Raw genomic sequence first — 55,038 nt, 5'->3', positions numbered from 1 at the left:
GGGCGTACACGTAGCAGTCGAGCGCTTCGTTGCGCTCGCGCATCTTTTGCCACTCCCGAATCGGGAAGCCATTGCGGTCGCGGCGGGTGATCAACTGCTCTGCACAGAGCTGCTGGATGAACTCCGCATCGATCTTGGGCAGGTGGACGAACCCCGTCGGGTAGACGGTGGTCACGCCGTCTTCGCTGACGTCCGCGCCCTTGCGCAGGTTGTTGTAGAACTCCAGTTTGGCGATGCCAACCGCCACCGTGAACACCTTGATGCCCCGGCGCAGCTTCTTGCCGCCTTGCGAGACATCGATAGCCGTCGGCGTGCCGATCAGGGCGGCGCCGCGCGGCACCCCCTTGACCGGCATCACGCGCGGGTCGCGGCAGGCACGCACGAAGGCGTAGGCCTCTTGCGTCGCAAAGCCGGTGTCCAGGGCGAAACGGGCCAGCGGCATCACCGCGCCCGAGGCGTGTGTCCAGTTTTCGGCAAGCAACTCGGCGAGTCGCTTCCACACGGCGTCTCGGGCGGTGTCGCCCATCAGCACGCGGTGTTCGACCAGCCAGGACTCCTTGCCGCGCCCGAAGGCCCAGATGGACGCCTCGATGCGATCCTTCTGCACGTCGGCAGCGCCCACCAGGAGCAAACCACCCAGTGGCACCGTGCCAACCCGGTAGTCCTCGCGGCGTTCGACCAGCCGTTGCCAATCTGGCGCTTCGCCTTCCTCAACCCAGGTTTCACCTAGTTCGGTGTTTTTGAAGGTCTTGATGGCGGCCGCCGACCCCGATTCCTTGTTCACAGAGCTTTCCCACGCGGCAGCAATGTCGTGCCAACCGCGCCAGCCAACCGGGCTGTAAAGCGACGACAGGTGAAACCCCGCTGTCTTGCCCGTGCCGTCGCTGATCATCGCGCGCCACTCACCGTGCTCCAGCATCCAGGTCTTGTGGTGCTCGGCAATTGGCTCATCGCAGGACTCGCAGATATAGGCAGCGGTGTCCGGTTGCCCCTTTTCCCATCGCAACTGCTCGAAGCGCAGCCATTGGCGATGCGAGCAGTGCGGACAAGGCACGAAGTAGCGACGTTGGTCACTGGCCTCGTACTCGCGTTCGATGGCGCTCGCCCCCGAGATCGTCGGCGTCGACACGATGAAGATCTTGCGCCGGGCAAAGGTTCGCGTGCGCGCCTCGGCCAGCGAGATCGCATCACCTTCACCCTCGACGTCCAATGGATAGCCGTCTACCTCGTCGAGGAACAAATACCGAACCGGCATCGAGCGCAGTCCGACCGCGCTGTTTGCACCGGTCATCACCAGGACGCCACCCCGGAACTCCTTGGCCAGAATGGTGTTGCCCGAGTCGCGTGACCGTGCTGGGGAGATCAATTCGCTCAGTGCCGCCGACTCCTCGATCAACGGATCGATCCGCTGCTTGGAATTGCGTTTGGCCATATCCACCGTTGGCCACACCGCCATCATCGGCCCCGGTGCGTGGTGAATCACATAGCCAATCCAGTTCGAGCCCATTTCAGTCGCACCGAGCTGTGCGGCTTTCATGAACACCACGCGCTCGACCGGCGAGGTCGGCGACAGGCAGTCCATGATGGCCTTCAGGTACGGCGTGCGGCTGGTGCGCCAGCGCCCAGGCTCAGCGGACGCCTTGCTCGATAGCATCCTGTGGCGATCCGACCATTCAGATACCGAGAGCAGAGGATCAGGTGTCAGCCCTTCACGCCACGCGCGCTCGATTTCGGCAGCGCCTTCGTATTCAACATCCAGCATCAGTCCACCCGGGGCCGCAGTTCGCCCAGTTCCTGCAGGTGCTCACGTATCGCCGCCTCCAGGGCGACGTGCATCGTGTGCGGATCGATATTGAGCTTGGCCGCCATCTGCGCAGAGATGCGCGCGGGCCAGTTCAGCCACGCATCACGCTCGGAGCGCGCCAACTTGAAGACGTGGGCGATGGCCTGCGGCCGATCCACCAACTCGCCCTTTAGTCGGGCCAGACGCACCTTGTTCGTCTGCGCCTTGACGACCTCGTTGACCGTGCGCGCCTGAAGTAAGGACGCGCCGCCAGCGGGTAATGCGGCGGGCCCATCACCGCCAACACCCGTGCCGACTTCCGGCACGACGACCTTTGCGACCTTGGCCCGCGTACCGGTCTTCGGCACATCGGAGTTGCGAGCCCACTCGCGATCAGCACGGTCGGCATCAATGGTGCCGTCAGCCTCCGGCGTGATCCGACCTGCGCGAATTGCCTTGTGAACAGCGGTGTCGGTCACACCACGGTGACGGGCGTAAGCGCGAATCGAAATGCCCATTTTGAGAACCGGTTACCCCTTCAATCATTTTTTCGACATTCACTCGAAATCAGCTTGGCTTCTCTCTGGAACAGCGCGTTCATACGGACGTCATCAACACCATCAAAGGAAGCAGCAATGAGCAAGTTCGAACAACTCCTGACCCAGATCGCACAAAACAAGCTGGGCATCGAAACCCTGGAAACCCGCAAGTCAGACAGCCTCGACTTCCACGACGTGGCGGTCTGGTGCCTGCGCGACGCCCTGGAGGCCGCGTTCAACGCAGGCGTCGAACAAGGCCGCAAGGCGGCGAATTCGGACAAGGCCAACAGCTGATCGAGAACCTTCGAAGCCAAGCAGAAAACGCTTGGCTTCACTCCCGAACAGCGCGTTCATCACGTCACCCCATCAACCCCTTGCACAAGGAGAAGCAAATGACCACCACCCAACTGACACCCGCCCAGCACGCGATCCTCGCCTACGCCCTCGAACACACTGGCGGCAAGATCGATTGGTTCCCCGACAACATCAAAGGCGGCGCACGCAAGAAAGTTCTCGACGGCCTGTTCAACCGCGCCTTGATTACCTCCGACGGCACCCACTGGTTCGTTGCCGCCGAGGGCTACGACGCGATGGGGCGCGCCCGGCCAACGCCTGCGCCAGTGGCCGCAGACCCTGAACTCGACGCAGCCGTGACGGCAGCCGAGGCCACGTGGGCGCAAGAAAAGGCGGCCGCCAAACCTCGCACCCGCGAGAACAGCAAGCAGGCCACGGTGATCCAGATGCTGCAGCGCCCCGAAGGGGCAACGGTGCAGCAGATCTGCCAGACCACCGGCTGGCAGGCGCACACGGTGCGCGGCACCTTTGCCGGGGCCTTCAAGAAGAAGCTCGGCCTGACCATCGTCTCGGACAAGGCTCAAGGTGGCGAGCGGGTCTACCGGATCGCCGCAGAAGCCTGATCGCCACGCCAACACCCAGGAGAACATCCATGAGCACCATGACCATCACCATCGAACGCACGCCTCGCACCCTGCAGTTTGGCGACACCACCTTGCAGGTCGAGGAGTTGAGCGTCCGATTGCCGTTTGCCCGCAAGCCTGCCGACTTGGACGAAGTTGGCGGCCAGGGTCAGACCAAGGTCTACGTCATAGAGACCAAGGAACTCACCGTCGACGAGTTCGATGCCTTTGCCCGCAGCCTGTTGGTATCCCGCGACTGGCTGCGTGGCAAAGGTGGCGGCACCGGCGACGGCTATCTTTGCGTCGAGGTCACCGCACCGGGTCGACCCTACCTTTACGTGAATCCAGAGGGCGGCGACTACGCACGCTATGTGGCCCGTCTCGGGTGATCGAATTAGATTGAGAGAGAGGCCAAGAACAGCTTGGCTTCTCAATCGAACAGCGCGTTACTACGGGTGTCGCAACGATCAACCCCAAGGAGCCAGAGATGAATACCAACCAACAGATCCCCGCCACCCAGAACGAAGCCTGGGGCTTCTGGGGCACGATGAACGAACACGCCAGCGCCGCGTGGCACCTGGCGATGACCGCCATCTCGGACGCCACCAGCCAGCCCCTCGAATCAGTCCGGGTTTTCCTCGACAGCCGCCACGGACGCCACTTTGCGGACGATGTGCAAAACGTGCTGTACCGGGGCCAGACCCTGGCGGACGCGATCAACGCCGCCACCCAACAATGGATGGGCTGGACGATTGGCCGCCAGACCAGCAAGCAGTACGGCATCCCGCGCGGCCTGCCTTACCTGACGGGCTTTGTGATTCACTGCGAGATCGCCGAGGAGTCGCTCGTCGCCTGATCATCGAACAGCGCGCCATCCGACTCGCGGGTGGCTTGCTTGCCAGTCCATTCCTGCCAGCGCCGCACGATCACGTCCGCGTACTTTGGGTCGAGCTCGATCAGCCGTGCCAGCCGCCCTGACTTTTCGGCGGCGATCAGCGTCGTGCCGGAGCCACCGAACGGGTCAAGCACCACGTTTCCAGGGCGACTTGAATTGCGGATCGCGCGTTCGACCAACTCCACCGGCTTCATCGTCGGGTGCAGATCGTTCTTCTGCGGCTTCTTGATGTTCCAGACGTCGCCTTGGTCGCGGTCGCCACACCAGTGACGCTGCGCCCCCTCAGGCCATCCATACAAGATCGGCTCGTACTGGCGCTGGTAGTCGGCGCGGCCCAGCGTGAAAGTGTTCTTGGCCCAGATGATGAAAGTCGACCACTTGCCACCGGCGGCACGGAACGCTGCCTGCAGCACATCCAGCTCGCTGGACGACATCGCCACGTAGATGCCGCCCCGGCAGTTCCCGATGGTCGGCGTCAGCGCAGCCAGCAGGAAGTCGTAGAAGCCGTCGCCGAGGTTGTCGTTCAGGATTGCGCGATCCTTGCCGCGCATCTTGTCCTTGGCGCTGTTGGCGTAGTTGACGTTGTAGGGCGGGTCGGTGAAGACCATGTCGACCGTCTCGCCCTTGAGCAACTGCTGGTAGCTCTGGGCCACGGTGGAGTCCCCGCACAGCAGGCGGTGACCACCCAGCAGCCAGACATCGCCTGGACGCGAAACCGGAGTCTCGCTGACCTCGGGTACCGCATCGTCATCGGTTTCGCCTTCGGCATCCGGCTCGTCGCCCGCCATCAACTCGGCGAGCGCATCGGCATCGAAGCCGGTCAGCGAAACGTCGAAGTCGTCGTCCTGCAAGGCTGCGATCTCGATGCGCAGCATCGCGTCGTCCCAGCCCGCGTTCTCGGCGATGCGGTTGTCCGCGATCACCAGTGCTCGGCGCTGGGTCGCACTCAGATGATCGAGCACCACCACCGGCACCACCGCCAGCCCAAGCTTCTGCGCAGCAGCAAGCCGTCCGTGACCGGCGACGATCACGCCATCGCTGCCCGCCAGGATCGGATTGGTGAATCCGAACTCGGCAATTGACGCGGCGATCTGCGCCACCTGATCGTCCGAGTGAGTACGCGCGTTGCGGGCATAGGGCAGCAGCTTGGCAGTCGGCCACTGTTCGATCTTGTCGGCAAACCAGGAGGCGGTCATTGCTCTACCTCCGTGGTGGCCTGACGTTCATTGACCACCTCGTCGAAGGACTGGCCTGTGGCCAGCAGCGTGACGGGCACGCCGGGGTGGTTCTGCTGGAAGCGCTTGATGGCGACGTCCACGTACTCCGGCGCGATCTCCACGCAGCGGCACACACGACCCGTGCGCTGCGCGGCCAGCATCGTGGTACCGCTGCCGCCAAAAGGTTCGAACACGATGTCGCCTGCGTCCGTATAGGCCTCGATCACGAACTCGGGCAACGCCACCGGGAACACAGCCGGGTGGTCGATGTCCTGACCAATCTTGCCCTTGTGCCGCATCACGCGGATCACCGAGTCGGGAATCCGGGTGTCCTGCGTCGGCTGGCCCTTGTGCGTCCAGCCACCGACTTCGCCGTCCTTGCCGCGCATGGCCGTGGACGACCCGTCGGCGCGCAGGTGCGATTCCTGGCCCGCGTGCTTGCAGGGCACGATCTTGTTGGGCTTGCGACTAGAGCGGTTGAAGTGAAAGACGAACTCGAAACTCGGCGCAAAACGACCAGCCCAGTCTCCGGGCATCCCCGGCCCCTGATCCCAGACGTACCAAGCAAAGCGCCGCCAACCCTGCGTGCGCATCCAGCCCAGCCACGCATCCCAATACGGGATGACTTCGTTGTCGCGGTGGATCAGCCCGAGGTTGACCAGCACCTGCCCGTCGTCGTCCATTGGCACCTTGGCGAACACACCGCGCATCAGGCCATCCCAATCGGTGATGCCGCCGGAGGTGTAGTCGCGCTGGTTGCCGTAAGGCGGTGATGTAAAGCACAGCCGGGCCGCATCACCCTGCATCAGAGTGGCGACCACGGTCGGGTCGGTGGCGTCGCCACAGATCAGACGGTGGGTACCGATGGCCCAGAAATCGCCGGTGCGGGACACCGGCACCACTGGGCTATCCGGCACATCGTCGCCATCGTCCGGCTCGTCGGCATCGGGCTCTTGGTCGGCGGCATCGGAGGCGACTTCGTCAGCGAGCAAGGCCTCGATCTCAGCATCCTCGAAACCGGTCAGTGCAAGGTCGTACCCGGCCTCGGACAGCTCGGCCATTTCCAGCGCCAGCATCTCCTCGTTCCAACCGGCGTCGAGCGCCAGCCGGTTATCGGAGATGACGTAGGCACGCTTCTGGGTGGGTGAGAGGTGCGCCAGTTCGATGACCGGTACCTGATCCAGCCCGAGCTTGCGCGCGGCGGCCAAACGACCGTGGCCCGCGATGATCCCGTTGTCGCCGTCCACCAGCACCGGATTCGTCCAGCCGTACTCGACGATGCTGGCGGCGATCTTGGCCACCTGCTCGTCGGTGTGAGTGCGTGGATTGCGGGCGTAGGGGATCAGCGCCTCGACCTTGCGGTACTCGACGTTAAGCGTGTTCAGAATCGTTTCCTCAAAAAGAAAACCCGCCGACGGAAAACCGTGGGCGGGCTCGTGATGGGTGCGGACTGGTGCGGGTGCAAACTGCAAACCCTGCAAACCTTGGTTTGCAGTCGGACGCTAGGCGAATGCCGCGCTCGCGCCCCCCGCATTGCGATTTGGGAAGGAAGGACCCCTTTTGCCTGGGCCTATTGCCAAGCGCTCGGCCTCAACCGTCACCGCTGTCCAGAAGATAGCCGAAATACTACCCCCGACCGGGCTGTTTTGTTGCAGGGCTGCCGGGCCTCGAAACGGACAAGCAAGGCAAAGAAAGGACAAACGCGGCAAGCGTTACCCTAAATTGCCCACGTTTTTGGAAGGCATCCGCACGCCTTCGTTGTTAAGGTTCGCGGTCACGATCTCCATTGCCCGCTGCCAGCGCCGCCACGCAGTGGTACGGTCGCAGGCGAAGCGGATGGTGATGTCCCTCCAGCCGTAGCGCTTGGCCCGCATCCACACAAGGTGGCGCTGCTCGACCTCCAGCCACTGCACCCAGCGCATCGTCTCCAGCATCCGGTCGATGGCCTCGGGGCTTGGTGGGAAGGGGCGATACACCTTCTCGTCAGCAGCAAAGGCTTCCCACTCCTTGCGGACGAAGGCAGGCCAGCAGTTGAAGTAGCCCTGCACACGTACAGGGGGCAAGCGTCGTCCGGTGGCGGCAGCCTCCACGAAGCGTGCTGCCACGTCGTCGGTTGTCCACTCAGCCATGACGTGTCCCTCCCGGCCCGTACAGGCGTTCACCGATGCGTCGCACGATCTCGCGCTCGATGAAGTCCAGACGGTTGTCGGACGCGTTGACCACCAGGATGTGTTGGTCACGCCATCCACGTTCCTTGATGGCATCCAGATCCGTGGCTTGCGGCTGCAGCCGACCAAGGGAGCAGCGGTATTGGGGTGTCGGAACCTTCACTTCACACCTCCTGCGTATCGATGGCCCAGTGCAGCAGGGCCAGTGCGTCGGCCTCGTTGTCATCGACTGGGGTGTGACCACGTTCGCGGACGGACGTGATCATTTCGTCCTTGCCCGCATTGCCTTTGCCGGTCGCGTGCTTCTTGATCGTGCCGACCGGAACGCCCTGGTACGGAATGTTGTGATGCTCACACCACGCGGTCAGGTGTCCCATGAAGCCGCCGTAGGCGTGCGCTGCGTCCACTCCCGCGTGTCGCCGAACTTCCTCGAAGAACACCGCGTTGATGTGATTGCTGGTCGAGAGCAGTTCGTTGAGCCAGCGCTTGAATCTAAGGAAGCGCATTCCGCCGCCTTCGAATCGCTGCGGCTTGAAGTACTCCGTGCCGCTGGTGATGGTGCCGTCCAGGTGCTGCAGGGCCCACCCGGTGTGTGTGCCCAGATCAAGGGCCAGGATTGTCGTGTTCATCGTATGTACTCCGTGTTGGGTGGGCGAGTGACGGATGCGACGGTTTGTCAGGACAACGCCCTTTACGTGCGCGCACGTGTAGCGCGTCAATCAGGAAACCCGTCAAATCCGTCACTCGACCGGATTGATCAGTCATCGCGGTAGGGGTAGGCGTGGCTGTACGGCTTGGGCCTGAGGGCGATGCCCGCGATGGCGCGAGCCCCTCCGGTCAGCCGACACTTGTCGAACTTGCGAGTCGCCATCAGCTCCGAGAAGCGTTTGACCGAGCCCACGTACTCGCCAGCGCGCTCGGCCCATTCACGCCAATCGGCGAACAGTTCGGAGACGCCTTCGCGGTGCGACTTGGCCAGCAGACAGCGTTCTTCGATCCACTGCCCGAGCGCATCTTCTGCCTCGAAATACTCCTCGGTCGCCGACACCACGCTGGCGGGCGGCTTCAAGCCCTGGCTTTGCCAGCGGCTGCAGCCCTCGACGGCCCACGCCAAAATCCCATCGCGTTCCTTGAGCAGCTTCTCGGTCAGCCTGCCGTCGCGACGCTCGGGCGGGATCGTCACCGTGAACGGGATCAGGTGCAGTCGACGCTTCATCGCCTCGTCGACGTTGCGGATCGACGGCTTGTGATTGCCCGCGATCACCAACTTGAACTGCGGCAGGTACTCGAAGAAGTCCTGGCGCATGAAGCGCGCGGACACCTTGTCGCCACCGGTGATGGCCTTGACCTTGGACTCGTTCCAGCGCCGCCCTTGCTCCGTTTCGATGGATGACACGAATCGTGCACCGCGCAGCCCGGCGAGATCGGTGGGGTGTCGGTCATTGCGCGCCTCCATGAAAGTGTCCATCGGGGCGTTGGCCGCGTAGTCGCCCAGGATGGTGGTTAGCACGTTGACGAACACCGACTTGCCGTTCGCGCCCGTGCCGTACAGGAAGAACAGCGCGTGCTCGCTGGTGACGCCCGTCAGGCAGTAGCCAACCATCAGTTGCAGGTAGGCCATCAGATCGGCATCGCCGCCGGTGACGTCTGTCAGGAACCCTCGCCACGTTGGGCAGGCACTGTCCGGATTGCCCTGCGGAGTAGCCGTGGTCACCTTGGTCATTCGGTCGTCCCGCCGGTGCGGGCGCATCCGGCCGGTGCGTAGATCGACCACGCCACCGGGGGTATTCAGCGCCCACACATCGGCGTCCCATTCCTCGGCGGTGGAAGCGTGCTTCGGGTCAGAGCGCGCGATCTTTTCAACCGACGAAATCGTGGCGGAACTGGCCAGCTTGCCCTTGAGCCTCGGCGTTTCCGCTTTCAGCGAGGCGTTGCGGCAGATGCCCCTGGAAAGATGCGACACGTAGAGCACCTGATCGGGATTCCAGCGCACACCCGTCCAGACCAGCCACTTGCCCCACAGGGCACAGTAGCGCCAGTCTTCGCCATAGCGGCGGGTGAAAGCGCTGGACAGGCCATCCTCGGTCGTCCAATCAATGCCCGTCAGCAAGTCTGGCGAAGGTGCTTCCTCCATCGACCGCATCACCGGCATCCGCTCGCCGACGGCCAGAAAGCCACCGACATCGAAGCCTTCGGGAATGGCGTCGGCGGCGTCCCACCCCTCCGGCTTGTCGTCGGGTGGCATGAGGATGGCGACCGAGGTCGCGCCTGCCTGCAAGATCGCCTGCGACGCGCGGTCGGCGTAGTCCCACCCTGGCGCATCGCGGTCGGGCCAGATCAGCACCGTCTTGCCAGCCAGTGGCGACCAGTCGGTCTTGTCGACCGGGGCATTGGCACCGTGCATGGCGGTGGTGGCCACCACGCCGCTGGCGATCAAGGCCTGCGCGCACTTCTCGCCCTCGACCAGGACGATGTGGCTTGCCGCAGCAAGGCCGGGCTGGTTGAACAGCGGGCGCGGCTCGGGCGGGGCCATCTTGCGGCGCTTCGCGTCCCACGGTCGGAATTCCTTCTTGCCTCCCGGTGGGTCATAGCGATAGACGACGGCGATCAGCTTGCCACCGGCATCGAAGTAGTCCCACTTCGCCGTAGCCGGGCCGAGGTCGTCGACGGGCGCTTCCTTCTTCGCCTTGCGCACTGGCACCGACCGCGACCGCCCGAGCAGATCGGCAGCTTCATTCAGCACGCGAGGGAAATCGGTGTGGACGTTCGCACCGAGATAGGCCGCGATCAGGGCGAAGATGTCGCCGCCATCGCCGGTGGCACGATCCGTCCACAGACCGGCCTTCTCACCTTCCAGCACCACCTCGAGGCTGTCACCTGGACTGCCGAGGATGTCGCCGATCAGGAACTTGCCACGGCGCTTCTTGCCAGCCGGAAACATCGTGGTCAGCACCGACTCCAGACGCGCAAGCAAGTCGGCGCGAATCTCGTCTCGTTCAGATTCCCTGTTGTGCTCCGCAGGTTGGGTTGTGTCGTTGAAGTCGATCATTCGGCTCCCTCGACAGGTGCGTCCGCATCTTGGGAATCACGGCCCTGAACGGCGGTGGTACGCGTGGCCCACGCAGAGAGTTCGGACAGCCGGTAGCGCACCAGACCACCCATCAGGTAGTGCGGAATCCGGTACTTGGTGCGCATCGCGTGGTCGGCGAACCAGTAGTACGGCAGGCGCAACGCGGCGGCCGCCTGCTTGGCATCGATCATCGGCTCGATGCCGGTGGCCGGGGTGTTGTTGTCGGTCATGCTTGTGTTCTCCAGCAGCGGTCTTGCCACGCGCACATCCGGCACTCGAAGTGGGTCGGGTCATTGAAGGCGCGCGGCAGGAGATCTCCCGCTTCGGTCGCCGTGATGACCTTCACCGCCCGATCCGACATTCGCTGGGCCAGGGCTGCGTCAAAGGGCACGGCCTCGGTGTAGATCTCCATCGTGTCGGCGTTGAGCGCCGTGAAGATCGCCGGGTGCTCGTGCAGTTCGAGATAGGCTTGGTAGATCGCCACTTGCGCGGCGTAGACGGGCTTGGCCACGGCGAGCCGGTTCTTCTCCAGCTCGCGCCAGGACTTCATGCCGAGGCACTTGTTTTCCCAGAGCGCCGGGTAGGCAAAGCCCTCCGGGCCATCGACGATGACGCCGTCGATGTGGCCCTGCAGACGGCCATCAGCCACTGAGAAGCCAAACTGCTCGCCATCGGCCCTGCGGGTACGCAAGTCGAAACCGGCGTCGCGCAGCCACGCGACCATGCAGTCCTCCATGACGTGGCCGCGCTCGAAGATGCGCAGCATCCGGCCCGGGGTGTCCCGGCCGTGATCGACGGGAGCCTTGGCGTACTCAAACTGCAGCGCACGCTCGCAGGCAGCGCCCAACCGCGAGGCACCAAGGTACTGGCGCTCGGACTGCTGGGCTCGCGCCCGCTGCATCCCGGCGTCGACCAGCGCAGTGATCTGGCCCGAGATGCTCGAAGTGGAGTTGAAGTCCATCATGGCTTCTTCCCCTTCGGTTCTTCCCAAGGCAGGTCGTCCTCCAGATCCGCGAACGGATTGGCTGCACTCGGTGTCATGGGGTCGGGCGTCGGCGTCATGCCGCGCACGGGCGGGTACTTGCTCGCCTCGTGGTGCTCAACCATCGCCTCGGTGTAGCACGTGACGATGGCGTCGATCACCTGCAGCGCCTCGGCTTCTGAGTAGTTGCCCAGCGGTTTGGTGAAGCCGATCTCGCCTGCCGCCTCGCCGAAGGACTTGAGGCACTTGCGCATTGCGGCCAGCTCGATATCAGAGGGATCGATCATGGCGACCCCCTTGATGTCGCTGCGACCATCCTTGGCGCGCAGCCAGTTGCCGTACATCGCGTGGAACGCGGATTGGCAGCGCTGCGAGCAGAACACCCAGTCGATGGGGTAGCGCCGGGGATCGCCGACACCGTGCCGGTTGTCGGTGTGACCGAATCCCCGGGCCTGTCGTTTGCAGACCCAGCATTTCACGCCCCCTCCTCAAAGTCTTCGGCCAGCAGCGCCAGCTGCAGCGCGCCGCCAGCGAAGGCCGCTTCACAGCGGCGGTCGAAGTCGCGGTAGCAGGTCGAGCTGCGCGCAATGGCGGTGACCGCGTGAATCTGCGTTTCCAGACGGGCGAGGCCCTGATCGGACAGCCACTGGTGGTGCTTCTGCGAGATGCCCTTGCGGGCGCGAATCTCGTCGATCAGCGTGGCGGGCAGCACCGGGCCGTAGACCCAGCGCTGCGTGATCTGACCGACAACGTGGGGCGGGTTCTGGTCGTGGCCCTGGTACTTCCAGCCGAACAGCCGGTAGAGGGCGCGGTAGTAGTCCGGGTGGAAGCGGCGCTCCCACGAAGAGCACGACTGGCGCAGCAGCTTGGAGATCAGTTCCTGCAGCGCGTCAGGCGCGCGGTGGTACTGGTAGCCCGTCGCCTCGTCGATCAGCGCGACCTCGCCGGTGGTGGCCAGCGCGCGCATGATCTTCATGCAATTGGGCACGATGCCCTGGCGGGCCTTGTGCAGCGTGCCGTTGATGGCCGCGCTGACCACCGCCGACGCGACGTCGGCAATGATCCCGGCCGGGAAGAACTGTGCCTGCCGACCTGACGGCAACAGAATCGGCTCACGAGTTTTCTCCAATGCCGACAAGGAGTTAGGAGCGAAGTCGGCAAGAAACCGGGCAAATCGGCCACCCTTGTGCGTCTCGTGGAAACCCAGCAGCTTGGCCAGTTGGCGACGAACGTAGCCACGCTCGCCGCCCTTGAGGACGACGGCCTCGCATTGCAGATCGCCGAAGCGCACGACGCCGTAGTGACTGGCAGTGAGGACGGATGCATTCATAGCCGTCTCCTCACTGAGCCCAGGACGGTTTGCCCGTCACTGGTGCGCGTTGCGGGGTGGGCGCGGAATAGGCCGGGGCCGCCTGCGCGGGAGCGCCGGAGTTGCCACCGCCCGGACTGCCCTTCGTCGGCACACCTTTCAACTTGGCGTAGTCGGGGTGGTCGGGCTCGACTGCCAGCTTGACCACGTTGCGGTCTTGACCCTTGGCGTCCTTCTCGATGTCGACGCGCGCCAAGAACTCCAGACCGTCCAGTTCGGCGAAGCCATTGATGCGGCGCGCGGCGGCGGCCTGTGGGCTGTTGTCTTGCGGGTGGACGTTGCGGGCGCTGTTGAGCGCGGCCCGGATGAAGCTGCGCCCCATCTGGCCCCAGGTCGGGCCTTTCTTGGAGAGCAGGCCGACGTTGCTCCACATCTTGCGCTTGGCATGATCGCCAGCAGTGACCACAAACTCGGCGGCCAGATAGATGGAACCGGTCTCGAACGATTCGGTGGCGTAGCCGCCACCCCAGCCTTGCTCGGGGTCGTCATAGCCACCCGGCTTGATGGTCATTCGCACCGGCACGACGGTGCCCTTGGGGATCAGATCGAAGCCGGATTGCTGAGAGTCGGCGTCGTTGAAGTCATTCCATGCGGTCATTGCGATTACTCCTGAGATTCGATGTGTGCGGGGTTGGCGGCGCTGGCTAGCGCGGGGACAGCGCCCGCGCACTTGGTGATCAGCGCGCCGAGATGCGGCGGCTCCAGCAGGTCGAGACGACCGCTGCGGTCTTTGGCCGGGAAGCCGTAGGGATTGACGGTGTGCGTGATGAAGGCGCGGTAGGAACTGCCGTCCTCGGCCTTGATCTCGGCCAGCGTCACGACCTCATCGACGATGCCGGGCAGCTCCAGGCTGGTCTTGCTGCCTTCGATCTGCGGGACGAACACCTTGCGATTGAAGTCATCCAGTCGCTCATCGAGGATCGCCACGAACACAACGTTCTTGCCACGGACGTGCTGCAGGTGGGTCAACGCGCCGATCATTTCCTGGCCGAGCAGCCCGTAGGCCGCGCGCAGATCGGGCTTGCCGGAACGATCACTGACCGCCCCGGGCTGCGTCTTGCACCACGCAAAGCACTGGCGAGACAGTTGCGTGATCGAGTCAAGGAAGAAGGTCTGGTAGCGACCGAGCTGCGTCGCATCGCCAAACTTCTCGATGACGTGGTCGTAGTGCGCCTGCGAGAACGCGCTCTCCGGCGGCAGCGACTTGTCCGGGCCCGCAAGGAACACGAAGAAGTCGCGGCTCTCGGGCCAGGACGCCGGGCGGATGGTGTCGCCCGGCCAGTCGGCGACCGCCAAGTCGCCTGCCTCGATGTCAAGGAACAGTGTGGTGGCGGGGTCGAGGTCTTTGAGCCGGGACGTCTTGCCGATGCCGGACTTGCCCAGCATCAGCAGCTTCACGCCCTTGCGCTCGGCCATCCGCTCGACGGCGGACACGATGGGTAGCCGCTTCATGCCTCACCCCCATCGGTGCTCAGGGTGAAGGACGGCTTGCCGGAATCGACCGTGCGGGCGGCCGCGAATTGCTGCTGCAATGCAGGCGGCCAGTTGATGTACCGGGACTCGGACACTGAGAGCTTGACGTCGAGGTAGCCCTCGACCTTCTCGCCTGAGGCCACGATGCGCTCGGCGATTTCGCCCAACTGTTTCTGGTTCCAGCTGACCTTTTTGGGCAGCTCAAACTTGATGTGCAGCGGGCCGTCGCTGATGTGGGCGGTACCAAAGTCACGGCCTGATTCACGCAGTGCGACACGGGCCTGCTCGCCGTAGCACAGTTCCAGCGCCGCATCGAACTTGGTGCGAGCCTTCTTTAGCCAGTCGATGGCAGCATCAAGGTTCTTGTCGACCTCGCGCTTCTGCTCGGGCGGCAGCGCGGCCAGTTGTTTCACGGACATCTCGGCGATGTCGACGGGGAAGATGGTCAGATCGCTCATGGCCGTCCTCCTCACTGGTACGCACGAGTGAAGCTCGAGTAGCGCGAGACGCGGCGCTCGAAGGCTTCGATTTCGTGCAGGAGGTAGGTGACCCGGCGACCGAGCTTGCAGTAGATGGGGCCGAGCTGCTCTTGACGCCAGCGGCGCAGCGTCTTGACGGAGAGCCCCCAGCGGATGGCGAGCTCGTTTTCGTCGAGTGCGATGCAGGTTGCACCGCCGGGATTCATCCGGCGGGGATTCCGACCGGATTCGATTGATGGAACTTGGGTTTGCATTTCGATGTGCCTCCTAGATGAAATGGGCACATCGAAGTCTCCGCACGGGTTTATGGCCCGTGTCTGGTTTGATTTATGGGCGCGTTTATGGGTTGCGTCGCAGGCGGTATTTGCCGCGCTTGACCAATGCGATCACGTCCTCGCGCTCAGCCTTTCCGCCGAAGGCGTCATCGAACGACTGGTAGCCGGTATTGGCGATCCTGTTGACCTCGGCCCAGGAAACTTCGGGCGCGTTCTTTCCGTCGGCACTCCACATCTGCTTGACGATCTTGGCCCGCTCCGCAGACAGCTCGCGTGATTCGGAGAAGTGCGGCAACTTCAAACGATTGCCTTGGAAGAACTGCTCTGGCTCCGGCGCACCGGTGGGGGTGATGAAGCCACGCAGCACCCTGTCGAATGCGCTCGCGTCGAAAACGTCCTGACCGTCGTCCACGCGAACGAACTCGTCCAGACCGCGCATGACATGGTCGCGGGGCAGCTCAACTGGATCTCGCTGATGCCGCAACACGATGCCGCCACGCGGCCAGATCGGATCACTCAAAACCGAGGTCATCGCGGCAACAGGAGCACGCTCCCACGCTCGGGCAACGAACACCGGGGCGAAGTCGTGGGTGCCCGCGATTCGCACTTCCCCGAGGTGCCACAGGTGGCCCGGCACGCGATGTCGGCGGTCGGAACGCTGTCGATCTTCGATGCCGATCAAGGACGCCAAGTCGGCGAGCCACGCATCCACCTGGAGGGCGTACAACGCGATGTCGGCAAGAGGTCGCTCAACTGTTCGTGATCGCTGCTGCGGGCTGCGGTACCGGTACACCGCCGCATCCTGATCGATCTCAACCTCGACTTCCTGCTCCGAATCCCGGACGGGGACCATCACATGGCTGAGGTAGTCCTCTTCCGTGACCCATCGTCGTTGCAGGAACGTTGGTATGCATCGTCCGAGCGCCGCCGCCATGACGCGGGACTCAACCCGGGGCAGCCGCTCCAGCACTGCCAGAAAGCTCAGATGCGCCGACATTGCGGTAGCGCCTTCAGAACTCACGGAGCACCCCAATTCGCGTGAGCTGTTCCAGAACGCGCTTTCGGTCATCTTCGGTCTTGCTCTTGTCGTTCAGACCGTTCGGCGACGTGATTTGGACGGCGACGTTGTGGGCCTTGCGGTGCGGCTGTTTGGCCATCCTGAATACCAACTTCACCTGCGCCAGCGTGTATTCCGTCAAGTCGTCGATGCCATAGTCGTCATAGGCGACCTGATAAATCTGCCGGGTGTCGCGCCGATCCTTGCCGATCAGCATCGTGCTCGACAGATGCTGGATCAGCTCACGTCCGTTGGCCGCGTCGGTGGTTTGCTGCTCGAACGGCCGCGCCACCTTGATCTGCAAGATCGAAATCTTTTCGATGCCCGCCACTCGCTCCTGCTCGATGCGCTTGAGCATCGCCGGTGTCGAGAATCCGAACAGGTCGAATTCGCGCATCGGCATGTCGTTGATCTCCCCGTCGCACGCCAAGACGACATCGCGGAAGATGGTCGCCAGTTCACGGCGCACCTCACGGTCTTCGCAGAACACGCCGAGCGCACCGGTGCCGGGCTCCCACGAAAAGCTGGCCGACATCGCTGCAGGTTCTTCGTGCTCGACCACCTCGCCGTTGGCAACCTGCCGGAAGTGCGCCGTCGACCCGTTGAAGGTTGCAGTCAGGGTGTGCAGGAGCACGGGCGTGACCTCGTCAGAGTCCTTGCCGCCGCAGCGGTCGGCATGCGCGAGATCACGGCGCGTGAACTGCTCGATGATGATTTGGTCGGGAGCCACTTGCGGGAACAGCGCCGAAATGCGCCCGCGCAATACACCCTCAACGTCGGTATCAATGCTCGGCACCACGCCCTTCGGGCCGAGGTAGTGGCTGGAGTAGTTCTCGCTCTTCCATTGCCGATGCATCACTTGCACGCGCTCGGCATTGTCGAAGCGCTGATCGCGCGTGGCACCGGTCTCCGGAAAGTCCTGCAGCAGGCAGAGAAACAGGGCCCGGCTGTAGCGATCACTCGGCGCGGCCATGATCGCTGCGTCATTGATGTCCTCGTCGTCAAGGAGAGACTGGACGGCCTGCGCACCGTACTCGTCATCGAGCAGCACCACGCGCTCGGCCGCCCGCTCGATGTGCTGCTGCACGTCCGAGCCGAGCTTGGCGACGGCGTGGAACATCGCCTTGCGCGACTGCACCGCGAGGATGCCTTTGGCCGCGTGTGTCAGCGCCGCCACTTCCGGCAGCGACGTGGCGCTGGCGCGCTCGACCAGGAGCAAGGCGAGACCGGGTCGCTTGGCCTTGCGAACCAGGGTCACGAAGTGCTCCATACACGGCAGGATTTCCGGGCCATCGTCCGATTGGCGGGATCGCGCCTGCTTCGCGGACTGCTGCGGCGCGGCGGTCGGCTGGTTGTGTTCTTGAGCGATGATTTGTTCGTCCGCTGGCATAGGCAATTTCCTTTTCTAAACGAAGTGCGCGATTGCGCGAGTAGTTAACTGAACGGTTCAAAAAATGCCGACACGCGGTCGGCGGCGGGATGAAGGCTTTGATCAGAAGATCTTGGCCCCCGGCTTGAGAAGGCCATAGCGCTCCATCCGCACCTGGATGAACCGCCGGTTGACGCCGAAGCGCTTGGCCACGGCCTTCTGCAAACATTCGATGTCGCCATCAGCCGTCAGGTAAAGACTGGTGCCGGGCAACTCGGGGTCGAGCGACGGGCTGCGATGGATCGTCACGCCGTGTTGCGCAGCCATCTCTTCGACAGCCAGATTCAACCGCTGGCGCGGCACCAGCAGCGACCCCATGAACTCGTTGGCACGCAGCTCGGCGAAGTATTCTTCCTTGGTGGTGTGGCCCGGAATCGCCTGGGAGGGCGTCGCAGCCGCCTCGGCGACGGGCGTGACTTTCGCCAAGTGTTCGACGTCGCGTGTGGTCGTGCGGTAGGCGCGCCGCGCCGCGTCGCTGGGTTCATCGAACAGACCCGGCCCCTTGCTGGCATCGACGATCCATCCTGGCGCATCGAAAATGGCGTGGCCGAGTTCGTGGCCAAGGGTGCTCAGTACCAGTTCCTCGCTGGCGTTCACGCCAACCGGCGACACCGACACCATCGCCGTGTCCGGCACGCCGGGGTCGTACTCACAGATGCCCAGAACAGGGTTGCCGCATTCGTCATGCACAACATTCCCGGTGCCGACGAACAGGTCGAAGACCACGCCGTTGATCTTCAGGCCGGAGATGGCGCTCAGGGTTGCGAGCGGGATGGCATCGGCAGCCGCCTCCACCAGTTGCTGGCGGGCCAAAACGGCGATGCCCTCAATCTCGGAATTCTTGATGTAGCTGGGGCGTTTTCGGTCGCAATGCCGGTAGCCAAGAGTCAACACCGGCATTCACTTGTCCCCCGTCGCTTGCTTGCGATACATCCGTACCAGGCCCCCCACGTCGTCGCGCATGTCTGGCGGAAGGCGGCTGGCCTCAACAAAGGCGTCGTCGACATTCTCGCCAAGGATTTCTGCCGCCTTGCGGATCAGCTCGTCCTTGGGCGGCTTCTCGATGTCGCGCTCTATGCGCGACCAGTAGGCAGGCGAGATGTCCAGCTGCCGGGCGAAGTCATTCATCTGAATGCCCTTCGCCTCCCTCTTCTGTCTGATGTAGGCACCAAATGCCATGTCGTGACCCAATTGCGTGATTAGTTAATTGACGCCATCGTATCGAGCAGATCGGCACCTGTCAACTGTTTCGTTAACGCGCAATCAGGTTCCCTGCCAGACAAGCGCCGCTGGCCTGCCGGGGCTTCGTGGCCGCGCCACCGAATGAGCGCGATTACCCGGAATTGCCATCCGCTTCGGAACATCGCGAACATCATCTGAGACGGTTGCAATTCCTCGGAGCCGTCATGAAGAACCTCGAACTCGCATCTCCCTCGGAGATGTCCGCCAGCGCCCGCGCTGGCGAAATCACCGCCATCCTTGCGGCCGCCATCGTCCGCACCGTCGTCGCAGAAGCGCCAAAACAGAGAGAAGTTGGCCTTGGCTTCCTGCCCGACCAGCGCGTTCATACAACCCCCTATCAACAGGAGAAGTTGTGATGAACGAGAAACAAGCATCCGTCGCCGCGCGGATCGCGGAGCTGTCGAGCCTGCCCATCGCCGAGTTGTGGCCAGTGTGGGATCGGTACTTCAGCAGCCGCCCCAACAACCCGAACCGCGTCTTCATCGAGTCGCGCATCGCCTACAAGATGCAGGAGGAAGCCTTCGGCGGTCTGGCGCACAACACGCGCCAGCGCCTGGAGGCCATCGGTGCCAAGCATTCCAACATCAAGCTGCGGGCTCGCCCGCGCGACACCAACTTCGCGCCCGGCACCGTGCTGCTGCGCGAATGGGGCGACCGCGAGCACAAGGTGGCGGTCACCGCCGAAGGTCTGTTCGAGTACGAGGGAAGCACCTTCAAGAGCCTGACAGCCGTGGCCCGGCAGATCACCGGCACGCACTGGTCGGGGCCACTGTTCTTCGGTCTGACCGGCAAGGCAGGTGCGCAATGAGCGACGCCACCCAAATCGCCTCTCCCAAGGCGCGCAAACGCTGCGCCGTCTACTGCCGGGTGTCGTCGGACGAACGCCTTGACCAGGAGTTCAACTCCATCGACGCGCAGAAGGAGGCTGGCCACGCTTACGTCGCAAGCCAACGCGCAGAAGGATGGATTCCTGTGGCCGACGACTACGACGACCCCGGCTTCTCCGGCGGCAACACGGATCGGCCGGGGCTAAAACGCCTGATGGCCGACATCGAGCGCGGTCAGATCGACATCGTGGTGGTCTACAAGATCGACCGCCTGACGCGCAGCCTCGCCGACTTCTCCAAGATGGTCGAAGTGTTCGAGCGCCAGGGCGTGTCGTTCGTGTCGGTCACGCAGCAGTTCAACACCACCACCTCGATGGGACGGCTGATGCTCAACGTGCTGCTGTCCTTCGCCCAGTTCGAGCGCGAGGTCACCGGCGAACGCATCCGCGACAAGATCGCCGCCAGCAAACGCAAAGGGATGTGGATGGGTGGCGTGCCGCCGCTCGGCTTCGACGTCGAGAACCGTCTGCTGGTCATCAACGACACCGAGGCGGCGGTGGTGCGGCGCATCTTTGAGGAGATGCTGACCATCGGCTCGCCCACCCAGATTGCCGCGAACCTGACGCTGGATGGCATCACGACCAAGGCGTGGACGACACAGGACGGCCAGACGCGGGCGGGCACGCGCATCGACAAGAAGTACCTGCACAAGCTGCTGCGCAACCGCATCTACCTCGGGGAGTTGTCGCACAAGGGCAGTTGGTACCCGGGCGTGCATCAAGCCATCATCGATCCCGGGCTGTGGGGCCGGGTTCACGAGGTGCTGGCCAAGGACGGTCACACCCGGTCGGTGGAAACCAAGATCAGGTCGCGCACCGACGCCTTGCTGCGCGGCCTGCTGTACGCACCCTCAGGCGAGCGGATGTACCCGACCTACTCGCGCAAGAACGGGCGCAAGTACCACTACTACGTGTCCAAGTCGGAAGCGAGGTTCGGCGCGCCGGGCAAGAGCTACGAGCGCTTGCCCGCGCCGGAGATCGAAGGGGCGGTAGTCGCCCAGATCCGAACGGTGCTGACCAGCCCCGAAACCGTGGCGTCGGTGGTGCGGCACATCCAACGCAACGGGGCCCAGATCGACGAGGCCACCACCGTGATGGCTATGGGACGGCTCAACAACGTGTGGGATCAACTGTTCCCGGTCGAACGCCACCGCATCGCCAATCTGATGATCGAACGCATCGACCTCGTCCACGCGGGCGAGGTGCAGGGGATCAAGGTGAAGTGGCGTGAGGTGGGTTGGAACGCGCTGATCGAGGAGTTCGCCCCGGACAGCATCGGTGCCGAACTGCTGGAGGTCGAAGCCTGATGATTGATCCGATGGAAACCTTTGTGCCACTGACGTTCCGCCGCCGGGGCGTCCAACGCGTGGCTGCCGACGACCGGCACGTCCACGACGTGACCCTGCTCGACGGTGTGGCACGCGCCTTCTACTGGCAGCACCTGCTGGACACCGGCGCGATGCAGAGCGGGTCGGCAATCGCCCGCGCCGAGAAGCTGCACCACTCGGTGGTCAACGAACTGCTGCGCCTGACCCTGCTGGCCCCCGACATCATTGAGCAATTCATGGCGGGCAAGCAGCCACGGCGGCTGACGCTGATGTGGTTTCAGCGAAACCGCCTGATGGTGGACTGGCACGCCCAGCGCCAGCTCATGGCCAGTTTTGAGGAGGATGTGTGAGCAAGAAGCATCGCGGCCACGCCAAGGGCGACCCAGTGACGTATCAGACGCCGCTGCCTGCTGGCGGCGTGCAGATGGAAACCTTCCTGCCCTGGACGCTGGTGCGCCGGGGCCTGAAGAAGCAGGTCATCACGCCGCTGGACGCGCCGCAGGAGTTCCTGGACGAGGCCCGCCGTGAGCGGCTGGTGCGCGAGATGGCGCAGGACACTCCCTTGATGCGGGCGCTCGGCCTCGCACACCACTGGCAGCGCCTGCTGGACGAAGGACGATTCAGTTCGATGACCGAGATCGCGGCAGCCGAGGGCATCGACCTCGGCCAAACGAGCAAGATGAGCCGACTGGCACAACTGGCCCCCGACTTGATCGAAGCCATCGCCCTGGGACGCCTCGATGTGGGCGTCAGCCAGTTGCTGCGCGGCAGGTTGTCGGCGTCCTGGCTGGCGCAACGTGAGGCTTTGGTGGCAGGCTCGCGCTGACCGCAATGCCGCGCCGACACGCCGCCTCAGGGCGGTTTTTTTGTGCCGCCCATGGCAGGATTTGCCAAAAAACCGTGCAATCGAGCCTTACTCTTCCAGCAAGCTACGCAGCATCCACGCAGTCTTTTCGTGGACATCAATGCGCTGGGTCAGCACATCAGCCGTGGGCTGATCGTTGGCATCGTCCACGACAGGGAAGAGCTTGCGGGCGGTTCGTGCGGTGGCTTCCTGTGCGGCCACCAGATGGCGGATCATCTCGGTAGCCTTGGGCACGCCCTCGACCTCCTTGATGGAAGCAAGCTTGACGAACTCCTTGTAGGTGCCCGGTGCAGGGAAACCCAGAGCCCTGATGCGCTCAGCAACAATGTCCAATGCGTTCCACTGCTCCGTGTACTGCGTCATGAACATGTTGTGCAGACTGTTGAACTGGGGACCGGTGACGTTCCAGTGGAAGTTGTGGGTCATCAAGTACAGCGTGTAACTGTCGGCCAAGAGAGCAGACAGCCCCTCTGCGATCTTCTTACGATCGGCATCCGAAATGCCAATATCCATGGTCATCGGTTTGACTTTCTTTTCTTTCATAGTATTATCCTGTCGTCGTGATTAAGCCGTTTTGGCTAGAAGCGGTCTCTCGCCCAACCCAAAATGGTGCATTCGAGACCATAATAACGATAACTGTAACTTTTCTTTTCAAAGCGTCTGCAAAGATACTTCGAGTAGGTGTCTCTAGGACCATAAAGCCATTTCGGTTAACAACGCAACCAAAGGAGCGAAAGATGGAAAATAAAGACGCAAGTTCTGCTGGCAAGTGCCCGGTGATGCACGGTGGCGTCACCTCGGCGAGCATGTCGAATATGGAGTGGTGGCCCAAGGCCCTAAACCTGGACATTCTGCACCAACACGACAGCAAGACAAACCCATTCGGGGTTGGCTTCAAATACCGCGAAGAGGTCAAGAAGCTCGACGTTGAAGCACTCAAGCGCGATCTCAAAGCCCTGATGACTAACAGCCAAGTCTGGTGGCCAGCTGACTGGGGCCATTACGGCGGCCTGATGATCCGCATGGCTTGGCACTCCGCTGGTACGTACCGCATCGCGGACGGCCGTGGCGGTGGCGGCACGGGCAACCAGCGTTTCGCTCCAATCAACTCCTGGCCCGACAACGCCAACCTCGACAAGGCACGCCGCCTGCTCTGGCCGATCAAGAAAAAGTACGGTAACAAGCTTAGCTGGGCCGACCTGATTATCTTGGCTGGCAACGTTGCCTATGAATCGATGGGCCTGAAGACCTTCGGCTTCGCCTTTGGCCGTGAAGACATCTGGCACCCTGAAAAAGACACTTACTGGGGCTCCGAAAAAGAGTGGCTCGCTCCCAGCGGCAGCGCCAACAGCCGCTACTCTGGCGAACGCGATCTGGACAACCCACTGGCCGCCGTGATGATGGGCCTGATCTACGTGAACCCTGAAGGCGTGGATGGTAAGCCTGACCCGCTCAAGACGGCGCACGATGTGCGCGTGACCTTCGAACGCATGGCCATGAACGACGAGGAAACCGTGGCCTTGACTGCCGGTGGCCACACCGTTGGCAAGTGCCACGGTAATGGCAACGCCGCCAACCTAGGCCCGGCTCCTGAAGGTGCCGAGTTGGACGAACAAGGCCTGGGCTGGCAAAACCACACGACCCGTGGCATTGGCCGTGACACCGTGACCAGCGGCATTGAAGGTGCATGGACCACCCACCCGACCCAATGGGACAACGGCTACTTTCATCTGCTGCTCAATTACGACTGGGAGCTTAAGAAGAGCCCAGCGGGTGCGTGGCAATGGGAGCCGATCAACATCAAGGAAGAAGACAAGCCAGTTGATGTGGAGGACCCGTCCATCCGCTACAACCCGATCATGACCGATGCCGACATGGCCATGAAGATGGACCCGGCGTATCGGAAAATTTCGGAACGCTTCGCTCAAGATCAAGCTTACTTCTCTGAAACCTTTGCCCGCGCCTGGTTCAAGCTCACCCACCGCGACCTAGGACCGAAGTCGCGCTACATCGGCCCATACGTTCCGCAGGAAGATCTGATCTGGCAAGACCCGGTACCCGCTGGCCGCAAGGACTACGATGTGGCGTCCGTGAAGTCCAAGATTGCCGCCAGCGGACTGAGCATTCCTGAGATGGTCAGCACCGCATGGGATAGTGCCCGCACCTACCGTGGTTCGGACAAGCGCGGCGGTGCCAATGGTTCACGTATCCGTCTGGCTCCGCAGAAGGACTGGGAGGGCAATGAGCCGACGCGTCTGGCCAAAGTGCTGGCAGTGTATGAAAAGATCGCCGCCGAGACCGGCGCCAGCGTGGCCGATGTGATCGTGCTGGCGGGTAACGTCGGCGTGGAGCAAGCCGCCAAGGCCGCAGGGGTGAATGTGGTGGTGCCCTTTGCCCCGGGCCGTGGCGATGCGACCCAAGCACAGACCGATGCCGACTCCTTCGATGTGCTGGAGCCCTTGGCCGACGGTTTCCGCAACTGGCTGAAGAAGGACTACGTGGTGAGCGCGGAAGAGCTGCTGCTTGACCGCGCCCAGTTGATGCGCCTGACCGCTTGCGAAATGACCGCGCTGGTGGGCGGCATGCGCGTGCTCGGCACCAACCACGGCGGTAGCCAGCACGGCGTGTTCACCGACCGCGTCGGCGCACTGACGAACGACTTCTTCATCAACTTGACCGACATGGCCTACAGCTGGAAACCCACCGGGCGCAACAGCTATGCCATCGTGGATCGCAAGACCGGTGCCACCAGATGGACGGCTACCCGCGTCGATCTGGTCTTCGGCTCGAACTCAATCCTGCGCGCCTACGCCGAGGTCTATGCCCAGGACGACAACCGCGAGAAGTTCGTCAACGACTTCGTGGCTGCTTGGACCAAGGTCATGAACGCCGACCGATTCGATCTGTCCTGATCGTTCCGTACAAAGCGGACCAATGAATGACCGAACTGCCAGTGTGCGGTTCGGTCTTTTTTTGCCTTTCGCTGTCTCGGTCGCGCGCTCCCGAGCAGGCGAAGAAGCAAACCGATGAGCCGCAAACCCGCGCCAACACACGACTTCAGGCCTTGAATGCTCAAGAGGGCAGCAGAGAACAGAGAGAGAGAAACGGCCGAAAGTGCGCCGGGAACGGCAACTTCGGGAGGTGCGTGCTCAAGAGGCCAAGGCCGGAAACCGCACCAACACTGGGGGAACGGGCAAAAAAATCCCAACCGGATAAGGGTTGGGATTTCACATTATGGTGGAGCTGGGGGGAATTGAACCCCCGTCCGCAAGCCTTCTTCGCGCAGTTCTACATGTGTAGCCGTCTGATTTGAGTCTCGCTTCCTGTATCGCGCAGCGGCACGCTATACAGGACGCCAGTAACCTTGAATCTTGCTGTGCGCCAAGTTACCCGACGCCCAGCCAGCCTATTGAATTATCTTTGCAGCCTGGACTCTCGCGGCTTGCGCCGTCTGAACCCTTGCCCAGCCCATAGGCCTGCTGTTGCAAAGCTCACCGGCAATTAAGCGGCGAGTGCGAAACGTTCGTCGTTTGCAGTTAGTTTTTTTCTGCGGATTTACGAGGTGACAGAACCTCGACATGCCCTGCTGCGTGTCCGAACCCACGTCGAAACCAGTGCAGCCCCTGAGTATCCAAGTTTAAGGCAGTTGGAGCAATTTCAAGACCTGCAATGGAGAAAGAACTTCCGCATCAGCGCCCCAATGCCCGGTTTCACCCCCAACACCGAGGTAACCATAGCGCGCAGCCACTGTGAACATGCCCGCCTCGCGCCCGGCCACGATGTCGCGCTCGTCATCCCCCACGTAGATGCAAGCGTCCGGGCTCACGCCAAGGCGACGCGCGGCCTCGCGCAAAGGCTCTGGGTGCGGCTTGGGCCAGGGCGTGGTGTCACCGCACACCACCGCCCCCGCCCCGGACAGCATGGGCAAACCCGCCAGCACCGGCTCGGTCAGGCGTTGCGCCTTGTTGGTGACGATGCCCCAGGGCATTTGCCCCAGCGCCAGCGTGGCCACCAGTTCCTCAACCCCTTCGAAACACCGGGTATGGTGCAGCAGGCACTGCTCGTAATGAGCCAGAAACTCCTGTTTGAGGGCATCGTAGGCAGGATCGGCCGGGGGAACCCCGAAGGCCACCTGGATCATGCCTCGCGCGCCCGAACTGGCGTGGGGCCGGTAGCCCTCCAGCGGCAATGCGGGCAACTGCCGGGCCGCACGCATCCGCTCGACCGCCAGCGCCAGGTCGGGTGCACTGTCCACCAAGGTACCGTCCAGATCGAACAGCACCGCCTTCACTGCAAACCGTGGAAGCTTCATGCCTTGCGCGTGGCCAGCAGGTAGTTCACGCTGGTGTCCTGGCTCAACCAGTAGCGCTTGGTCAGGGGGTTGTATTCCATGCCACGTGTCTGGACCAGATCAAGGCTCGCAGCGCGGCAATAGCCCGCCAGTTCGCTGGGACGGATCATCTTGGCGTATTCGTGCGTGCCCTTGGGCAGCATTTGCAGCAGATACTCGGCGCCCACGATGGCAAACAGGAACGACTTGGGGTTGCGGTTGATGGTGGAGAAAAACACCCACCCCCCCGGCTTGACCAGTTCGGCGCATGCACGCACCACCGAGGCCGGATCGGGCACGTGTTCCAGCATCTCCATGCAGGTCACCACATCAAAAGAAGCCGGCTGCTCCGCAGCCAGCGCTTCGGCGCTGACTTCCCGATAGCTGACACCGGCCGTGCCGGCTTCCAGCGCGTGCAGCTGGGCCACCCGGAGCGCTTTTGTGGAAAGGTCGATGCCTGTGACCTGGGCGCCTTTGCGGGCCATGGAGTCGGACAGGATGCCGCCGCCGCAACCCACATCCAACACTTTTTTGCCCGACAGGCTGGCGAGTTCGTCGATCCAGGCCAGTCTCAAAGGGTTGATCTGGTGCAGCGGTCGGAATTCGCTCTCGGGATCCCACCAACGGTGGGCGAGATCGGAAAATTTGGCCAGTTCGGCCGGATCGGCATTGACGGGATTCATGATGCGGATTTTCACACGCCTTCAGGGTGCGAGTCCGTGCTGTGTGGCGAAGTGCTGTCGCTCGCGAAGGACATCAGCGGGCGATATGCAGATTTTTGGCGCTTGCAGGCCCAGGTACTGCAGTTGCTGGCGGTAGTCGGGGTTCTGGTAGGGATCGGCCACCACGTAGCCGGCTTGCCCGGTGCACGTGCCATCGGGTCGGCAATCTTTCCAGGTTGCGCCAAAAACGATCCGCCCATCACGCGTCAAGCCAGGGAAGGCACTGGCCAGCACCTGCGTGCGCCAGTCTTCGATCCGAAACACCTGTCCTTTCAGCGCTGGCCGCGGGTCCACAAAATAGACCGACGCGTTGTCGGTGTAGGTCAGCATGGCAGGCTGGTCGGTGGCGAAGCCGAAAACCGCTTTCCCCGGCGTTGCCTGCAGGTCCCAGCGCAGGTCGCAGGGATGAACAGGAACCAGCGCCCCCTGGGCCAGACCATAGACGCGCATGCTCGGCTTCCCCCATCGGGGGTTGATCGGGATGGCAGAAAACGCCAGGCCATCGACCGACAGCATGGGCAGGGTGTAGACATTGCCGTCGATGACCTCGCGGGACCGGCAGATGAACTGCGGGCCAGAGTCGTGAACGACCTCGACCCCGCGCGCATCATCGCGCAGCCCCAGCGTGCGCACCTGGAGCGGACCAGTGCCCTGCCCCGCCCGGCCTCCCTGGGGCCAGCTCATGGACCGGATCCAGATCAGCGAAGGGTCGGGGCTCTGGACCCTGTCCAGCTCGGAGGCGGCGGCATAAAAGCCCTTCATGCCGCCTTTGAACAAGGGCCGCGCCACCTGCTGCTGGCGCACGATGTCCGAAAAACGGTAGTGGCTGCCATCCACATCCACCAGATAGCGCCAGCTGCCCTGCACGGGAAAAGCCTCGTTGCTGAGTGGGGTCTTGCGCACCGTCATCCGGCCGTTGGGTTCTGAGGGCAGTTCGATCAGGGCCACCTGGCCCAGTTGCGCCCCCGAAAACGAGCGCAGGACAAAACGCCCGTCAGGACTGATGCGCTCGTAGGTCCCCAGCGCAGCCATGCCCTGGCTGTCACGCCCCACCTGTGCCGGATCGAGTGGAAGGTAGCTGACGGCCTCGATGCACGACCCGTCCCGCGCACCTTGTGCGGGCTGCGACAGGACGTCAAAACCCGTCAGCGCCAAGGCTGCGCCAGCAAAGACCAGGAAAACGGGTTTGAGCACCATCAATACACTGGTCAAGATCAATGTCTGGAAGGGTGAACCAGCGCACGCTGCAGCGCAAGCCACCGGAATTGCAGGGCCTCACGCCATGCCTCGTCGGGCATCACACCCCAAACGGGCCAGGGATGGAGTTGTGACCCCAGCGACACGAAACTCATGGGCAAATGGTTCACACCGCGCCAGAGCCATTGACAACGGGCCGGCATGGCGTGCAATGCATACGGATCGTTCAACGTGGATGCAGGGGAAGCCAACGCCGCCCGCCATTCTTTTTCCGGCACCCGGGGATCTTTCCAGCTCAATACCCGGTAACCGATCGCTTCGGCAGCCTGTCTCATGCGCGACCACTCCAGCAGGCTGTAGACCATGCGAGGAGACAGCAGCATGATCACCACGGGCTTGCTGGCGTCGGTCGGCGGGCTCACCAAGCACACTTTCTCTTCCGCCGTCATCACCCGCACGGCACGCCAGGATGCCTCCGGCAACTCGTCCTGCGCACTGGCGGGCCAGGCCCAGGGACTCAGGAAGATGCCACTCAGCAGGCTGAACAAACGGGGCATGGGGCTTGATGGCGTGAAAAAGCCCCATGCGCTTTCGCGCATGGGGCTTTGTGTCAGAAGCGCCGCAAGCGGTGCTTACTGGCCCGAACGGGTGCCAACCACTTCAACTTCCACGCGACGGTTCTTCGCACGGCCTTCGCGGGTGGCGTTGTCGGCCACCGGCTGGGTCAGGCCCTTGCCTTCGGTGTAGATGCGGTTGCTTTCGATGCCCTTGCTCACCAGATAGGCCTTGACGGCTTCAGCACGGCGAACCGACAGGGCTTGGTTGTAGCCGGCAGGGCCGGTCGAGTCGGTGTGACCCACAGCGATCACCACTTCCAGGTTGATGCCGCCAACCTTGCTGGCCAGATCGTCCAGCTTGGCCTTGCCTTCGGGCTTGACCACAGCCTTGTCGAAGTCGAAGAAGGCATCGGCAGCGTAGGTCACCTTGGTGGCTGCGGGAGCAGGGGCCGGAGCCGGAGCCGGAGCGGGAGCAGGTGCAGGCGCTGGTGCAGGAGCAACGGCAACAGGTGCAGGAGCCGGTGCAGGAACAATGGCTCCGTCGCAACCCTTGGCAGCGGTCGCCGGCGTCCAGAAAGCGTTGCGCCAGCACAGGGTGCCATCGCCGTTCCTCCATTGCAGGTTGCCGTGGCCATTGCGCCAGTTGTCATTGGTTTCAGTGCCGCTGGAGGGCGCGGCAAATACAGCCGAAGCCATGGCGGCGGTTGCAAACAGCATTGCCACTTTGTTCAGTTTTTTCATGGTTTTTTCCTCTTAGTTTGAGCCGCGGACGGGCCATATATCAACAATAACGCTTGAAGTGACCACCACTCAAAACGCTGAATTTATTGTGCCACAAGGCTGTGGCACTGGCTTCCGGGCCGCTGACGTCGGTTGTAACCGCTTTCTGCACATCTGGCGCATTCGTTGCCGGCATACCACACTAAGACTTAAAAAGAAGGCCTTGGCAGTAGCCCTAAAATGACGGGTTGCCTTTCGGCCTTTCAGCACCTCACGCCTTCGCTCATGACACAGTTCGCCAAAGAGACCCTGCCCATCAGTCTTGAAGAGGAAATGCGGCGCAGCTACCTGGATTACGCGATGAGCGTGATCGTGGGTCGTGCGCTGCCCGATGCACGAGATGGTCTCAAACCCGTTCACCGGCGCGTGTTGTTTGCCATGCACGAGTTGAATAACGACTGGAACCGGCCGTACAAGAAATCGGCCCGTATCGTCGGCGATGTGATCGGTAAATACCACCCGCACGGCGATTCCGCGGTGTACGACACCATCGTCCGGATGGCGCAGGACTTCTCGTTGCGCCACATGCTGGTGGACGGTCAGGGCAACTTCGGCTCGGTCGACGGCGACAACGCTGCGGCCATGCGTTACACCGAAATCCGACTGTCGAAGATCGCCCACGAAATGCTGGCCGACATTGACAAGGAAACCGTCAACTTCGGACCCAATTACGACGGTTCGGAAAAAGAACCGCTGGTATTGCCCTCGCGCCTGCCCAATTTGCTGGTGAACGGTTCTTCGGGCATTGCGGTCGGCATGGCAACCAATATTCCGCCCCACAACCTCAACGAAGTGGTTGACGCCTGCCTGCACCTGCTGAAGCAACCCGAAGCCACGATCGACGAGCTGATGGAAATCATCCCGGCGCCCGACTTCCCGACCGCCGGCATCATCTACGGCATGACCGGCGTGAAAGACGGTTACCGCACCGGCCGAGGCCGCGTGGTGATGCGCGCCAAGTGCCATTTCGAGGACATCGACAAGGGCCAGCGCCAGTCCATCATCGTGGACGAACTGCCCTACCAGGTGAACAAGAAGACGCTGCAGGAGCGCATTGCCGAGCTGGTGCACGAGAAGAAGATCGAAGGCATCAGCCACATCCAGGACGAGTCGGACAAATCCGGCATGCGCCTGGTGATCGAACTCAAGCGCGGCGAAGTCCCCGAGGTGGTGCTCAACAACCTGTACAAGCAGACGCAGCTGCAGGACACCTTCGGCATCAACATGGTGGCCCTGATCGACGGGCAGCCGCGCCTGTGCAACCTGAAGGACCTGATCCAGGTGTTCCTGGAGCACCGCCGCGAAGTGGTGACGCGCCGCACGGTGTTCAACCTGCGCAAGGCGCGCGAGCGCGGCCATGTGCTCGAAGGCCTGGCGGTCGCGCTGGCCAACATCGACGACTTCATCCGCATCATCCGCGAATCGCCCACACCGCCGGTGGCCAAGGCCGAGCTGATGGCCCGCCCGTGGGACAGCTCCCTGGTGCGCGAGATGCTGACCCGCACCCGGATCGACGGTGGTGTGATCAACGCCGACGACTACCGCCCCGAAGGCCTGGAACGCGAGTTCGGCATGGGCGGGGACGGTTTGTACCGCCTCTCCGAGACGCAGGCCCAGGAAATCCTGCAGATGCGCCTGCAACGCCTGACGGGTCTGGAGCAGGACAAGATCGTGGCCGAATACAAGGAAGTGATGGGCGTCATCGACGACCTGCTCGACATCCTGGCCAAACCCGAACGCGTGTCCACCATCATTGGCGAAGAACTCACCGAAGTGAAGACTGAGTTCGGCCAGACCAAGCTCGGCGCGCGCCGCAGCGAGATCGAACACAGCGCCCAGGACCTCTCCACCGAAGACCTGATCACGCCCACCGACATGGTGGTCACGCTCAGCCACAGCGGCTACATCAAGAGCCAGCCGATCTCCGAATACCGGGCACAGAAACGCGGCGGTCGCGGCAAACAGGCCACCGCCACGAAAGAAGACGACTGGATCGACCAGCTCTTCATCGCCAACACGCACGACTACATACTCTGCTTCTCCAACCGGGGCCGCCTGTACTGGCTCAAGGTCTGGGAAGTGCCGGCCGGTTCGCGCGGCTCGCGTGGCCGCCCGATCGTCAACATGTTCCCTCTGCAAGAAGGCGAGAAGATCAACGTGGTGCTGCCGCTGACCGGTGAGATGCGCAGCTTCCCGCAGGACAGCTACGTGTTCATGGCCACGTCGATGGGCACGGTCAAGAAAACCGCGCTGGACGAATTCAGCAACCCGCGCAAGGCCGGCATCATTGCCGTGGACCTGGACGAGGGAGACTTCCTGATCGGCGCCGCGCTGACCGATGGACAACACGACGTGATGCTGTTCTCCGACGGCGGCAAGGCGGTCCGTTTTGACGAGAACGACGTGCGCCCCATGGGCCGCAATGCGCGTGGCGTTCGCGGCATGATGATCGAAGAAAGCCAGAGCGTGATCGCCATGCTGGTGGCCGAAGACGAAGAACAGAGCGTGCTCACCGCCACCATCAACGGCTACGGCAAGCGCACGCCGATTGGCGAATACACCCGCCATGGCCGTGGCACCAAGGGCATGATCGCGATCCAGCAGAGCGAGCGCAACGGCAAGGTCGTGGCCGCCACCCTGGTCCACACCGACGACGAGATCATGCTGATCACCGACAAGGGCGTTCTGGTGCGCACCCGCGTTTCGGAAATCCGCGAGATGGGCCGGGCCACGCAGGGGGTGACCCTGATCGCGCTGGACGAAGGCGCTGAGCTTTCCGGCTTGCAACGCATCGTGGAAAACGACGCCAATGTGCCCGAGCTGGCGGACGACAGCGAGGCTGACAGCACGGACGAGCAGCCGTGATGCAGCGCCCGTACAACTTTTCCGCGGGTCCGGCCGCGATGCCGGTGGAAGTGCTGCAGCAGGCAGCGGCCGACATGCTGGACTGGCACGGCAGTGGCATGAGCGTGATGGAGATGAGCCATCGCGGCAAGGAGTTCATGTCCATCATCGAGACGGCCGAAGCCGACTTGCGTGAGCTGCTGGCGGTGCCACCGAACTTTCGCATCCTGTTCATGCAGGGCGGCGGCCTGGCCGAAAACGCCATCGTGCCGCTGAACCTGTCGCGCGGCGGCGTGGTGGACTTCGTGGTCACGGGCAGCTGGAGCCAGAAGTCGTTCAGGGAAGCGCGCAAGTTCTGCGATCCCCACCTGGCGGCCAGCAACGAGGCCGACGCACACACCAGCCTGCCGACGCCTGGCAGCTGGCAACTCAGCCAGGATGCGCAATACGTGCACCTGTGCAGCAACGAAACCATCCATGGCGTCGAACTGCACGAACTGCCCGACCTGAAGGCACTCGGCAGCAACGCACCGCTGGTGATCGACTTCTCGTCCCATGTGGCCTCGCGCACCGTGGACTGGCGCCGTGTCGGGCTGGCTTTTGGCGGCGCCCAGAAAAACCTCGGCCCGGCGGGCGTCACCCTGGTCGTGGTGCGGGAAGACCTGCTCGGTCATGCGCTGTCGATCTGCCCGAGCGCCTTCGACTACAAGACCGTGGCCGACAACGGCTCGATGTACAACACGCCACCCACCTACAGCATCTACATGGCTGGACTCACCTTCCAGTGGCTCAAGCGCCAGACCGAAGGCGACCTGCGGGGGATAGCGGCCATGGAGCATCGCAACAGGGCCAAGGCCGAGCTGCTGTACGGTTTCATCGACCAGTCTTCGTTCTATGTGAACAAGGTCGCACCGGCCTGCCGCTCGCGCATGAACGTGCCGTTCTTCCTGCGCGACGAGTCGCGCAACGAGGCCTTCCTCACCGGAGCCAGGGCGGCGGGCCTGTTGCAGCTCAAGGGCCACAAGTCGGTCGGTGGCATGCGCGCCAGTCTCTACAACGCCATGCCGCTGGAAGGCGTGCAGGCGCTGGTCGCCTACATGCGCGACTTCGAACAAACACAGGCTTGAAACCGGCCGACCCCACGATGAAACAACCCACACAGTCCGAAGCGCTGGGCGCCTTGCGGATCCAGATCGACTCACTGGACCAGCAACTGCTGTCGCTGTTGAACCAGCGTGCCAGGGTCGCCGAACAGGTGGGCGAGATCAAGCGTGCAGAAGGCTCGCCCTTCTTTCGCCCGGATCGCGTCGCCCAGGTGATCGAAAAAATCCAGGCGGCCAACCAGGGACCTTTGCTGAACCAGCATGTGGCGTCCATCTGGCGCGAGATCATGTCGGCCTGTCTGGCGCTGGAAGCACCGCAGCGCGTGGCCGTTCTGGGCCCTCAGGGCACCTTCTGTGAACAGGCCGCCATCGAGTTCTTCGGCAGCGCCGCCAACCTGATCTACTGCGCCAACTTCGACGAAGTGTTCCACGCCACGGCGGCGGGCACGGCGCAGTACGGCGTGGTGGGCATGGAAAACTCCACCGAAGGTGTGGTCGCCCGCTCGCTCGATCTGTTCCTGCGCTCGCCGGTGCACGTGGTCGGCGAAGTCAGCCTGCTGGTGCGCCACAACCTGTTGCGGCAACTGAACGAGCTCGACGGCATCGAAGTGGTCATGGCCCATCCGCAAGCGCTGGCCCAGTGCCAGAACTGGTTGAGCCAGCATCTGCCCAACGCCGAGCGCCGTGCAGTGTCCAGCAACGCCGAGGGCGCCCGTCTGGCCGCGACCAACCCGGCCTGGGCCGGTTTGGCGAGCGAGCGCGCTGCCGCCCAGTTCGGCCTGCACATCGTGGCCCACGCGATCCAGGACGAGGCCTACAACCGCACGCGCTTTGCCGTCATCAGCCTACCCCAGACCCTGGCCATGCCGCCCGCATCGGGCAAGGACTGCACCAGTCTCGTGGTGTCGGTGCCGAACCGGCCTGGTGCGGTGCACGATCTGCTGGTACCGCTCAAGAACAACGGCGTGTCCATGACCCGTTTTGAGTCCCGCCCGGCCAAGTCCGGCCAATGGGAGTATTACTTTTACATCGACATCGCAGGCCATCCCTCGCAGCCCCATGTGGCGGCGGCGCTGGAGGAGCTCAAAGGCCTTTGCGCGTTCTACAAGGTGCTGGGTGCCTACCCGGTCAGTGAATAAGATGCATTACCTCGTTCCAATGGGTTCAATGGGGTTCTCCAGGGGTCTGCATGTTTGAACAACTCGGGCTGATCGGCTGCGGCCTGATGGGTGGGTCGTTCGCGCTTGCCCTGAAAAAGGCTGGTCTGGTCAAACGCGTGGTGGGCTACAGCAAGTCGCCATCCACCACCGAGCGTGCGCGCCAGATGGGCGTGATCGACGTGGAAGCGCCATCCGCCCTGCTGGCGGTATCCGGCGCCGACCTCGTGCTGCTGGCCGTGCCCGTATCGGCCACAGAAGCGACCTTCAAGGCCATCCGGCACCTGTTGAACAACAACACCCTCGTCATGGACGTCGGCTCCACCAAGCGCGACGTCATTGATGCCGCGCGCCGCGTGCTGAAAGATCAGGTGGGCGTGTTTGTGCCCGCCCATCCGATCACGGGAAAAGAACTCTCGGGTGTGGAACACGCGGATGCCGAGCTCTACACCGGGCGCCAGGTCATCCTCACTCCCATAGAGCGCACGCTCACCACCCAGCTTGACAAAGCCCAGCAGGTCTGGACCGCGCTCGGTTGTCATGTCAAGCAGATGTCGCCCGAGGCCCACGATGCGGCGTACGCGGCGGTCAGTCACCTGCCGCACATGATTGCCTTTGCGCTCATGAACGCGATCAACAACCAGCCCCAGTCGCAGCAATTCCTGTCGCTGGCCGGACCGGGTTTCCGTGATTTCACCCGCATTGCCGCGAGTGATCCGAGCGTCTGGCGCGACATCCTCACCTCCAATCGCGAGGAGTTGATCGCCCAGTCCCGGCATTTCCAGCGCGCCCTGCAAGCCTTTGAAAATGCCATCAGCGCCGGCAACCCGGATGCCCTTGAATCGCTGATTGAGCAGGCCAGCAGCTCGCGCGCGCACTGGCGCATGAGCGCCATCAAACCGCAAAACTGAGGCCGTTTCGCCGATCCCGATCGGCGGTGACCGCCGTTCGCCCACCTCGCTCATGTACGCCATCGACCACCTTGACGTTCCGCCCCTGCACAGCGCAGGCGGGATCGTTCGCCTGCCCGGCTCCAAAAGCATCTCTAACCGCGTGCTGCTGCTCGCGGCCCTGAGCGTCGGCCACACCGACATCGCCGATCTGCTGGATTCGGACGACACCCGGGTGATGCTGGCCGCGCTGGCCCAGCTGGGCTGCCGCATCGAACCCCAGTCCGACGGCGCCCTGCGGGTGCACGGGCTCGGCGGCGCACTGCCCGTGAAGCAGGCGCTGCTTTTCCTGGGCAACGCCGGCACGGCCATGCGCCCGCTGACCGCCGCGCTGGCGCTGCTGGCCAGCGTGCACGGCGGTGCGTTTGAACTCAGTGGCATCGCCCGCATGCACGAGCGTCCGATCGGCGATCTGGTGGATGCCCTGCGCCAACTGGGCTGCCCGGTGGACTGCCTGGGTCAGGAAGGTTACCCGCCGCTGCGGCTGGGCAACGGCGTCCCTCAAACACTGGCGCTCGACCAGCCGATCCGCGTGCGAGGCGACGTGTCCAGCCAGTTCCTCACGGCCCTGCTGCTCGCGCTGCCCCTGGTCGCCACGAACCGTGCCCCCACGCTCGGCACTGACGTGTCCTCGCTGCCCCCCGAGGGGGCTGTCCCGTCTTGGGGCGGCCCGGCGACGGGACGGGACATCGTCATCGAGGTGGTGGGCGAGCTGATCTCGCGCCCCTACATCGAGATCACGCTCAACCTGCTTGAACGCTTCGGCGTGCAGGTTCGCCGCGACGGCTGGCAACGCTTCACCATTCCCGCCGGCAGCCGCTACACCTCGCCCGGGCGCATTCCCGTTGAAGGCGATGCGTCTTCAGCCAGCTACTTCATCGCACTGGGTGCGCTGGCAACGCCAACTCCCGGCACCGATGGCATCACCATCGAGGGCGTGGGCCTGTCCTCCATCCAGGGCGACATCCGTTTCGTCGAAGCCGCCCGCCAGATGGGCGCCGAGGTCTCCGGCGAAGCCAACCGGCTGCACATACGGCGCGGCGCCTGGCCACTCAAGGCCATCGACCTTGACTGCAACCACATCCCCGATGCGGCCATGACCCTGGCCGTGATGGCGCTGTATGCCGATGGCATCACCACGCTGCGCAACATCGCGAGCTGGCGGGTCAAAGAAACCGACCGCATCGCGGCCATCGCCACGGAATGCCGCAAGCTCGGCGCCACGGTGGAGGAAGGTGCCGATTTCATCCGAATCACACCGCCAACCGAGTGGAGAGCAGCCTCCATCCACACTTACGACGACCACCGCGTTGCCATGTGCTTCTCGCTGGCGGCGTTCAACCCGGCCGGCCTGCCGGTGCGCATCGAAGACCCGAAGTGCGTGGCCAAAACCTTCCCGGACTACTTCGAAACCCTGTTTGAGGTCTGCGAAACCCCGGCCCAGGTCATCCCCGTGATCTGTATCGACGGTCCCACGGCTTCGGGCAAGGGAACACTGGCCTCCGAAGTGGCCCAGCGCCTGGGCTACCACCTGCTGGACTCCGGTGCGCTGTACCGCGCCACCGCCCTGGCGGCGCAGGACGCGGGCATCGATCTGGACGACGAACCCGCCCTGGCCCACCTGGCCGCGCAGCTGCCACTGGCGTTCCGCGATCACAAGGTGTTTCTGGGGGGCCGCGACATCACCGACCCCCTGCGCCTGGAATCCACCGGCGGCATGGCGTCCCGGGTGTCGCAGCACCTGGCCGTGCGAACCGCCCTGAATGCGCTGCAGCTGGGCTTCAGGCGCCTGCCTGGCCTGGTGGCCGACGGGCGCGACATGGGCACGGTGATCTTCCCGGACGCCCCGCTCAAGGTGTATCTGACCGCCAGCGCCGGGCAGCGCGCCGAACGGCGGCATAAGCAATTGATTTCAAAGGGAATTGCTGCTAATATTGATAGTCTTTTGGCAGACCTGAAAATGCGCGATCACCGGGACTCGTCCCGTGCCCACGCGCCACTCAAGCCCGCTGAAGACGCTTTGTTGCTGGACAACTCCGAACTGGGTATCGAACAATCGGTACAGCAAGTCCTGAACTGGTGGCAAGGCAAAACGGTGTTTTCGGAGCTCTGAAAACGCCACCCTGATGGCCCAGACGGCACAGCCGGGCGTTCACAGCCCGCAGGCCCGACGGTTCTTTCACTTAACCCCGCGGTGCCACGCACCGCAATGTCAACGCCGCCCAACCGTCGTTACCCGTTCCAGCCACCTCAACGTGGTTGCTGCGCCGACGCTGAGTGGTTTTAGGAAATTCAATGTCTGAATCTTTTGCCGCCCTGTTCGAAGAGTCCCTGAAACGCGCTGAAATGCGCTCGGGCGAAGTCATCACCGCTGAAGTCGTTCGCATCGAACACAGCCACGTGGTGGTCAACGCTGGCCTCAAGTCCGAAGCCTACGTGCCGCTCGCCGAATTCAAGAACGATCTGGGTGAGCTCGAAGTCCAGGTGGGCGACTTCGTGTCGGTCGCCATCGACTCCGTTGAAAACGGCTTCGGCGACACCCTGCTGTCGCGCGACAAGGCCAAGCGCCTGGCTTCGTGGATGTCGCTGGAAAAAGCGCTCGAGTCCGGCGAATTCGTCACCGGCACGACCTCCAGCAAGGTCAAGGGCGGCCTGAAGGTCATGGTCAACGGCATCAGCGCCTTCCTGCCGGGCTCGCTGGTCGACAGCCGTCCGACCAAGGACCTGACCCCGTACGAAAACAAGACCCTGGAATTCAAGGTCATCAAGCTGGACCGCAAGCGCAACAACGTGGTGCTGAGCCGCCGCGCCGTGGTGGAAGCCTCCATGGGCGAAGAGCGCGCCAAGCTGATGGACACGCTGAAGGAAGGCGCCATCGTCAACGGCGTGGTCAAGAACATCACCGAATACGGTGCGTTCGTGGACCTGGGTGGTATCGATGGCCTGCTGCACATCACCGACATGGCCTGGCGCCGTGTCCGTCACCCGAGCGAAGTGGTGACGGCTGGCCAGGAAATCACCGCCAAGATCCTGAAGTTCGACACCGAGAAGCACCGCGTTTCCCTGGGTCTGAAGCAGATGGGCGATGACCCGTGGATGGGCGTTGCACGCCGCTACCCGCAAAGCACGCGCATGTTCGGCAAGATCACCAACATCGCCGACTACGGCGCGTTCGTTGAGCTGGAGCCAGGCATCGAAGGCCTGGTGCACGTCTCTGAAATGGACTGGACCAACAAGAACGTGGCCCCGTCCAAGCTGGTGTCGCTGGGCGACGAAGTCGAAGTCATGGTGCTCGACATCGACGAAGACAAGCGCCGCATCTCCCTGGGCATGAAGCAGTGCCGCGCCAACCCCTGGCACGAGTTTGCCGAGCAGACCAAGCGCGGCGACCGCGTCAAGGGCCCGATCAAGTCGATCACCGACTTCGGCGTGTTCGTGGGTCTGGCTGCCGGCATCGACGGCCTGGTGCACCTGTCCGACCTGTCCTGGAACGAAACCGGCGAAGCCGCCGTGCGCAACTTCAAGAAGGGCCAGGAAGTCGAAGCCATCGTGCTGGCCATCGACGTGGAGCGCGAGCGCATCTCCCTGGGCATCAAGCAGCTCGACGGCGACCCGTTCACCACCTTCGTGTCGGTGAACGACAAAGGCTCCATCGTGACCGGCAAGGTCAAGACGGTTGACGCCAAGGGCGCCGAGATCGATCTGGGCGAAGACGTGCTGGGTTACCTGCGCGCCTCCGAAATCAGCCGCGACCGCGTGGAAGACGCGCGCAACGTGCTGAAAGAGGGCGACGAAGTGACCACCGTGGTGATGAACGTGGATCGCAAGACCCGCAACATCCAGCTGTCGATCAAGGCCAAGGACATGGCTGACCAGAACGAAGCCATGCAGTCCCTGAGCCAGCAGTCGGCCCGTGAAAACGCCGGCACCACCAGCCTGGGCGCCCTGCTGCGCGCCAAGCTCGACAACAACAACTGAGCCGACTGAATCCGGGCGGGTGTTTCACAGCACCTGCCCGGACCAGCCCGTCAGCCTTCAAACCCCTTCCCAGACATGACCCGTAGCGACCTCGTTGAAGCACTGGCCGGCCGTTTTGGCCAGCTCACCCAACGCGACGCCGAGTACGCCGTCAAAGCGATCCTCGATGCGATGGGCGATGCCTTGGTCAAAGGGCACCGGATTGAAATCCGGGGCTTCGGCAGTTTCTCCGTCAACCGCCGCTCACCCCGCATCGGACGCAACCCGCGTTCGGGCGAGAGCGTGATGATTCCGGAGAAGCGCGTTCCGCACTTCAAACCAGGCAAAGCCCTGCGTGAACAGGTGGACGCGAAGACCGCCGAGATCCTGGGTCGCGAGCCGAAAAAGGCGGACTGATCAAGAGACTGGATCGTTACAATCGTCCCACCACAGAGGGGATGATTTGAAATACCTGATGTGGCTGCTCAACGCAGCCATTTTTTTTGTGCTTTTCGCGTTCGCGCTGAACAACCAGGACGCGGTCACGCTGCACCTGTTCTTTGGCGCCCAATGGCAGGCACCGCTGGTGCTGGTGCTGTTCATCGCCCTGCTGATGGGTGTGAGCCTGGGCGTGCTCGTGATGCTGCCGCTGTGGCTGCGCGCGAGGCGTGCGCGCCAACAGGCCCCGTCCCGCCTGAGCGCGTCAGATGCAGGCGCTGACACCCTCACGCCCCCCGCGCCGTAACGCCACATGGATCTTGACCTCACCTGGCTGCTCTGGGGCCTGCCCATCGCGTTTGCACTCGGCTGGATCGCCTCAAGACTCGATCTGCGGCAGTGGCGCATCGAGAGCCGCCAGACACCCAAAGCCTATTTCCGGGGCCTGAACCACCTGCTCAACGAGCAGCAGGACCAGGCCATCGATGCCTTCATCGAAGCCGTGCAGGGCGACCCCGACACCGCCGAACTGCACTTTGCGCTGGGCAATCTCTTTCGCCGTCGGGGCGACTACGACCGCGCCGTGCGTGTGCACGAACACCTGCTGGGTCGCGCCGACATCAACCGCAAAGACCGCGACCGCGCCCAGCACGCGCTGGCGCTGGACTTCCTCAAGGCCGGGTTGCTTGACCGCGCCGAAGCCGCCCTGCACAAGCTCGAAGGTTCGGCCTTTGAGGGCGAAGCCTTGCTGGCGCTGCTGTCCATCTACGAACGTTCACGCGACTGGCGCCAGGCCCAGACCATTGCGCAACGCCTCGAAGCGGCCGAACAGGGCAGCTTCACCACCCGACTAGCGCACTACCAGTGCGAAGAAGCCGAACTGGCCCAGAAAAACGGTGACACCACGCTGGCGCAGCGCCTGCTGGGTGAGGCGGTGCAGCACGCGCCGCAGTTGCCCCGGGGCTGGATGGCGCTCTCTGCGCTCAAAGCCCAGCAAGGCGATACCGCCGGTGCACTGGCCGCCTTGAAACAGCTGGCGCACCAGGCGCCGCAAGGCCTGCCGCTGGCCGCCCATGCGCTCGCGGAACTGGCGCAGCAAACCGGGCGGCAGGCCGAGGTTCTGGTGCTGCTGCAGGCCGCCCACGAACATGGGCCTTCGCTCGATGTGACCGAAGCCCTGGCCCGCCTGAGCCCCGATGCCGAGAGCGCCCGCGCACGCTACCTCAACCACCTGGAGCGCGAGCCCTCGCTGGTGGTGGCCACCCAGTGGCTGGCCGGCGAAACCCTGTCGGACCCGCGCGCGCAGAAACCGGTGCACAGCGCACTGGAGCAGGCCAGCAATCCACTCAGACGCTACCGCTGTGCAGCCTGCGGCTTCGAGGCCCGGCAGCACTTCTGGCAATGCCCGGGCTGCCAGAGCTGGGACAGTTATCCGGCACGGCGCGTAGAGGAGCTTTGACGCCCCCCGCGCCGCGCCTGCGGCGCGTCACCCCCCACTGGGGGGCAACGCTGGCGGCCCGGCGGAGCCGGTTCCGCGGCGTTCTGGGTTGAACGCCCCCTCTTGACTCTCAGTCTTCTGCGCGCTGCTGTCGCCAGGTGTCCAGCAGCAACGTTTCCAGGTCGTGCACCGGTCTTCCGGTGGCTTGGGCCACGGCTGCCCGGTACGGTGGCATGTTGGTGCACTCCAGCACCAGGTGTTGCACCTCGGGATGCTTTTCCACCAATCGCATCGCGGCCTCCACCACATCGTCCGATGCCTGCCGCAGGTCCAGTTGGGTGTCGTTGGCCAGGATGCGCGACTGCAGCTCACAACCAGGAGGCAGACCCTCCACGGGTGTACCCGCCGGCACGCCCGCCCGCTGCAGCAACCCGGCATGCAACGAGGCTGCATCAAAGGTGACGATGCCCGGTGACGGCAGCCGGGCGCATTGCAGCAGGCTGGAGGTGATCACGGGCACGTCCACCGCCGCCTGCAATTCGGCCTGCCAGCTGGCCAGAAAGCCACAACTGGTGGTGATGAGCCGGGCACCCTGACCGGCCAGCGAACGGGCAGCCTCCACGAAGGGTTCAAGCAGCGCCGGATCTTGCGCCTGCACCACGCGCCGGGCCGAGGCCCCCGGCACGGTGATGAAGCGCGCCGGGATGCCAGCGCGTGTCCAGGTGTCCGGGCTGCCGATGTCGCCCGGCGGGCGCGGGAAGCGGGTGTCCAGCATGATCACGCCCAGGCATCCCTCAGCGACGGTCTTCGTGTCCTTCATGGCGATAAGCTGCGGGTTGAAAACACCAACGATGGGAACATGGAAGCATGACGCAGGCAAGGCTTGGACAACAGATGGTGGTGCTGGGCGCCGGCATGGTGGGCATCAGCTGTGCGCTCTCGCTGCGCCAGCGCGGTCTGGACGTGACCGTGATCGATCCGCTGGGTCCGGGCGCTGCCACCTCGCACGGCAACGCCGGCGTGCTGGCGCGCAGCTCGCTCATGCCGTTCAACCACCCCCGGCTGTGGCCTCAGCTGCCGGGTCTGCTGCGCGGGCACAGCCCGGGCTTCCGCTACGACCCACTGTGGATGCTGGGCCAATGGCGCTGGGGTCTGTCGTTCCTGTCCCGTGCGCGCGAGCGGGACTTCCGCGAGACCACCACCGCGCTGGACGCGCTGATCCGGTACTCGGGTGAGGTGCACCACCGATGGATGGACGCGGCGGGTGTCGCGCAGCGCCGCCGCGACGAGGGCTGGCTGTTCCTCTACCGCAGCGAAGCCGGCTTCCAATCGGGCGCGTTCGGACGCGAGACCCTGGCCCGCTTCGGCGTGTCCACCGTCGAGCTGGACGCACACGAACTGCACGATCTGGAACCGCACCTGCAGCCCATCTTCCGCAAGGCCCTGTGGGTGAAAGACGCCAGTTCGGTGGACAGCCCGGGTGAACTGGTGCGCGCCTACGCGCGGTGGCTGGTGGAACTGGGTGGACAGCTGCAGACCACCGAGGCCACACACCTGCAACGAGACAACGGTGGCTGGTCCATCGGCACGTCCGATGGGCGCGCCCTGCGTGCCGATCACGTGGTCGTCGCGCTCGGCCCGTGGTCGCGCGATTTCCTTCGACAGCATTTCGGACTGAAGCTGCCCATGGGCTTCGAGCGCGGCTACCACCGGCACTTCACGCTGGCGAATGGCGCGGCGCTGAACCGGCCGGTGTACGACACGGCTGCCGGCTACGTGCTCGCGCCCATGGCGCAAGGGCTGCGGCTGACCACCGGGGTGGAGCTGAACGCACAACACGCTCCGCCTCGGCCGGCGCAGCTGAACGCTGCCGAGCGGGCCGCCCGCGAGGCGCTGGCGCTGGGTGAACGCACCGCCGAACCCGACTGGCTGGGCAGCCGCCCCACCCTGCCCGACAGCCGCCCGATGGTGGGCGAATGCCCCGGTCAGCCAGGGGTCTGGCTGGCGCTGGGCCACCAGCACATCGGCTTTTCCACCGGGCCGGGCACTGGTGAACTGCTGGCGCAACTCATGCTGGGCGAGCCCACCAACCTCGACCCGAACCCGTTCAGGCCGCAGCGTTTCCTGCGGTCATGAGGTTCACATCCGCCCCGGTAGCCACATCACGATCTGCGGAAACCACCAGAGCAGGCACACGGCCAGCACCATGAGTAAGAAGTAAGGCATGCAGACGCTGGCGATCCAGTTGATCTCGCGCTTGGTCATGCCCTGCAACACAAACAGGTTGAAGCCCACCGGTGGCGTGATCTGCGCCATCTCCACCACGATGACGACGAAGATGCCGAACCAGATCAGGTCGATGCCCGCGGCCTGCACCGTCGGGATCAACACACCCATGGTCAGCACGATCATGGAAATGCCGTCGAGGAAACAGCCCAGCAGGATGAAGAACAGCGCCAGCGCGATCAGCAGCAGCCCCGGCGACAGGCCCAGCGAACCCACCCACTCGGCCAGGTGCCGCGGCAGGCCGATGTAGCCCATGGACAGCGTCAGGAAAGCCGCCCCGGCGAGGATCAGCGCCATCATGCAATACAGGCGGGTGGCGCCCAGCAGCGCATCCTTGAAGTTCTGCCAGTTGAGCGACTTCTGGTACGCCGACAGCACCAGCGAACCGACCACGCCGATGGCGGCCGCCTCGGTGGCGGTGGCCACGCCCACGTAGATCGAGCCGATCACGCCGCCGATGAGCAACACCACCGGGATCAGTTCGCTGGAAGCGCGCAACTTGTCGGTGAAGCTCATGCCAGGATCGGCCTGCGGAATCTTGTCGGGGTTGAGCAGCGACCAGACCATCAGGTAACCGCTGAACAGCCCGGCGAGCATCAGGCCCGGAAGCATGCCGGCGACAAACAGCTTGGCGATCGACACCTCGGCCGCGACGCCGTAAACGATCATCACGATGGAGGGCGGGATCAGCAAACCCAGCGTGCTGGCGCCGCCCAGCGAGCCGATGACGCGCTCCGGCGGGTAGCCGCGTTCGGTCAGCTCGGGGATCGTCATCTTGCCGATGGTGGCGCAGGTGGCCGCCGACGAACCCGACACCGCCGCGAAGATGGTGCTGCCCAGGATGTTGGTGTGCAGCAGCCGGCCCGGCAGCGCGTTGACCCAGGGCGCCAGGCCCTTGAACATATTTTCCGACAGTTTGGTGCGGAACAGGATCTCGCCCATCCAGATGAACAGCGGCAATGCGGTCAGCGTCCAGCTGCTGGCCGATCCCCAGATGGTGACGGCCATCGCGTCGCCCGCGCTGCGCGAGGAAAACAGCTCCATGCCGATCCAGGCCACCCCCGCCAGCGTGAGGCCGATCCAGACGCCGCTGCCCAGCAGGGCGAACAGGATGACGATCAGGAATCCGGTGACGACCATTTCATTCATGGCGGGTCTCCGATCCGTCGTGGCGTTGACGCAGGCCGCGCGCTTCCAGCACCCACTCATCCACGAAGGCGATGAACAGCACCAGCGTGCCGAACGCCATCGCCAGCTGGGGCATCCACAGTGGCGTGGCGTCGTTGCCGGTGGAGATGTCGTGGAACTCGATCGACTGCCACACCAGGCGCGCCGCGAACCAGGCGAACAACCCGGACAGCAGCACCGCGACGCTCAGCGACCAGAGCTCCAGGCCCCGGCGGGCGCGGCCGGTGAGCTTGCCCAGCACCAGCGTGACGCGGATGTGCTCGTTGCGCTTGAGCGTGTGCGCCAGCGCCAGGAAACCGGCGGCGGCCATGGCGTAGCCGGCATAAGCGTCCGTGCCCGGCACGTGAAAACTGAACTGCCGGCCCAGCACCGACAGCAGCACCATGACCAGCACGCCGATCATGAACACCGCCGCGAGCCAGGCGCAGCCGTCGTACAAGGCATTCAGCGTGCGTCGCATGGTGCTGCCGTGGCTCACTTGCGGAACGCGTCGACCATGGCCTGGCCTTCAGGGCCGGCCTTGGCGAGCCACTCCTTGAGCATGGTGTCGCCGACCTGCTTCATGTCGGTCTTGAGCTGCGCGGGCGCCGGCAGGATCTGCATGCCACCGGCCTTGAGCTTGTCCAGGCTTTCACCGTTGGCCTTCTTGCTCTCGGCCCAGCCGCGGGTCTCGGCGTCGGCGGCGGCTTTCAGCACGGCGTCCTGCGTCGGCTTGTCCAATGCGTCGAAGGCTTTCTTGTTCACCAGCAGCGCGTTCTTGGGCAACCAGGCCTGGGTGTCGTACCAGTACTTCACGTGTTCGTACAGCTTGGCGTCGGCACCGGTGGAGCCGCTGGACATCATGCTTTCGGTCACGCCGGTGGCGAAGGCCTGGCTGACCTCGGCCGCCTGCACGGTGACGGGCTGGGCGCCTACCAGCTCGGCGATGCGCGCAGTGGCCGGGCTGTAGGCGCGCCACTTGATGCCCTTGAGGTCGGCCGCGCTGTTCAGCGGTTTCTTGCTGTACACGCCCTGCGGTGGCCACGGCACGGCGAACAAGACCATCATGCCCTGCTCGGCCAGCTTCTTCTCCAGCACCGGGCGTTGCACCTTCCAGAGCTTGGCCGCTTCGTCGTAGCTGTCGGCCAGGAACGGCAGGCCATCGGCACCGAACACCTGCCATTCGTTCTGGTAGTTCACCAGCAGGATCTCGCCGGCCTGGGCCTGACCGCCCTGCACCGCGCGCTTGATCTCGGGCGCCTTGAACAGCGCGGCGTTGGCGTGCACCGTCATCTTGAGCTTGCCGCCGCTGGCCTTGTCCACGTCGGCCGCGAACTGGCTGATGTTGACCGTGTGGAAGTTGGTCGCCGGGTAGGCGGTGGCCAGATCCCACTTGGCCTGGGCAAAGGCCGAGGTGGAAAACGCGATGGCGGCAGCGGCCATCGAGAGTTGGAATGCGCGTCGTTTCATGGGAGCTCCGGTGGGTGGGGTGGAACAGATCGCAGGCAGACCCTGCGGGGAATGGGTGCACGGACTGTAGGCGCCGTGCTGGCGGATTGTGATGGGTGTTTTCCCTTATCGTCAACAAATCGTTGGCAAATCATCAGCAAAAAATCTAAACTCGGCGCCATCGCAGGAGAGCACATGGCCAAGACACCCAAAGCAACAACCACGCCCGCCGCCAAGGCGCCCGGCTCGCACATCGTGTCATCGGCGCACCTGGTCTCGCCCCAGAGCGCAGAGATGAGCGAGTTTGAGTTCGGCCTGATCGTGGCCAGCAACGCCTTCCACCGCTGGGTGGTGCACTGCATGTCGGCCGCGGGGCTGAAGGACCTGATGCCGCTGGATGTGCTGGTCCTGCATCACGTCTCGCACCGCGCGCGCGACAAGCGCCTGTCCGACATCTGCTTCATCATGAACATCGAGGACACGCACTTGGTGAACTACTCGCTCAAGAAGCTGGTGAGCCTGGGCGTGGTGGTGTCCAGCAAGTCGGGCAAGGAAGTCACCTACGCCGCCACCGAAGCCGGCAGCGTCAGCGTGCAGCGCTACCGCGAGATCCGCGAGCAATGCCTGATCCAGGCGCTGCACGCCGACGATGCGCTCAACAAGGACATCGGCGAACTCGCGCGGCTGCTGCGAGTGCTCTCCGGCATGTACGACCAGGCGGCGCGGTCCGCGGCTTCACTATGAGCCCCCCCTGCGCCGCTTCGCGGCTTCCCCCCGAGGGGGACGCAGCTGGTGGCCCGGCGAAGCCGGTTCCACGGCTGCCCTGGGTGGGGGGCACGCGCTCCGGTGGGGTTGTTGCGCCGCTTCGCGGCTCGGGCTTTGCTCCCTCGCCCCTCTGGGGAGAGGGCTGGGGTGAGGGGCCGCCGCCGAGCCCGGGTCTCCCTGTCGCACATCACCTCCCATGAGTCCTGACATGCCCCCCCGCCTGCTCGCCCTCGGCGACAGCGCCTGGACGCTGGAGTTCGGCAGCGCCATTCACCCCGCCATCAACGCCCGCGTGATGGGCCTGGCCGAGCGCGTGGCGCAGGCGCGCGACTCGGAACCGCTGCTCGCATCGGTCACCGATGTGGTGCCCACCTTCCGCTCGCTCACGGTGCACTACGACCCGCTGCTGGCCGACGCCGCGGCGCTAGGCGAGCGCCTGCGGGTGCTGGCGCAGGACGGCCATCAGGACATGCAACCAGGCCGCCTTTGGCACCTGCCGGTGTGTTTCGACGATGAGTTCGCACCCGACCTGCCCCGCCTGGCCGAAGCCAAAGGCCTGCACCCGGCCGAGGTGATTCAACGCCTGCTCGCCGCCACCTTCCGGGTCTACATGCTGGGCTTCCAGCCGGGTTTCCCGTACATGGGTGGCGTGCCGTCCGAGCTGCACATGCCGCGCCTGCCGGCGCCGCGCCAGAAGGTGCCCGCGCAATCGCTGGCCGTGGCCGGCGAGATGTGCGCGGTCTACCCCTGGGAAAGCCCCGGCGGCTGGAACCTGCTCGGTCGCACACCGGTGGTGCTGTTCGACCTGCGCCACGCCGAGCAGCCGGCCCTGCTCGCAGCCGGCGACGAGGTGCGGTGCCACGCCGTGGACCGTGCCACCCACGACCGACTGTCCGCCGAGATCGCTCGTGGGCTGCCACGCGCAACGTTTCTGAAGGCACCCGAGCGATGAGCGGCCTGCTGGAAATCGTGCAACCCGGCATCGGCACCACCGTGCAGGACCGCGGCCGCGCGGGCCACCGGCACCACGGCATGCCGCTCTCCGGCTGGCTCGACGGACCGCTGGCACGTGCCGCCAACGCCCTGCTCGGCAACCCGCCTGACGCCGCCGTGCTGGAACTGCGCGGCATGGGCACCGTGCTGCGCGTGAAGGCCGGGCCGGTGCGCGTGGCGCTGGCGGGCCGCATCGGTGGCACCTGCCAGCGCGGCGACGGCGGCCGCGGCCCCCTGCCCGCCTGGCACAGCGTCACGCTGCGCGAGGGCGACCAGTTGCAACTCGGCCCGGCCGAAAGCGGCTGTGCCTACCTGGCCGTGGCTGGCGGACTGCGCCTGGACCCACAGCTGGGCAGCCGCTCCAGCTACTGGCGTGCCGGGCTGGATGGCGTGCTGGGCCGTGCTTTCCAACCGGGCGATCAACTGCCCTGCGGCGCCTGGCTGCTCGCGGATCCCAGGGAGTGGCGCTGCCGTTCTCCGTGGACCACCAGCGAGGGCCCTGTGCGCGTGCTGCCCGGCCCGCAGCAGGACCATTTCACCGCCGACGCCATCGCGTTGTTCCTGAGCCAGGACTGGGAAGCCACCGCCGCGCAGGACCGCATGGGCCTGCGCTTCCAGGGCGAACCGCTGGCGCACGTCAACGGAGCGGCAGCGGACATCGTGTCCGACGGCGTCACGCCCGGCGCCATCCAGGTACCGGCCAACGGACAACCCATCGTGCTGCTCGCCGACGGCCAGACCGTGGGCGGCTACCCCAAGATCGCCACCGTGATCAGCGCCGACCTGCCGCGGCTCGCGCACCTGAAGCCCGGCATCCGCGTGCGCTTTGAAGCCGTGAGCCACGAAGCGGCGCACCGCGCCTTGCTGGACGAACACGATCGCTGGCAACGCTGGCTCACCTCGCGCGAGATCTATTTGCCACCGGGCACGGTGGACGAAGCCGCACTCTACGCATCCAATCTGATCGACGGCATGCAACGCGCCGACCCCTGAACAGGAGCACCCGATGACCCAAACGACCATCAACCTCAACGCCGACCTCGGCGAAAGCTTCGGCGCCTGGCGCATGGGCGACGACGCGGCGCTGCTGCAGGTGATTGGCAGCGCCAACATCGCCTGCGGATTTCACGCGGGCGACCCGGTTGTCATGCGCGACACCGTGCGCCTGGCGCTGGCCAACGGCGTGAGCCTGGGTGCCCACCCGGCGTTCCCGGACCTGCAGGGTTTCGGCCGACGCGCGATGCAACTGTCGACCCAGGAGCTGGAAGCCACCATCCTCTACCAGGTGGGCGCGCTGCAGGCCATGGCCGCGGCCGAAGGCGGCCGTGTCACGCACGTCAAGCCGCACGGCGCGCTCAACAACATCGCCTGCGCCGACGCCAACGTGGCCGCCACCGTGGCACGCGCCGTGCGCGCACTGGACCGTGAGCTCATCCTGCTCGCGCCCGCCCTCTCGGCGCTGGAAGCGGCTGGCGAGACGGCGGGCCTGCGCGTGGGCCGCGAGGTGTTTGCCGACCGCAGCTACCAGGCCAACGGCCAGCTCACCCCGCGCTCCCAGCCAGGCGCCGTGCTGCACGACGCCCAGGCCTGTGTGCAGCACGTGCTGCGCATGCTTGACGCCGGGGGCATCGTCACCGCCGACGGCCAGCGCCTGCCCACCCCCATTCACAGCATCTGCGTGCACGGTGACGGGCCCGACGCTGTTGCCTCGGCGCAGCAGATCCGCCTCGCGCTGGAGAAGGCGGGATTTCAGCTCGCCCCGCTGACCGCGCTGGTCTGAGAGGCTGAGAGTCTTTCGTCCGTGCCCGCCTTGCACGCCAAAACGGCCCAGCTCGTCGTTGCAAATGCGCGCCGTAGCCCGAGCTACGGCTGTGCTTTGCGCCTAGATCCGGGCCGTTTTGGCGCGCCTTTCAGGCCCGGCCAAAAAACGCTCAGCCTCTGAACCCCGGGGTTGGGCTGGGTATCATCAAAGCCCCTCACCCAACCCTCTCCCGCTGCCGGGAGGGGGCGCCGGTCCACAACGCACCGGCACAACCCAAGGAATTCCGTGTTCAAGAATGTAACGATCTACCGCATCGCGCCCGGCTGGACGGCGACGCTGGAGTCGATGGAAACCGCGCTCGACGCGGCCCGTTTTGTGCCCTGCGGCGCCACGCAGGACAAGGCCGTGGGCTGGGTCGAGCCGCGCGGCGAGGCGCATGGCCCGCTGGTCGAATCCGTGGCCGGCCAGCGCATCCTCAAGCTGATGATCGAGACCAAGGCCGTGCCCGGCTCGGTCGTGCGCGAGAAGGCGGACGAAGAAGCCGAACACATCGAAGCCACCACCGGCCGCAAGCCCGGCAAGAAGCAGATGAAGGAACTGCGCGAAGACGCGCTGCTGTCCCTGCTGCCCCAGGCCTTTCCGCGCCGCATGGGCGTGTGGGTCTGGATCGACCTGGCCAACGGCCTGCTGGTCACCGACGCCAGCAGCCAGGGCAAGCTCGACGAGCTGGTGACCGCCCTGGTCAACGTCTTCAACGACCTGTCCCTCACCCTGCTGCAGACCGCGATCACGCCACAGACCGCGATGACCTCGTGGCTCTCGGCCCCGGTGTCCGACGAAGACGAAGGCGGCGCACCGGGTGGCTTCTCGGTCGAGCGCGAGTGCGAACTGAAATCGGGCGACGAAGAGAAGTCGGTCGTGAAGTTCACCCGCCACAACCTCGCCACCGACGAGGTGCGCAAGCACATCACCGAGGGCAAGCTGCCCACGCGCCTGGCCATGAGCTGGGAAGGCCGCATCGGCTTTGTTCTCACCGAGTCCATGCAGCTCAAGAAACTCGCGTTCCTCGAAGGCGTGTTCGACGACCGCGCCGCCGACGGCGAAAGCGGCTTCGACACCGACGTGGCACTGAGCACCGGCGAGCTGAACAAGCTGATCCCGGAACTGATCGAAGCCCTGGGCGGCGAGATCGTGCCCGGCATGGCGCTGCCCGATGCGCCAACGGCCGCGCCGGCCAAACCCAAACAGGAAGCCGTCACCGCCGTGGGCGACGACGAAGACCCACCCTTCTGAACGCCACTGAGCCATGCTGCAAGTCATCGCCATCAGCCTCGGTGCCAGCATCGGCGCGCTCTCGCGCTGGCAGCTCAGCCTGTGGCTCAACCAGGGCCACGCCGTGTTGCCCTGGGGCACGCTCACGGCGAACTGGACCGGGGCCTGGCTGGTGGGCGTCGCGGTGGTGTTCTTCCAGAGCCAGACGCAGCTCGACCCGGCCTGGCGGCTCGCCATCGTGACCGGGTTTCTGGGCGCGCTCACCACGTTTTCCACCTTCTCGGTGGAGGTGGTGAGCATGCTGCAACACGGCCGCTGGCTGCTGGCCACCGGTACCGCGGGCCTGCACCTGTTCGGCTCGCTGCTGCTCACCGTGCTCGGCATGAAGATGGCGGCCTGGTGGTGGGCCCCGGCCTGACCCCGACCCGTTGAAAACCCGAGCGGCCACGCCCGCCAGGCCTGGGTGCGCTATCGCACAGACGCCCCCGCGCCATGCGCCCAGATTGGACTCCCCACAAGTTACAGCCGGGGGTTGACCATGATTTGGATTCGCAAGGGGCAGGCGCCCGCCTCCTTGGCACGGGCGCAGTTCGCGGAGCGCTTCCGGGCCTCGTTCATGGACCCGGCCTTCCGTGCCGAGGATTCGTCCATCGACCGGCTGGAAGCCATCGCCTGGGCCGCCTTCAGCGAAGGCCGCAAAGCACCCTCGACGCACCAGGCCGGCAAAGGCTACGCGGACCCGGACTACCAGCTGTCCGACGAATGGGTGGCCACCAAAGAGCGGCTGGATGCCGCCCAATTGCAGTGGGCCGACCCGGCCACGCCTTCGCGCGTGCTGCTGGTCTGCGGCTCGGCGCGCAACGACGGCACCTGCCCGGGTGAAATCTCCAAGAGCTTTCGACTGGTGGAAACGGCCCGCGAGGTGCTGGAGCCGCTGGGCATGCAGACCGACCTGCTGGACCTGAGCCTGCTCACCTCCGAATACGGCCTGAACATCCACCCCTGCAAGGGCTGTTTGTCCACCGCCATGCCGCTGTGCCACTGGCCCTGCAGCTGCTACCCCAACCACGCGCTGAACCAGACCAGCGACTGGATGGCCGAGATCTACGAGCGCTGGACCTCGGCCCACGCGGTGCTCATCGTCACCCCGGTCTACTGGTACCAGAGTCCGAGTCCGCTCAAGCTGATGATAGACCGCATGGTGTGTGCCGATGGCGGCAACCCCGACCCCACCACCACCGCAGGCAAAAACGCCGCCAAGGCCAAAGCCCTGGAGATGGCCGGCTGGAGCTACCCACAACACCTGGCCGGCCGTGCCTACGGCGTGCTGGTGCACGGCGACGTGGCCGGCATTGAAGGCGCCCGGCGATCCTTGTGTGACTGGCTGGACTGGATGGGGTTCATCGACGCTGGCGTGATGGCCCGGCTGGATCGCTACATCGGCTACTACGAACCCTATGCCAACAGCCACGAAGCCCTGGACCGGGACGAGGACCTCCATGAAGAAACCCGCAACGTGGCGCGTGCGGTGGCAAAGGCCGTGGTCGAACTGCGCGCCGGCCGGCTGCAGACCGCACAGCCCCACCTGAAACGTCCCCGGCCCAAGTAGCGCAGAGGGCCGTGGCCCACACCCCGCCGGCTGCCACCGCAGCAGCCAGTCGACCGCGCGCTGCACGCCGGCGCCGGTCCTGACAACCTCACGCAACCACCCCGCGCGGGTGACCACGGGACAGCATTCATTGATCCAGATCAAACGTTCTTAAATATGCATTTCATTTGAATGATATCGGACTTATAGTCCGCGCATGTCCAGTTTTCAGCACCCCCAACGAGCCCGCCAGCGCTGGGTCTTGTTGTGCCTTCTGCTCTGCTGGGGAATCGTTTTTGCATCACCGCTGTTGACCCACCGCGGCATGACGGAGGTCTGCAGCGGCAGTGGCGTCAAGTGGGTCGATGCCGACGACAGCCCGGACTCCGTGCCTGTCCCGACGCTGGATTGCGCCCTGTGCCTGCCGCCGTTCCTGCCCACGCCAACGGCACACCCATCGTTCACCCAACGGCACACCCACCACACGCTGACGGCGTGTGCCGAGCGTCGTGCGCACACCTCTCCCGCGGCCATGCCACCTCCCGCGCGTGGCCCACCCCTTTTCCAAACCCAAACCCAAAAGGTTCACACATGAAAAGCGACAGCAGCTTGCCCTCCAAAGACACCACCGCATGGGGTCGCCGACGTTTCCTGAACACCGCCGCACTGGCGGGACTGACGATGGGCGCCGCGGCCTGCACCGAAAAAGAATCCGGTGCCGCCAACGCCCCCGCCGCAGCGCCGGCCGCGGCCCCCGATGCCGCACACAGCAGCGCCAACGCCACGCACCTCAAGCCCGGCGAGCTCGACACCTACTACGGTCTGTGGAGCGGTGGCCACACCGGCGACATGCGCGTGCTCGGCATGCCCTCGGGTCGCGAACTGCTTCGCATCCCCTGCTTCGTGCCCGACGCCCTGGTGGGCTGGGGCATCACCAACGAGTCCAAGGCGATCATGGGCACCAAGCCCAATGGCGCTCTGCGCCACACCGTGGGCGATACCCACCACACGCACGCCTCGTACAAGGACGGCAACTACGACGGCCGCTACGCCTGGATCAACGACAAGATCAACAGCCGCATCGCGCGCATCCGTCTGGACTATTTCATCTGCGACAAGATCACGCAGCTGCCCAACGTGCAGGGTTTCCACGGCATCTTCCCCGACAAGCGCGACCCGGTGGACCCCGCCATCAACTACACCACGCGCGTGTTCTGCGGCGGCGAGTTCGGCATTCCGCTGCCCAACGCCGGCACCGAGGACGCGGCCAAATACCGTTCGCTGTTCAGCTGCGTCGATGCCGAAACCATGGAAGTGCGCTGGCAGGTGCTGATCGACGGCAACTGCGACCTGGTGGCCACGTCCTACGACGGCAAGCTCGCCGCGTCGAACCAGTACAACACCGAGATGGGCGCGAAGTACGAGGACATGATGTCCGCCGAGCGCGATGCCTGCATCTTCTTCAACATCGCCCGCATCGAAGCGGCGGTGAAAGCCGGCAAGTTCAAGACCTTCGGCAGCTCCAAGGTGCCCGTGGTGGACGGCACGCACGAAGCCAACCAGGACCCGACGGCCGCGCTGACCGCCTACGTGTCGGTGCCCAAGAACCCGCACGGCGTCAACGCCAGCCCGGACCAGAAGTACTTCATCTGCGCCGGCAAGCTCTCGCCCACCGCCACGGTGATCGAGCTGGCCAAGGTGCTGGAATGGTTCGACGGCAAGATCGAGAAGCTGGACGACGCCATCGTGGCCGAGGTCGAGATCGGCCTGGGCCCGCTGCACACCGCCTTTGACGGCCGTGGCAACGCCTACACCACGCTGTTCCTGGACAGCCAGATCGTGAAATGGAACGTGGACGCCGCGATCAAGTTCCACGCCGGCGACAAGGCCGCCAAGTACGTGGTCGACCGCCTGGACGTGCAGTACCAGCCGGGCCACATCAACGGCTCGCAGTCGGAGACCATTGCCGCCGACGGCAAGTACCTGGCCGTGGGCTGCAAGTTCTCGAAAGACCGTTTCCTGCCAGTGGGTCCGCTGCACGCCGAGAACGAGCAGATCATCGACATGTCGGGCGAGAAGATGGTGCTGCTGGCCGACCACCCGGTGCGCGGCGAACCGCACGACTTCATCATCTTCAAGCGCGACCTCGTCAAGCCCAAGCAGGTCTATTCGCTCGACGACTTCCCGAACGCCGTCAAGGACCCGAAGGACTCGGGCGTGGTGCGCAACGGCAAGAAGGTGACCGTGAAGATGACGTCGCAGGCCCCGGCCTTCTCGCTGCGCGAGTTCAAGGTGAAGGCGGGTGACGA

Annotated in this window: 58 protein-coding genes and 1 other RNA gene (2 of these 59 cut by a window edge); 28 read left to right on the top strand and 31 right to left on the bottom strand. The window is 64.4% G+C overall.

All coding sequences use genetic code 11. The annotated features are described in order from the left end of the window. Together AC23D4_RS22455 and AC23D4_RS22450 are read right to left on the bottom strand one after the other, a co-directional pair. Window positions 1–1,762: the 5' portion of a phage terminase large subunit family protein gene (locus AC23D4_RS22455; protein ID WP_472887868.1), read on the bottom strand. Its footprint begins 206 nt before the window's first position; only the first 1,762 of its 1,968 coding nucleotides appear in the window; its start codon is at window positions 1,760–1,762; its stop codon lies off the left edge, out of view. Then, the gene (locus tag AC23D4_RS22450) at window positions 1,762–2,301 is read right to left on the bottom strand and encodes an elements of external origin (protein ID WP_472887867.1); all 540 of its coding nucleotides are present in this window, start codon (window positions 2,299–2,301) and stop codon (window positions 1,762–1,764) included. Before AC23D4_RS22450 ends, AC23D4_RS22455 begins: the two co-directional genes overlap by 1 nt. A gap of 117 nt (window positions 2,302–2,418) precedes the next feature. Here AC23D4_RS22450 and AC23D4_RS22445 point away from each other — a divergent pair, with 117 nt between their 5' ends. The 4 genes from AC23D4_RS22445 (at window position 2,419) to AC23D4_RS22430 (ending at window position 4,095) form a co-directional block, all read left to right on the top strand. Continuing rightward, the gene (locus AC23D4_RS22445) at window positions 2,419–2,616 is read left to right on the top strand and encodes a DUF6900 domain-containing protein (RefSeq protein WP_472887866.1); all 198 of its coding nucleotides are present in this window, start codon (window positions 2,419–2,421) and stop codon (window positions 2,614–2,616) included. Between the two features lie 98 nt (window positions 2,617–2,714). Further along, window positions 2,715–3,239, top strand: a complete 525-nt coding sequence (locus AC23D4_RS22440) for a DUF3489 domain-containing protein (RefSeq protein ID WP_472887865.1) — start codon at window positions 2,715–2,717, stop codon at window positions 3,237–3,239. A 29-nt stretch (window positions 3,240–3,268) separates the two neighbouring features. Continuing rightward, window positions 3,269–3,628 (top strand): hypothetical protein, encoded by a 360-nt coding sequence (locus AC23D4_RS22435; protein WP_472887864.1) that lies wholly within the window; start codon window positions 3,269–3,271, stop codon window positions 3,626–3,628. 98 nt (window positions 3,629–3,726) lie between these two features. Continuing rightward, a complete protein-coding gene (locus AC23D4_RS22430; RefSeq protein WP_472887863.1) occupies window positions 3,727–4,095 on the top strand; it encodes a hypothetical protein in 369 nt (122 codons plus the stop codon). On the opposite strand, the gene AC23D4_RS22425 is transcribed toward AC23D4_RS22430, so the two are convergent. The 18 genes from AC23D4_RS22425 to AC23D4_RS22340 all read right to left on the bottom strand — a co-directional run bounded on the left by AC23D4_RS22425 (window position 4,059) and on the right by AC23D4_RS22340 (window position 18,832). After that, window positions 4,059–5,330: a site-specific DNA-methyltransferase gene (locus tag AC23D4_RS22425; protein ID WP_472887862.1), complete on the bottom strand. Its 1,272-nt coding sequence runs from the start codon at window positions 5,328–5,330 to the stop codon at window positions 4,059–4,061. The two genes, AC23D4_RS22430 and AC23D4_RS22425, sit on opposite strands and share 37 nt — an antisense overlap. Continuing rightward, window positions 5,327–6,736, bottom strand: a complete 1,410-nt coding sequence (locus tag AC23D4_RS22420) for a site-specific DNA-methyltransferase (protein ID WP_472887877.1) — start codon at window positions 6,734–6,736, stop codon at window positions 5,327–5,329. The genes AC23D4_RS22425 and AC23D4_RS22420 overlap by 4 nt, the downstream gene beginning before the upstream one ends. Before the next feature lie 327 nt (window positions 6,737–7,063). Next, window positions 7,064–7,480 carry a DUF6362 family protein gene (locus tag AC23D4_RS22415; protein ID WP_472887861.1) on the bottom strand — a complete coding sequence of 139 codons (417 nt, stop codon included), beginning with the start codon at window positions 7,478–7,480 and terminating at the stop codon, window positions 7,064–7,066. Then, entirely contained in the window at window positions 7,473–7,682 is a 210-nt protein-coding gene (locus AC23D4_RS22410) for a hypothetical protein (RefSeq protein ID WP_472887860.1), read from the bottom strand. The genes AC23D4_RS22415 and AC23D4_RS22410 overlap by 8 nt, the downstream gene beginning before the upstream one ends. A gap of 1 nt (window position 7,683) precedes the next feature. Further along, window positions 7,684–8,148: a crossover junction endodeoxyribonuclease RuvC gene (locus tag AC23D4_RS22405; RefSeq protein WP_472887859.1), complete on the bottom strand. Its 465-nt coding sequence runs from the start codon at window positions 8,146–8,148 to the stop codon at window positions 7,684–7,686. A 128-nt stretch (window positions 8,149–8,276) separates the two neighbouring features. Next, the gene (locus tag AC23D4_RS22400) at window positions 8,277–10,568 is read right to left on the bottom strand and encodes a phage/plasmid primase, P4 family (protein ID WP_472887858.1); all 2,292 of its coding nucleotides are present in this window, start codon (window positions 10,566–10,568) and stop codon (window positions 8,277–8,279) included. Next, the gene (locus tag AC23D4_RS22395) at window positions 10,565–10,819 is read right to left on the bottom strand and encodes a hypothetical protein (protein ID WP_472887857.1); all 255 of its coding nucleotides are present in this window, start codon (window positions 10,817–10,819) and stop codon (window positions 10,565–10,567) included. Before AC23D4_RS22395 ends, AC23D4_RS22400 begins: the two co-directional genes overlap by 4 nt. After that, window positions 10,816–11,553: a PD-(D/E)XK nuclease family protein gene (locus AC23D4_RS22390; RefSeq protein ID WP_024973182.1), complete on the bottom strand. Its 738-nt coding sequence runs from the start codon at window positions 11,551–11,553 to the stop codon at window positions 10,816–10,818. Before AC23D4_RS22390 ends, AC23D4_RS22395 begins: the two co-directional genes overlap by 4 nt. Beyond that, on the bottom strand, window positions 11,550–12,050 hold the full coding sequence (locus tag AC23D4_RS22385; RefSeq protein WP_472887856.1) for a DUF6511 domain-containing protein: 501 nt from the start codon (window positions 12,048–12,050) through the stop codon (window positions 11,550–11,552). Before AC23D4_RS22385 ends, AC23D4_RS22390 begins: the two co-directional genes overlap by 4 nt. Then, window positions 12,047–12,901 carry a P63C domain-containing protein gene (locus AC23D4_RS22380; protein ID WP_024973180.1) on the bottom strand — a complete coding sequence of 285 codons (855 nt, stop codon included), beginning with the start codon at window positions 12,899–12,901 and terminating at the stop codon, window positions 12,047–12,049. The genes AC23D4_RS22385 and AC23D4_RS22380 overlap by 4 nt, the downstream gene beginning before the upstream one ends. A gap of 10 nt (window positions 12,902–12,911) precedes the next feature. Beyond that, the gene (locus tag AC23D4_RS22375; protein WP_472887855.1) at window positions 12,912–13,538 is read right to left on the bottom strand and encodes a hypothetical protein; all 627 of its coding nucleotides are present in this window, start codon (window positions 13,536–13,538) and stop codon (window positions 12,912–12,914) included. A 5-nt stretch (window positions 13,539–13,543) separates the two neighbouring features. Then, entirely contained in the window at window positions 13,544–14,392 is an 849-nt protein-coding gene (locus tag AC23D4_RS22370) for an ATP-binding protein (protein WP_472887854.1), read from the bottom strand. Then, the gene (locus tag AC23D4_RS22365) at window positions 14,389–14,871 is read right to left on the bottom strand and encodes a hypothetical protein (RefSeq protein WP_472887853.1); all 483 of its coding nucleotides are present in this window, start codon (window positions 14,869–14,871) and stop codon (window positions 14,389–14,391) included. Before AC23D4_RS22365 ends, AC23D4_RS22370 begins: the two co-directional genes overlap by 4 nt. An 11-nt stretch (window positions 14,872–14,882) precedes the next feature. Continuing rightward, complete coding sequence (locus tag AC23D4_RS22360) at window positions 14,883–15,146, bottom strand: helix-turn-helix transcriptional regulator (protein ID WP_024973176.1); 264 nt, start codon at window positions 15,144–15,146, stop codon at window positions 14,883–14,885. A gap of 85 nt (window positions 15,147–15,231) precedes the next feature. Then, complete coding sequence (locus AC23D4_RS22355) at window positions 15,232–16,164, bottom strand: hypothetical protein (RefSeq protein WP_487623671.1); 933 nt, start codon at window positions 16,162–16,164, stop codon at window positions 15,232–15,234. A 13-nt stretch (window positions 16,165–16,177) separates the two neighbouring features. After that, window positions 16,178–17,614 carry a hypothetical protein gene (locus AC23D4_RS22350; RefSeq protein ID WP_472887851.1) on the bottom strand — a complete coding sequence of 479 codons (1,437 nt, stop codon included), beginning with the start codon at window positions 17,612–17,614 and terminating at the stop codon, window positions 16,178–16,180. Window positions 17,615–17,716: 102 nt separating this feature from the next. Beyond that, window positions 17,717–18,553, bottom strand: coding sequence for a hypothetical protein (locus AC23D4_RS22345; RefSeq protein ID WP_472887850.1), 837 nt, complete (start codon window positions 18,551–18,553; stop codon window positions 17,717–17,719). Then, window positions 18,554–18,832 (bottom strand): helix-turn-helix domain-containing protein, encoded by a 279-nt coding sequence (locus tag AC23D4_RS22340; protein ID WP_058719261.1) that lies wholly within the window; start codon window positions 18,830–18,832, stop codon window positions 18,554–18,556. It abuts the gene before it with no gap. A 227-nt stretch (window positions 18,833–19,059) separates the two neighbouring features. Here AC23D4_RS22340 and AC23D4_RS22335 point away from each other — a divergent pair, with 227 nt between their 5' ends. The 5 genes from AC23D4_RS22335 to AC23D4_RS22315 are packed head-to-tail and all read left to right on the top strand — an operon-like array spanning window position 19,060 to window position 21,935. Beyond that, on the top strand, window positions 19,060–19,251 hold the full coding sequence (locus AC23D4_RS22335; protein ID WP_045535126.1) for a hypothetical protein: 192 nt from the start codon (window positions 19,060–19,062) through the stop codon (window positions 19,249–19,251). Then, a complete protein-coding gene (locus AC23D4_RS22330) occupies window positions 19,251–19,703 on the top strand; it encodes a DUF2924 domain-containing protein (protein WP_472887849.1) in 453 nt (150 codons plus the stop codon). Before AC23D4_RS22335 ends, AC23D4_RS22330 begins: the two co-directional genes overlap by 1 nt. Continuing rightward, window positions 19,700–21,088: a recombinase family protein gene (locus AC23D4_RS22325; protein WP_472887848.1), complete on the top strand. Its 1,389-nt coding sequence runs from the start codon at window positions 19,700–19,702 to the stop codon at window positions 21,086–21,088. Before AC23D4_RS22330 ends, AC23D4_RS22325 begins: the two co-directional genes overlap by 4 nt. Then, window positions 21,088–21,459, top strand: a complete 372-nt coding sequence (locus AC23D4_RS22320) for a site-specific recombinase resolvase (protein WP_472887847.1) — start codon at window positions 21,088–21,090, stop codon at window positions 21,457–21,459. Before AC23D4_RS22325 ends, AC23D4_RS22320 begins: the two co-directional genes overlap by 1 nt. After that, window positions 21,456–21,935, top strand: a complete 480-nt coding sequence (locus tag AC23D4_RS22315) for a LacI family transcriptional regulator (protein WP_472887846.1) — start codon at window positions 21,456–21,458, stop codon at window positions 21,933–21,935. Before AC23D4_RS22320 ends, AC23D4_RS22315 begins: the two co-directional genes overlap by 4 nt. 87 nt (window positions 21,936–22,022) lie before the next feature. Here the strand turns inward: AC23D4_RS22315 and AC23D4_RS22310 are convergent, their stop codons facing one another. Next, a complete protein-coding gene (locus AC23D4_RS22310) occupies window positions 22,023–22,517 on the bottom strand; it encodes a Dps family protein (protein ID WP_472887845.1) in 495 nt (164 codons plus the stop codon). Between the two features lie 194 nt (window positions 22,518–22,711). Between AC23D4_RS22310 and katG the strand changes: the two genes are divergently transcribed. Next, entirely contained in the window at window positions 22,712–24,886 is a 2,175-nt protein-coding gene (katG, locus tag AC23D4_RS22305) for a catalase/peroxidase HPI (protein WP_472887876.1), read from the top strand. Window positions 24,887–25,209: 323 nt separating this feature from the next. Here the strand turns inward: katG and ssrA are convergent. The 6 genes from ssrA to ompA form a co-directional block, all read right to left on the bottom strand. After that, window positions 25,210–25,598: a transfer-messenger RNA gene (gene ssrA / locus AC23D4_RS22300) on the bottom strand. Window positions 25,599–25,611: 13 nt separating this feature from the next. Beyond that, a complete protein-coding gene (locus AC23D4_RS22295) occupies window positions 25,612–26,286 on the bottom strand; it encodes an HAD-IA family hydrolase (protein WP_472887844.1) in 675 nt (224 codons plus the stop codon). Next, on the bottom strand, window positions 26,283–26,987 hold the full coding sequence (gene ubiG / locus AC23D4_RS22290) for a bifunctional 2-polyprenyl-6-hydroxyphenol methylase/3-demethylubiquinol 3-O-methyltransferase UbiG (RefSeq protein WP_472887843.1): 705 nt from the start codon (window positions 26,985–26,987) through the stop codon (window positions 26,283–26,285). Before ubiG ends, AC23D4_RS22295 begins: the two co-directional genes overlap by 4 nt. Before the next feature lie 21 nt (window positions 26,988–27,008). Beyond that, window positions 27,009–28,238 (bottom strand): hypothetical protein, encoded by a 1,230-nt coding sequence (locus tag AC23D4_RS22285; RefSeq protein WP_472887842.1) that lies wholly within the window; start codon window positions 28,236–28,238, stop codon window positions 27,009–27,011. Window positions 28,239–28,240: 2 nt separating this feature from the next. After that, a complete protein-coding gene (locus AC23D4_RS22280; protein WP_472887841.1) occupies window positions 28,241–28,780 on the bottom strand; it encodes a hypothetical protein in 540 nt (179 codons plus the stop codon). Window positions 28,781–28,855: 75 nt separating this feature from the next. Next, window positions 28,856–29,521, bottom strand: a complete 666-nt coding sequence (gene ompA, locus AC23D4_RS22275; RefSeq protein ID WP_472887840.1) for an outer membrane protein OmpA — start codon at window positions 29,519–29,521, stop codon at window positions 28,856–28,858. Between the two features lie 264 nt (window positions 29,522–29,785). Here ompA and gyrA point away from each other — a divergent pair, with 264 nt between their 5' ends. The 9 genes from gyrA to lapB all read left to right on the top strand — a co-directional run bounded on the left by gyrA (window position 29,786) and on the right by lapB (window position 41,468). Continuing rightward, window positions 29,786–32,425, top strand: coding sequence for a DNA gyrase subunit A (gene gyrA, locus AC23D4_RS22270; RefSeq protein ID WP_472887839.1), 2,640 nt, complete (start codon window positions 29,786–29,788; stop codon window positions 32,423–32,425). Then, on the top strand, window positions 32,425–33,531 hold the full coding sequence (gene serC / locus AC23D4_RS22265) for a 3-phosphoserine/phosphohydroxythreonine transaminase (RefSeq protein ID WP_472887838.1): 1,107 nt from the start codon (window positions 32,425–32,427) through the stop codon (window positions 33,529–33,531). Before gyrA ends, serC begins: the two co-directional genes overlap by 1 nt. A gap of 17 nt (window positions 33,532–33,548) precedes the next feature. Then, window positions 33,549–34,646: a prephenate dehydratase gene (gene pheA, locus AC23D4_RS22260; RefSeq protein ID WP_290972092.1), complete on the top strand. Its 1,098-nt coding sequence runs from the start codon at window positions 33,549–33,551 to the stop codon at window positions 34,644–34,646. A 50-nt stretch (window positions 34,647–34,696) separates the two neighbouring features. Then, window positions 34,697–35,575: a prephenate dehydrogenase gene (locus AC23D4_RS22255; RefSeq protein ID WP_472887837.1), complete on the top strand. Its 879-nt coding sequence runs from the start codon at window positions 34,697–34,699 to the stop codon at window positions 35,573–35,575. A gap of 52 nt (window positions 35,576–35,627) precedes the next feature. Then, window positions 35,628–37,727, top strand: coding sequence for a bifunctional 3-phosphoshikimate 1-carboxyvinyltransferase/cytidylate kinase (locus tag AC23D4_RS22250; protein ID WP_472887836.1), 2,100 nt, complete (start codon window positions 35,628–35,630; stop codon window positions 37,725–37,727). A gap of 182 nt (window positions 37,728–37,909) precedes the next feature. Next, window positions 37,910–39,592 carry a 30S ribosomal protein S1 gene (gene rpsA, locus AC23D4_RS22245; RefSeq protein WP_305722783.1) on the top strand — a complete coding sequence of 561 codons (1,683 nt, stop codon included), beginning with the start codon at window positions 37,910–37,912 and terminating at the stop codon, window positions 39,590–39,592. A gap of 75 nt (window positions 39,593–39,667) precedes the next feature. Continuing rightward, on the top strand, window positions 39,668–39,988 hold the full coding sequence (locus tag AC23D4_RS22240) for an integration host factor subunit beta (RefSeq protein ID WP_472887835.1): 321 nt from the start codon (window positions 39,668–39,670) through the stop codon (window positions 39,986–39,988). Window positions 39,989–40,034: 46 nt separating this feature from the next. Then, entirely contained in the window at window positions 40,035–40,316 is a 282-nt protein-coding gene (locus AC23D4_RS22235; protein ID WP_472887834.1) for a LapA family protein, read from the top strand. Window positions 40,317–40,322: 6 nt separating this feature from the next. Further along, window positions 40,323–41,468, top strand: coding sequence for a lipopolysaccharide assembly protein LapB (gene lapB / locus AC23D4_RS22230; RefSeq protein ID WP_472887833.1), 1,146 nt, complete (start codon window positions 40,323–40,325; stop codon window positions 41,466–41,468). Between the two features lie 109 nt (window positions 41,469–41,577). On the opposite strand, the gene AC23D4_RS22225 is transcribed toward lapB, so the two are convergent. Further along, the gene (locus AC23D4_RS22225) at window positions 41,578–42,267 is read right to left on the bottom strand and encodes an aspartate/glutamate racemase family protein (protein WP_472887832.1); all 690 of its coding nucleotides are present in this window, start codon (window positions 42,265–42,267) and stop codon (window positions 41,578–41,580) included. Window positions 42,268–42,314: 47 nt separating this feature from the next. On the opposite strand from AC23D4_RS22225, the gene AC23D4_RS22220 reads away from it, so the two are divergent. Continuing rightward, window positions 42,315–43,583, top strand: coding sequence for an NAD(P)/FAD-dependent oxidoreductase (locus AC23D4_RS22220; protein WP_472887831.1), 1,269 nt, complete (start codon window positions 42,315–42,317; stop codon window positions 43,581–43,583). Window positions 43,584–43,586: 3 nt separating this feature from the next. Here the strand turns inward: AC23D4_RS22220 and AC23D4_RS22215 are convergent, their stop codons facing one another. From AC23D4_RS22215 to AC23D4_RS22205, 3 genes are read right to left on the bottom strand one after another with little or no spacing between them, the layout of a single operon-like run. Beyond that, the gene (locus AC23D4_RS22215) at window positions 43,587–44,882 is read right to left on the bottom strand and encodes a TRAP transporter large permease (RefSeq protein WP_472887830.1); all 1,296 of its coding nucleotides are present in this window, start codon (window positions 44,880–44,882) and stop codon (window positions 43,587–43,589) included. Then, window positions 44,875–45,381, bottom strand: coding sequence for a TRAP transporter small permease (locus tag AC23D4_RS22210; protein ID WP_472887829.1), 507 nt, complete (start codon window positions 45,379–45,381; stop codon window positions 44,875–44,877). The genes AC23D4_RS22215 and AC23D4_RS22210 overlap by 8 nt, the downstream gene beginning before the upstream one ends. A 14-nt stretch (window positions 45,382–45,395) precedes the next feature. Next, entirely contained in the window at window positions 45,396–46,370 is a 975-nt protein-coding gene (locus tag AC23D4_RS22205; protein WP_472887828.1) for a TRAP transporter substrate-binding protein, read from the bottom strand. A gap of 174 nt (window positions 46,371–46,544) precedes the next feature. Here AC23D4_RS22205 and AC23D4_RS22200 point away from each other — a divergent pair, with 174 nt between their 5' ends. The 8 genes from AC23D4_RS22200 to nosZ all read left to right on the top strand — a co-directional run. Continuing rightward, window positions 46,545–47,093 carry a winged helix DNA-binding protein gene (locus AC23D4_RS22200; protein ID WP_177139190.1) on the top strand — a complete coding sequence of 183 codons (549 nt, stop codon included), beginning with the start codon at window positions 46,545–46,547 and terminating at the stop codon, window positions 47,091–47,093. A 229-nt stretch (window positions 47,094–47,322) separates the two neighbouring features. Next, window positions 47,323–48,066: a 5-oxoprolinase subunit PxpB gene (gene pxpB / locus AC23D4_RS22195; RefSeq protein WP_472887827.1), complete on the top strand. Its 744-nt coding sequence runs from the start codon at window positions 47,323–47,325 to the stop codon at window positions 48,064–48,066. After that, window positions 48,063–49,100 carry a 5-oxoprolinase subunit C family protein gene (locus tag AC23D4_RS22190; protein WP_472887826.1) on the top strand — a complete coding sequence of 346 codons (1,038 nt, stop codon included), beginning with the start codon at window positions 48,063–48,065 and terminating at the stop codon, window positions 49,098–49,100. Before pxpB ends, AC23D4_RS22190 begins: the two co-directional genes overlap by 4 nt. Window positions 49,101–49,113: 13 nt before the next feature. Further along, window positions 49,114–49,887, top strand: coding sequence for a LamB/YcsF family protein (locus AC23D4_RS22185; RefSeq protein WP_472887825.1), 774 nt, complete (start codon window positions 49,114–49,116; stop codon window positions 49,885–49,887). 267 nt (window positions 49,888–50,154) lie between these two features. After that, the gene (locus tag AC23D4_RS22180) at window positions 50,155–51,162 is read left to right on the top strand and encodes a recombination-associated protein RdgC (protein WP_472887824.1); all 1,008 of its coding nucleotides are present in this window, start codon (window positions 50,155–50,157) and stop codon (window positions 51,160–51,162) included. Window positions 51,163–51,175: 13 nt separating this feature from the next. Next, entirely contained in the window at window positions 51,176–51,559 is a 384-nt protein-coding gene (gene crcB / locus AC23D4_RS22175; RefSeq protein ID WP_472887823.1) for a fluoride efflux transporter CrcB, read from the top strand. A gap of 120 nt (window positions 51,560–51,679) precedes the next feature. Further along, the gene (locus AC23D4_RS22170) at window positions 51,680–52,750 is read left to right on the top strand and encodes a flavodoxin family protein (RefSeq protein ID WP_472887822.1); all 1,071 of its coding nucleotides are present in this window, start codon (window positions 51,680–51,682) and stop codon (window positions 52,748–52,750) included. Between the two features lie 570 nt (window positions 52,751–53,320). Next, window positions 53,321–55,038, top strand: the 5' portion of a protein-coding gene (nosZ, locus tag AC23D4_RS22165; RefSeq protein WP_472887821.1) for a TAT-dependent nitrous-oxide reductase. It continues 214 nt past the right edge of the window; 1,718 of the gene's 1,932 nt are visible here — the first part of the coding sequence; it begins with the start codon at window positions 53,321–53,323; the stop codon falls past the right edge of the window.

Source organism: Hydrogenophaga sp. L76 (assembly GCF_057654755.1).
This window is presented reverse-complemented; position numbering and strand designations above follow the sequence as displayed.

What these genes read in the sequence shown, in the direction of transcription:
- AC23D4_RS22400 (WP_472887858.1), bottom strand. Translation starts at nt 10,568, where the DNA reads ATGATCGACTTCAACGACACAACCCAACCTGCGGAGCACAACAGGGAA.
- AC23D4_RS22170 (WP_472887822.1), top strand. Translation starts at nt 51,680, where the DNA reads ATGATTTGGATTCGCAAGGGGCAGGCGCCCGCCTCCTTGGCACGGGCG.
- lapB (WP_472887833.1), top strand. Translation starts at nt 40,323, where the DNA reads ATGGATCTTGACCTCACCTGGCTGCTCTGGGGCCTGCCCATCGCGTTT.
- AC23D4_RS22240 (WP_472887835.1), top strand. Translation starts at nt 39,668, where the DNA reads ATGACCCGTAGCGACCTCGTTGAAGCACTGGCCGGCCGTTTTGGCCAG.
- AC23D4_RS22330 (WP_472887849.1), top strand. Translation starts at nt 19,251, where the DNA reads ATGAACGAGAAACAAGCATCCGTCGCCGCGCGGATCGCGGAGCTGTCG.
- AC23D4_RS22375 (WP_472887855.1), bottom strand. Translation starts at nt 13,538, where the DNA reads ATGACCGCATGGAATGACTTCAACGACGCCGACTCTCAGCAATCCGGC.
- AC23D4_RS22205 (WP_472887828.1), bottom strand. Translation starts at nt 46,370, where the DNA reads ATGAAACGACGCGCATTCCAACTCTCGATGGCCGCTGCCGCCATCGCG.
- AC23D4_RS22250 (WP_472887836.1), top strand. Translation starts at nt 35,628, where the DNA reads ATGTACGCCATCGACCACCTTGACGTTCCGCCCCTGCACAGCGCAGGC.
- gyrA (WP_472887839.1), top strand. Translation starts at nt 29,786, where the DNA reads ATGACACAGTTCGCCAAAGAGACCCTGCCCATCAGTCTTGAAGAGGAA.
- AC23D4_RS22395 (WP_472887857.1), bottom strand. Translation starts at nt 10,819, where the DNA reads ATGACCGACAACAACACCCCGGCCACCGGCATCGAGCCGATGATCGAT.
- AC23D4_RS22450 (WP_472887867.1), bottom strand. Translation starts at nt 2,301, where the DNA reads ATGGGCATTTCGATTCGCGCTTACGCCCGTCACCGTGGTGTGACCGAC.
- pheA (WP_290972092.1), top strand. Translation starts at nt 33,549, where the DNA reads ATGAAACAACCCACACAGTCCGAAGCGCTGGGCGCCTTGCGGATCCAG.
- AC23D4_RS22225 (WP_472887832.1), bottom strand. Translation starts at nt 42,267, where the DNA reads ATGAAGGACACGAAGACCGTCGCTGAGGGATGCCTGGGCGTGATCATG.
- AC23D4_RS22350 (WP_472887851.1), bottom strand. Translation starts at nt 17,614, where the DNA reads ATGCCAGCGGACGAACAAATCATCGCTCAAGAACACAACCAGCCGACC.
- AC23D4_RS22190 (WP_472887826.1), top strand. Translation starts at nt 48,063, where the DNA reads ATGAGCGGCCTGCTGGAAATCGTGCAACCCGGCATCGGCACCACCGTG.
- AC23D4_RS22380 (WP_024973180.1), bottom strand. Translation starts at nt 12,901, where the DNA reads ATGAATGCATCCGTCCTCACTGCCAGTCACTACGGCGTCGTGCGCTTC.
- pxpB (WP_472887827.1), top strand. Translation starts at nt 47,323, where the DNA reads ATGCCCCCCCGCCTGCTCGCCCTCGGCGACAGCGCCTGGACGCTGGAG.
- AC23D4_RS22220 (WP_472887831.1), top strand. Translation starts at nt 42,315, where the DNA reads ATGACGCAGGCAAGGCTTGGACAACAGATGGTGGTGCTGGGCGCCGGC.
- katG (WP_472887876.1), top strand. Translation starts at nt 22,712, where the DNA reads ATGGAAAATAAAGACGCAAGTTCTGCTGGCAAGTGCCCGGTGATGCAC.
- AC23D4_RS22390 (WP_024973182.1), bottom strand. Translation starts at nt 11,553, where the DNA reads ATGATGGACTTCAACTCCACTTCGAGCATCTCGGGCCAGATCACTGCG.
- AC23D4_RS22255 (WP_472887837.1), top strand. Translation starts at nt 34,697, where the DNA reads ATGTTTGAACAACTCGGGCTGATCGGCTGCGGCCTGATGGGTGGGTCG.
- AC23D4_RS22210 (WP_472887829.1), bottom strand. Translation starts at nt 45,381, where the DNA reads ATGCGACGCACGCTGAATGCCTTGTACGACGGCTGCGCCTGGCTCGCG.
- AC23D4_RS22370 (WP_472887854.1), bottom strand. Translation starts at nt 14,392, where the DNA reads ATGAAGCGGCTACCCATCGTGTCCGCCGTCGAGCGGATGGCCGAGCGC.
- AC23D4_RS22405 (WP_472887859.1), bottom strand. Translation starts at nt 8,148, where the DNA reads ATGAACACGACAATCCTGGCCCTTGATCTGGGCACACACACCGGGTGG.
- ubiG (WP_472887843.1), bottom strand. Translation starts at nt 26,987, where the DNA reads ATGAATCCCGTCAATGCCGATCCGGCCGAACTGGCCAAATTTTCCGAT.
- AC23D4_RS22445 (WP_472887866.1), top strand. Translation starts at nt 2,419, where the DNA reads ATGAGCAAGTTCGAACAACTCCTGACCCAGATCGCACAAAACAAGCTG.
- AC23D4_RS22295 (WP_472887844.1), bottom strand. Translation starts at nt 26,286, where the DNA reads ATGAAGCTTCCACGGTTTGCAGTGAAGGCGGTGCTGTTCGATCTGGAC.
- AC23D4_RS22335 (WP_045535126.1), top strand. Translation starts at nt 19,060, where the DNA reads ATGAAGAACCTCGAACTCGCATCTCCCTCGGAGATGTCCGCCAGCGCC.
- AC23D4_RS22430 (WP_472887863.1), top strand. Translation starts at nt 3,727, where the DNA reads ATGAATACCAACCAACAGATCCCCGCCACCCAGAACGAAGCCTGGGGC.
- AC23D4_RS22200 (WP_177139190.1), top strand. Translation starts at nt 46,545, where the DNA reads ATGGCCAAGACACCCAAAGCAACAACCACGCCCGCCGCCAAGGCGCCC.
- AC23D4_RS22340 (WP_058719261.1), bottom strand. Translation starts at nt 18,832, where the DNA reads ATGGCATTTGGTGCCTACATCAGACAGAAGAGGGAGGCGAAGGGCATT.
- AC23D4_RS22310 (WP_472887845.1), bottom strand. Translation starts at nt 22,517, where the DNA reads ATGAAAGAAAAGAAAGTCAAACCGATGACCATGGATATTGGCATTTCG.
- AC23D4_RS22435 (WP_472887864.1), top strand. Translation starts at nt 3,269, where the DNA reads ATGAGCACCATGACCATCACCATCGAACGCACGCCTCGCACCCTGCAG.
- AC23D4_RS22440 (WP_472887865.1), top strand. Translation starts at nt 2,715, where the DNA reads ATGACCACCACCCAACTGACACCCGCCCAGCACGCGATCCTCGCCTAC.
- AC23D4_RS22320 (WP_472887847.1), top strand. Translation starts at nt 21,088, where the DNA reads ATGATTGATCCGATGGAAACCTTTGTGCCACTGACGTTCCGCCGCCGG.
- rpsA (WP_305722783.1), top strand. Translation starts at nt 37,910, where the DNA reads ATGTCTGAATCTTTTGCCGCCCTGTTCGAAGAGTCCCTGAAACGCGCT.
- AC23D4_RS22415 (WP_472887861.1), bottom strand. Translation starts at nt 7,480, where the DNA reads ATGGCTGAGTGGACAACCGACGACGTGGCAGCACGCTTCGTGGAGGCT.
- AC23D4_RS22215 (WP_472887830.1), bottom strand. Translation starts at nt 44,882, where the DNA reads ATGAATGAAATGGTCGTCACCGGATTCCTGATCGTCATCCTGTTCGCC.
- ompA (WP_472887840.1), bottom strand. Translation starts at nt 29,521, where the DNA reads ATGAAAAAACTGAACAAAGTGGCAATGCTGTTTGCAACCGCCGCCATG.
- AC23D4_RS22355 (WP_487623671.1), bottom strand. Translation starts at nt 16,164, where the DNA reads ATGTCGGCGCATCTGAGCTTTCTGGCAGTGCTGGAGCGGCTGCCCCGG.
- AC23D4_RS22360 (WP_024973176.1), bottom strand. Translation starts at nt 15,146, where the DNA reads ATGCAAACCCAAGTTCCATCAATCGAATCCGGTCGGAATCCCCGCCGG.
- AC23D4_RS22325 (WP_472887848.1), top strand. Translation starts at nt 19,700, where the DNA reads ATGAGCGACGCCACCCAAATCGCCTCTCCCAAGGCGCGCAAACGCTGC.
- crcB (WP_472887823.1), top strand. Translation starts at nt 51,176, where the DNA reads ATGCTGCAAGTCATCGCCATCAGCCTCGGTGCCAGCATCGGCGCGCTC.
- AC23D4_RS22280 (WP_472887841.1), bottom strand. Translation starts at nt 28,780, where the DNA reads ATGCCCCGTTTGTTCAGCCTGCTGAGTGGCATCTTCCTGAGTCCCTGG.
- serC (WP_472887838.1), top strand. Translation starts at nt 32,425, where the DNA reads ATGCAGCGCCCGTACAACTTTTCCGCGGGTCCGGCCGCGATGCCGGTG.
- AC23D4_RS22365 (WP_472887853.1), bottom strand. Translation starts at nt 14,871, where the DNA reads ATGAGCGATCTGACCATCTTCCCCGTCGACATCGCCGAGATGTCCGTG.
- AC23D4_RS22425 (WP_472887862.1), bottom strand. Translation starts at nt 5,330, where the DNA reads ATGACCGCCTCCTGGTTTGCCGACAAGATCGAACAGTGGCCGACTGCC.
- AC23D4_RS22185 (WP_472887825.1), top strand. Translation starts at nt 49,114, where the DNA reads ATGACCCAAACGACCATCAACCTCAACGCCGACCTCGGCGAAAGCTTC.
- AC23D4_RS22345 (WP_472887850.1), bottom strand. Translation starts at nt 18,553, where the DNA reads ATGCCGGTGTTGACTCTTGGCTACCGGCATTGCGACCGAAAACGCCCC.